Origin of the sequence: Burkholderia sp. AU45388 (assembly GCF_030481585.1) — a bacterium.
In the GTDB taxonomy this organism is placed as follows: Bacteria; Pseudomonadota; Gammaproteobacteria; order Burkholderiales; family Burkholderiaceae; genus Burkholderia; species Burkholderia sola.
This window is the reverse complement of sequence record NZ_JAUJPV010000001.1, coordinates 287,375-345,045: the sequence shown is the minus strand read 5'-3', so window position 1 is coordinate 345,045 and position 57,671 is coordinate 287,375. Positions and strand designations below refer to the sequence as shown.

General features: G+C 67.7%; 48 protein-coding genes and 2 pseudogenes (1 of these 50 cut by a window edge). 16 read left to right on the top strand and 34 right to left on the bottom strand.

Features of this window, described 5'->3' with window-relative positions; all coding sequences use genetic code 11:
- Positions 1-216: 216 nt before the first annotated feature.
- Positions 217-786: pseudogene (locus QZM72_RS01515) on the top strand (winged helix-turn-helix domain-containing protein); the annotation flags it as partial.
- A 59-nt stretch (positions 787-845) separates the two neighbouring features.
- Here QZM72_RS01515 and QZM72_RS01510 read toward each other — a convergent pair.
- From QZM72_RS01510 to QZM72_RS01500, 3 genes are all read right to left on the bottom strand, one after another.
- Positions 846-2,507 (bottom strand): efflux transporter outer membrane subunit, encoded by a 1,662-nt coding sequence (locus tag QZM72_RS01510; RefSeq protein WP_301736944.1) that lies wholly within the window; start codon positions 2,505-2,507, stop codon positions 846-848.
- A gap of 1 nt (position 2,508) precedes the next feature.
- Positions 2,509-4,101 (bottom strand): DHA2 family efflux MFS transporter permease subunit, encoded by a 1,593-nt coding sequence (locus QZM72_RS01505; protein ID WP_301736943.1) that lies wholly within the window; start codon positions 4,099-4,101, stop codon positions 2,509-2,511.
- Positions 4,102-4,186: 85 nt separating this feature from the next.
- On the bottom strand, positions 4,187-5,593 hold the full coding sequence (locus QZM72_RS01500; protein ID WP_301736942.1) for an HlyD family secretion protein: 1,407 nt from the start codon (positions 5,591-5,593) through the stop codon (positions 4,187-4,189).
- A gap of 159 nt (positions 5,594-5,752) precedes the next feature.
- On the opposite strand from QZM72_RS01500, the gene QZM72_RS01495 reads away from it, so the two are divergent.
- Positions 5,753-5,962 carry a hypothetical protein gene (locus QZM72_RS01495; protein ID WP_301736941.1) on the top strand — a complete coding sequence of 70 codons (210 nt, stop codon included), beginning with the start codon at positions 5,753-5,755 and terminating at the stop codon, positions 5,960-5,962.
- Positions 5,963-6,161: 199 nt separating this feature from the next.
- The gene (locus tag QZM72_RS01490) at positions 6,162-6,641 is read left to right on the top strand and encodes an NUDIX hydrolase (protein WP_089471282.1); all 480 of its coding nucleotides are present in this window, start codon (positions 6,162-6,164) and stop codon (positions 6,639-6,641) included.
- Here QZM72_RS01490 and QZM72_RS01485 read toward each other — a convergent pair.
- From QZM72_RS01485 to QZM72_RS01445, 9 genes are all read right to left on the bottom strand, one after another.
- Entirely contained in the window at positions 6,616-7,095 is a 480-nt protein-coding gene (locus QZM72_RS01485; protein ID WP_301736940.1) for a DUF1641 domain-containing protein, read from the bottom strand. The genes QZM72_RS01490 and QZM72_RS01485 overlap by 26 nt on opposite strands.
- 113 nt (positions 7,096-7,208) lie before the next feature.
- A complete protein-coding gene (locus QZM72_RS01480; RefSeq protein ID WP_301736939.1) occupies positions 7,209-7,688 on the bottom strand; it encodes a BON domain-containing protein in 480 nt (159 codons plus the stop codon).
- Positions 7,689-7,869: 181 nt separating this feature from the next.
- On the bottom strand, positions 7,870-8,376 hold the full coding sequence (locus tag QZM72_RS01475; protein WP_089471279.1) for a low affinity iron permease family protein: 507 nt from the start codon (positions 8,374-8,376) through the stop codon (positions 7,870-7,872).
- 161 nt (positions 8,377-8,537) lie between these two features.
- Positions 8,538-9,278 carry an FRG domain-containing protein gene (locus QZM72_RS01470; RefSeq protein WP_301736938.1) on the bottom strand — a complete coding sequence of 247 codons (741 nt, stop codon included), beginning with the start codon at positions 9,276-9,278 and terminating at the stop codon, positions 8,538-8,540.
- A 126-nt stretch (positions 9,279-9,404) separates the two neighbouring features.
- Entirely contained in the window at positions 9,405-9,788 is a 384-nt protein-coding gene (locus tag QZM72_RS01465) for a DUF305 domain-containing protein (RefSeq protein ID WP_301736937.1), read from the bottom strand.
- Between the two features lie 98 nt (positions 9,789-9,886).
- The gene (locus QZM72_RS01460) at positions 9,887-11,557 is read right to left on the bottom strand and encodes a GMC family oxidoreductase (protein ID WP_301736936.1); all 1,671 of its coding nucleotides are present in this window, start codon (positions 11,555-11,557) and stop codon (positions 9,887-9,889) included.
- Positions 11,544-12,209, bottom strand: a complete 666-nt coding sequence (locus QZM72_RS01455; protein ID WP_301736935.1) for a gluconate 2-dehydrogenase subunit 3 family protein — start codon at positions 12,207-12,209, stop codon at positions 11,544-11,546. The genes QZM72_RS01460 and QZM72_RS01455 overlap by 14 nt, the downstream gene beginning before the upstream one ends.
- On the bottom strand, positions 12,206-13,057 hold the full coding sequence (locus QZM72_RS01450; protein WP_301736934.1) for a hypothetical protein: 852 nt from the start codon (positions 13,055-13,057) through the stop codon (positions 12,206-12,208). Before QZM72_RS01450 ends, QZM72_RS01455 begins: the two co-directional genes overlap by 4 nt.
- 19 nt (positions 13,058-13,076) lie before the next feature.
- Positions 13,077-14,177 carry an enolase C-terminal domain-like protein gene (locus tag QZM72_RS01445; RefSeq protein ID WP_301736933.1) on the bottom strand — a complete coding sequence of 367 codons (1,101 nt, stop codon included), beginning with the start codon at positions 14,175-14,177 and terminating at the stop codon, positions 13,077-13,079.
- 131 nt (positions 14,178-14,308) lie between these two features.
- Between QZM72_RS01445 and QZM72_RS01440 the strand changes: the two genes are divergently transcribed.
- Positions 14,309-16,156 (top strand): thiamine pyrophosphate-requiring protein, encoded by a 1,848-nt coding sequence (locus QZM72_RS01440; RefSeq protein ID WP_301736932.1) that lies wholly within the window; start codon positions 14,309-14,311, stop codon positions 16,154-16,156.
- Positions 16,157-16,187: 31 nt separating this feature from the next.
- Here the strand turns inward: QZM72_RS01440 and QZM72_RS01435 are convergent, their stop codons facing one another.
- Together QZM72_RS01435 and QZM72_RS01430 are read right to left on the bottom strand one after the other, a co-directional pair.
- The gene (locus QZM72_RS01435) at positions 16,188-17,966 is read right to left on the bottom strand and encodes a glycoside hydrolase family 15 protein (protein WP_301736931.1); all 1,779 of its coding nucleotides are present in this window, start codon (positions 17,964-17,966) and stop codon (positions 16,188-16,190) included.
- Positions 17,967-17,971: 5 nt separating this feature from the next.
- Positions 17,972-18,955, bottom strand: coding sequence for an SDR family oxidoreductase (locus QZM72_RS01430; RefSeq protein WP_089471702.1), 984 nt, complete (start codon positions 18,953-18,955; stop codon positions 17,972-17,974).
- A gap of 277 nt (positions 18,956-19,232) precedes the next feature.
- Between QZM72_RS01430 and coxB the strand changes: the two genes are divergently transcribed.
- Genes coxB through QZM72_RS01410 form a run of 4 tightly spaced genes read left to right on the top strand, consistent with a single transcriptional unit; the run spans position 19,233 to position 24,916 of the window.
- A complete protein-coding gene (gene coxB / locus QZM72_RS01425) occupies positions 19,233-20,291 on the top strand; it encodes a cytochrome c oxidase subunit II (protein WP_089471703.1) in 1,059 nt (352 codons plus the stop codon).
- A 13-nt stretch (positions 20,292-20,304) separates the two neighbouring features.
- A complete protein-coding gene (gene ctaD, locus QZM72_RS01420) occupies positions 20,305-22,944 on the top strand; it encodes a cytochrome c oxidase subunit I (protein WP_301736930.1) in 2,640 nt (879 codons plus the stop codon).
- Positions 22,941-23,342: a cytochrome C oxidase subunit I gene (locus QZM72_RS01415; RefSeq protein WP_301736929.1), complete on the top strand. Its 402-nt coding sequence runs from the start codon at positions 22,941-22,943 to the stop codon at positions 23,340-23,342. The genes ctaD and QZM72_RS01415 overlap by 4 nt, the downstream gene beginning before the upstream one ends.
- Positions 23,333-24,916 (top strand): cytochrome c, encoded by a 1,584-nt coding sequence (locus QZM72_RS01410; protein ID WP_301736928.1) that lies wholly within the window; start codon positions 23,333-23,335, stop codon positions 24,914-24,916. Before QZM72_RS01415 ends, QZM72_RS01410 begins: the two co-directional genes overlap by 10 nt.
- Positions 24,917-24,985: 69 nt before the next feature.
- On the opposite strand, the gene QZM72_RS01405 is transcribed toward QZM72_RS01410, so the two are convergent.
- Positions 24,986-26,446, bottom strand: a complete 1,461-nt coding sequence (locus QZM72_RS01405; RefSeq protein ID WP_089471268.1) for an efflux transporter outer membrane subunit — start codon at positions 26,444-26,446, stop codon at positions 24,986-24,988.
- Between the two features lie 78 nt (positions 26,447-26,524).
- Here QZM72_RS01405 and QZM72_RS01400 point away from each other — a divergent pair, with 78 nt between their 5' ends.
- From QZM72_RS01400 to QZM72_RS01390, 3 genes are all read left to right on the top strand, one after another.
- Positions 26,525-27,142 (top strand): TetR/AcrR family transcriptional regulator, encoded by a 618-nt coding sequence (locus QZM72_RS01400; protein WP_089471267.1) that lies wholly within the window; start codon positions 26,525-26,527, stop codon positions 27,140-27,142.
- Positions 27,143-27,224: 82 nt separating this feature from the next.
- Positions 27,225-28,349, top strand: a complete 1,125-nt coding sequence (locus QZM72_RS01395; protein ID WP_089471266.1) for an efflux RND transporter periplasmic adaptor subunit — start codon at positions 27,225-27,227, stop codon at positions 28,347-28,349.
- Positions 28,346-31,486 (top strand): efflux RND transporter permease subunit, encoded by a 3,141-nt coding sequence (locus tag QZM72_RS01390; RefSeq protein ID WP_301736927.1) that lies wholly within the window; start codon positions 28,346-28,348, stop codon positions 31,484-31,486. The genes QZM72_RS01395 and QZM72_RS01390 overlap by 4 nt, the downstream gene beginning before the upstream one ends.
- Before the next feature lie 135 nt (positions 31,487-31,621).
- Here the strand turns inward: QZM72_RS01390 and QZM72_RS01385 are convergent, their stop codons facing one another.
- From QZM72_RS01385 to QZM72_RS01345, 9 genes and pseudogenes are all read right to left on the bottom strand, one after another.
- On the bottom strand, positions 31,622-32,020 hold the full coding sequence (locus QZM72_RS01385) for a RidA family protein (RefSeq protein WP_301736926.1): 399 nt from the start codon (positions 32,018-32,020) through the stop codon (positions 31,622-31,624).
- A gap of 106 nt (positions 32,021-32,126) precedes the next feature.
- Positions 32,127-32,903 carry a benzoate diol dehydrogenase BenD gene (gene benD / locus QZM72_RS01380; RefSeq protein ID WP_301736925.1) on the bottom strand — a complete coding sequence of 259 codons (777 nt, stop codon included), beginning with the start codon at positions 32,901-32,903 and terminating at the stop codon, positions 32,127-32,129.
- Positions 32,900-33,922, bottom strand: coding sequence for a benzoate 1,2-dioxygenase electron transfer component BenC (gene benC / locus QZM72_RS01375; protein WP_301736924.1), 1,023 nt, complete (start codon positions 33,920-33,922; stop codon positions 32,900-32,902). Before benC ends, benD begins: the two co-directional genes overlap by 4 nt.
- 38 nt (positions 33,923-33,960) lie before the next feature.
- On the bottom strand, positions 33,961-34,449 hold the full coding sequence (gene benB / locus QZM72_RS01370) for a benzoate 1,2-dioxygenase small subunit (RefSeq protein WP_089471262.1): 489 nt from the start codon (positions 34,447-34,449) through the stop codon (positions 33,961-33,963).
- Positions 34,446-35,804, bottom strand: coding sequence for a Rieske 2Fe-2S domain-containing protein (locus tag QZM72_RS01365; protein ID WP_301736923.1), 1,359 nt, complete (start codon positions 35,802-35,804; stop codon positions 34,446-34,448). Before QZM72_RS01365 ends, benB begins: the two co-directional genes overlap by 4 nt.
- Before the next feature lie 115 nt (positions 35,805-35,919).
- Positions 35,920-36,870 (bottom strand): catechol 1,2-dioxygenase, encoded by a 951-nt coding sequence (gene catA / locus QZM72_RS01360; RefSeq protein ID WP_301736922.1) that lies wholly within the window; start codon positions 36,868-36,870, stop codon positions 35,920-35,922.
- A gap of 113 nt (positions 36,871-36,983) precedes the next feature.
- Positions 36,984-37,181, bottom strand: a pseudogene (locus QZM72_RS01355) (muconate cycloisomerase); the annotation flags it as partial.
- An 888-nt stretch (positions 37,182-38,069) separates the two neighbouring features.
- Complete coding sequence (locus QZM72_RS01350) at positions 38,070-39,551, bottom strand: winged helix-turn-helix domain-containing protein (RefSeq protein ID WP_301736921.1); 1,482 nt, start codon at positions 39,549-39,551, stop codon at positions 38,070-38,072.
- A gap of 3 nt (positions 39,552-39,554) precedes the next feature.
- Positions 39,555-40,427, bottom strand: coding sequence for a PhzF family phenazine biosynthesis protein (locus QZM72_RS01345; RefSeq protein WP_301736920.1), 873 nt, complete (start codon positions 40,425-40,427; stop codon positions 39,555-39,557).
- A 208-nt stretch (positions 40,428-40,635) separates the two neighbouring features.
- Between QZM72_RS01345 and QZM72_RS01340 the strand changes: the two genes are divergently transcribed.
- The 4 genes from QZM72_RS01340 (at position 40,636) to QZM72_RS01325 (ending at position 45,813) form a co-directional block, all read left to right on the top strand.
- Complete coding sequence (locus QZM72_RS01340) at positions 40,636-41,490, top strand: AraC family transcriptional regulator (protein WP_301736919.1); 855 nt, start codon at positions 40,636-40,638, stop codon at positions 41,488-41,490.
- 372 nt (positions 41,491-41,862) lie between these two features.
- Positions 41,863-43,332: a benzaldehyde dehydrogenase gene (locus tag QZM72_RS01335; protein WP_301736918.1), complete on the top strand. Its 1,470-nt coding sequence runs from the start codon at positions 41,863-41,865 to the stop codon at positions 43,330-43,332.
- Positions 43,333-43,346: 14 nt separating this feature from the next.
- Positions 43,347-44,474, top strand: coding sequence for an NAD(P)-dependent alcohol dehydrogenase (locus QZM72_RS01330; RefSeq protein WP_301736917.1), 1,128 nt, complete (start codon positions 43,347-43,349; stop codon positions 44,472-44,474).
- A gap of 70 nt (positions 44,475-44,544) precedes the next feature.
- A complete protein-coding gene (locus QZM72_RS01325; protein ID WP_301736916.1) occupies positions 44,545-45,813 on the top strand; it encodes a helix-turn-helix domain-containing protein in 1,269 nt (422 codons plus the stop codon).
- A gap of 209 nt (positions 45,814-46,022) precedes the next feature.
- Here QZM72_RS01325 and QZM72_RS01320 read toward each other — a convergent pair whose 3' ends face one another.
- Positions 46,023-47,513, bottom strand: coding sequence for a leucyl aminopeptidase (locus QZM72_RS01320; protein WP_301736915.1), 1,491 nt, complete (start codon positions 47,511-47,513; stop codon positions 46,023-46,025).
- A gap of 535 nt (positions 47,514-48,048) precedes the next feature.
- Between QZM72_RS01320 and QZM72_RS01315 the strand changes: the two genes are divergently transcribed.
- Positions 48,049-48,600 (top strand): sigma-70 family RNA polymerase sigma factor, encoded by a 552-nt coding sequence (locus QZM72_RS01315; RefSeq protein WP_301736914.1) that lies wholly within the window; start codon positions 48,049-48,051, stop codon positions 48,598-48,600.
- A 77-nt stretch (positions 48,601-48,677) separates the two neighbouring features.
- Here QZM72_RS01315 and QZM72_RS01310 read toward each other — a convergent pair whose 3' ends face one another.
- The 9 genes from QZM72_RS01310 to QZM72_RS01270 form a co-directional block, all read right to left on the bottom strand.
- Positions 48,678-49,130, bottom strand: coding sequence for a Fis family transcriptional regulator (locus QZM72_RS01310; protein WP_301736913.1), 453 nt, complete (start codon positions 49,128-49,130; stop codon positions 48,678-48,680).
- 7 nt (positions 49,131-49,137) lie between these two features.
- Positions 49,138-50,625, bottom strand: coding sequence for a metalloprotease TldD (gene tldD / locus QZM72_RS01305; protein ID WP_301736912.1), 1,488 nt, complete (start codon positions 50,623-50,625; stop codon positions 49,138-49,140).
- 51 nt (positions 50,626-50,676) lie between these two features.
- Positions 50,677-52,035 carry a TldD/PmbA family protein gene (locus tag QZM72_RS01300; RefSeq protein WP_367620012.1) on the bottom strand — a complete coding sequence of 453 codons (1,359 nt, stop codon included), beginning with the start codon at positions 52,033-52,035 and terminating at the stop codon, positions 50,677-50,679.
- A 224-nt stretch (positions 52,036-52,259) separates the two neighbouring features.
- On the bottom strand, positions 52,260-53,480 hold the full coding sequence (trxA, locus tag QZM72_RS01295) for a thioredoxin (protein ID WP_301736910.1): 1,221 nt from the start codon (positions 53,478-53,480) through the stop codon (positions 52,260-52,262).
- A gap of 78 nt (positions 53,481-53,558) precedes the next feature.
- Positions 53,559-55,367, bottom strand: coding sequence for an ABC transporter ATP-binding protein/permease (locus tag QZM72_RS01290; protein ID WP_301737224.1), 1,809 nt, complete (start codon positions 55,365-55,367; stop codon positions 53,559-53,561).
- Positions 55,367-55,789, bottom strand: coding sequence for a biopolymer transporter ExbD (locus QZM72_RS01285; RefSeq protein ID WP_089471247.1), 423 nt, complete (start codon positions 55,787-55,789; stop codon positions 55,367-55,369). Before QZM72_RS01285 ends, QZM72_RS01290 begins: the two co-directional genes overlap by 1 nt.
- Before the next feature lie 11 nt (positions 55,790-55,800).
- On the bottom strand, positions 55,801-56,541 hold the full coding sequence (locus QZM72_RS01280; RefSeq protein WP_301736909.1) for a MotA/TolQ/ExbB proton channel family protein: 741 nt from the start codon (positions 56,539-56,541) through the stop codon (positions 55,801-55,803).
- A 23-nt stretch (positions 56,542-56,564) separates the two neighbouring features.
- On the bottom strand, positions 56,565-57,353 hold the full coding sequence (locus tag QZM72_RS01275) for an energy transducer TonB (protein ID WP_301736908.1): 789 nt from the start codon (positions 57,351-57,353) through the stop codon (positions 56,565-56,567).
- Positions 57,343-57,671, bottom strand: the 3' portion of a protein-coding gene (locus QZM72_RS01270) for a TonB-dependent receptor (protein ID WP_089471244.1). The gene runs 2,062 nt beyond the window's last position; 329 of the gene's 2,391 nt are visible here — the last part of the coding sequence; the start codon falls outside the window, past its right edge — the gene reads right to left on this strand; its stop codon occupies positions 57,343-57,345. The genes QZM72_RS01275 and QZM72_RS01270 overlap by 11 nt, the downstream gene beginning before the upstream one ends.

Below are 57,671 nucleotides of genomic sequence, written 5' to 3'. Positions count from 1 at the left end.
GATCGGGAAACGGAGGCGATCGCACTATACGAGGCGCGTGAATCAGGTTCGGGAATTGTACGGAGCAGGATGCCGGAACGTCGGTAATATTTTGTAGTGATATGTCGACTAACCTTGCCTGGCCTGGGTTCGGCCGGGGGCGAGCGACGCGCGCGACAGCGCATCGGCGCAAACGTTTTCGTCCGAAGGATGCCCCGGTCGCGCATCGTCGCAAGCCGCCCCGACCTCGTGCTGCTCGACGTCAACCTGCCGGGCAAGGACGGCTTCGAGATCTGCCGCGAGGCGCGCATGCGCTACGACGGCATCGTGATCATGGTGACGGGCCGCGACGAACCGTTCGACGAATTGCTCGGCCTGGAACTCGGCGCGGACGACTTTCTCCGCAAGCCGGTCGAACCGCGCCTGCTGCTCGCGCGGATCAAGGCGCAGTTGCGGCGCACGCGCGTGCCGACGGGCGACCCCGTGCCGGATTCGCCGCAGCGATACGTATTCGGCAAGTTCTCGATCGACCGGACCGACCGCCGTGTGCATCTTCCGGACGGCAGCATGCCGCGCCTGACGTCGACCGAATTCGACCTGCTGTGGGCCCTTGCGTGTCGCGCCGGCGAGGTGGTGAGCCGCGAGGACCTGACGTTGCTGTTGCGCGGCATCGCGTTCGACGGCCTCGATCGTTCGATCGACGGCCGCATTTCGAAGCTGCGCCGCAAGCTGCGCGACGACGCGAACGAACCGAAACGGATCAAGACCATCCGCTCGAAGGGCTATCAGTTCAGCAAGCACGCATAGGATTGAGGCCGCGCGCGGGCCGGCGAATGCGGCCCGCGACTCCCGGGCCACGTTTGCGACTATCGCACGCGTGCCGCATCCGGACTCATACCCGCGTCCGTGTTCGTGTTCGTGTTGGTGCCCGCCTGCCATCCGCCACCAAGTGCCTTGTACAGCGCGACGAGATCGGTAGTCGTCTGCAATGCGCCCTGCTCGGCCTGCTGCCGGCCCTCGGACCATTGCCGCTCGGCGTCCAGTACGTCGAGGAACGGCGACAACCCCTTCCGGTAGCGATCGCGCGCGAGGTCCAGCGCGCCCTGTTCGGCCCGCACCGCATCGTCGAGCGCGGCCGCGCGCGCCTGGTCGGTGCGGTACACGGCCAGCGCATTGTCGACGTCGCGCAGCGCGACGAGCACGGTTTGCCGATAGGCCAGCGCCGCTTCGGCCTGGCGCGCCTGCGACAGCCGCAAGTTCGACACGAGCGCGCCACCGGAAAAAATCGGCAGCGACACGGCAGGCCCGAACGCATAGAACAGGTGCGACCAGTGCGCGAGCTCGCGCACGTGCGACGCGCGCAGGCCGACCTGCCCCGTCAGGGAGATGTCCGGATAGAACTGCGCGACCGCGACGCCGACGTCGGCGGTGGCCGCATGCAGTTCGGCCTCCGCGCGGCGGATGTCCGGGCGCCGGCGCGCGAGCGTCGACGGCAGGCCGACCGGCACGGTCGGCGGCACGTCCGGCAACGCGCGCGGGGCGGCAAGCCAGTCGTCGAGCGCGCCCGGCGCGCCGCCGACCAGATACGCGAGACCGTTGCGCAGCAGCACGATCTGCTGGTCGAACTGCGGCAGTTGCGCGCGGATCTGCGCGAGCCGCGCGTCCGCGCTGCGCACGTCGAGATCGCTCGCGAGACCGTGCGCGGCCTGCTCGCGCGTCAGGTCGCGCAGTTCGCGCTGCGCGTGTTGCAGATCGTCGGCCAGCGCGCGCTGCGCTTGCGCGCCACGCAGTTGCAGATAGGTCTGCGCGACTTCGGCCTCGAGCGACAGCAGCGCATCGTCGCGGCTCGCGACCGCCGCGCGCGTCTGCGCACCGGCCGCTTCGACCGAGCGGCGCACGCGGCCGAACAGATCCAGCTCCCACGATGCGTCGAACCCGGCCTGCCACAGGTTGACCGGCGATTCGAGCGCATCGAGCGCGCCGCGCGCGCCTTGCTGCACGCTCGCGCCGGTGCCCGGCCCGAACCGGTCGAGCGGCGAGCCCGGCGCGCCGAGACGATCGACGCGCTGGTCGATGCCCTGCTCCTCGACGATGCCTTTCAGGCCGAGCTGCTCGCGCTGGTAGCTCGCATTCGCGCGCACGTCCGGCAAACCCTGTGCGGCAGCGGCCCGAACCTGCGCGCGCGCCTGCGCGATGCGCAGCACGGCGGCCTGCACGTCGAGGTTGTCGTGCGCCGCGCGCTCGACGAGCTGATCGAGCAGCGGATCGCCGAACGCGCGCCACCAGCGCGGATCGGGATCTGCATCGACCGTCGGCGACGATCGTGCGGCTGCGCCGGACGCGGAGGCCGCCGCCTGCCCGTCCGCCCGCATCGCATGCCAGGTGTCCGGAACGTCCGCTTGCGGCGGCTTGTAGTCGGGGCCGACGGTGCAGCCCGCGACAATGGCGCATCCCGCGAATAGCGTCACCGCGCGGCACACGATGGAGTGGTTCAGGCGACGGCTACGGTTGTTTCGATACAGGCGCATGTCAGTGCCCTCCCGCGCCGCCCGCGGCCTTCGCCGGCGAGAACAGGAACGTCAGCGGAATGCTGAATGCGCAGAACACCGCGAGGATCGCGAACACGTCGATATACGCGAGGATCGTCGCCTGCGCGATGAATGTCTCGTACAGCCGCCCGGTGGCCGTCTGCAGCGCGGACGAAGGCGGCGCCCCGGTCAGCGCGCTCACCGCGCGCGCGTTCTCCTGCAGCGTATCCCGGAAGTTCTGCGACAGCGTCGACATGTGCGTGGACAGATGCGCCATGCGCGCCTGCGTGCGCTCGCGGATCAGCGCGGTCGACACCGAGATGCCGATCGAGCCCGCGACGTTGCGGAACATCGTGAACAGCGCGGACGCGTCGTCGTTGAGCCGCTGCGGCACGGTCAGGTACGCGAGCGTCGTGATCGGCACGAACATGAAGCCGATCGCGAGCGACTGCGCGCACCGGATCATCATCAGGTGCGTGTAGTCGATGTCCGGCACCAGCGTGCGCGAATAGATCAGCGAACCGCACAGCAGCACGAAGCCGAAGCCGACCAGATAGCGCGTCTGCACGTGCGGCATCAGCCGGCTCACGATCGGAATCTCGAGCGTGATCAGCAGCGCGCCGGGCGACAGCACGAGGCCGGCGAGCGTCGCCGTGTAGCCGAGACGCTGCTGCGCGAGCTGCGGCACGATCACCGCGCTGCCGTACAGCACGGCCGCGAACGTCGCGATCGTCACGCAGCCGAGCGCGAAATTGCGGTCGCGCAGGCACGACAGGTCGACCACCGGCTTCTTCGTGCGCAGCAACCACAGCGTCGCGCCGACCAGCCCGAGCACGGACAGCACGGCGAAGACGCGGATGAAGTTCGAGCCGAACCAGTCCTCGTCCTCGCCGCGATCGAGCATCACCTGCAGGCAGCCGAGCCCGATCGCGATCAGCCCGATGCCGATGTAGTCGATGGAAATTCCGCGTTCGGCGCCGCGCCGCCACGGCGGATCCTCGACGAGCTGCATCACCGCGAGCACGGTCAGCGCGCCGATCGGCACGTTGAGCAGGAACACCCAGCGCCACGAGAAATGGTCGGTGATCCAGCCGCCGAGCGTCGGCCCGAGCACCGGCGCGACGACGATCGCGATCGCCGAGATCGAGAACGCGCGGTTGCGCTGGGCGGGCGGGAACGTATCGAGGATGATCGACTGCTGGTTGGGCTGCAGCCCGCCGCCGAACAGCCCCTGCAGCACGCGAAACACGATCAGTTCGCCGAGGTTGGTCGCGACGCCGCACAGGAACGAGCACACGGTGAACGCGGCGATGCACAGCAGGAAGTAGCGCTTGCGGCCGAGCAGGCGCCCGAGGAACCCCGAGATCGGCAGCACGATGCCGTTCGCGACCAGATACGACGTGAGCGTCCAGGTCGCCTCGTCGTAGCTCGCCGACATCGTGCCGGCGATGTGCGGCAGCGCGACGTTGACGATCGTCGTGTCGAGCACTTCCATGAATGCGGCGAGCGTGACGACGATCGCAATGAGCCACGGGTTCGCGGCCGGGCGCCATGCGCCGTCGGATGCGCCGCTGCGCTCGGGCGGCCGGTTCATCGGCGGGCCTCGTCAAGTGGAAACGGCATGCGGGTATCGGGCATCGGATCGCTCCGGTCGACACCGGCCGCGGCACGGCGACCGGTCATTTCAGGTGGACGGTCGGCACGGCCGACAGGCCGAGACCGAGCGGCGGACGGTTCGGCAGCGGGCCGTCGAGCACGATCTTCACCGGCACGCGCTGCACGATCTTCACGAAATTGCCGGTCGCGTTCTCGGTCGGGAACGCGGAGAAGCGCGAGCCGCTGCCAAGCTGGATGCTGTCGACGTGGCCGTGCAGATCGAGATCGGGATATGCGTCGACCGACACGTCGACGCGGTCGCCGACGCGCATCCGCTCGAGCTGCGACTCCTTGAAATTCGCGGTGATCCACACGCGCGGCGTGACGAGCGAGAAGATCGACGTGCCCGCTTGCAGGAACGAGCCCAGTTGCACGTTGCGCCGCGTGACCCAGCCGTCGGACGGCGCGCGCATCTCGCAGTACGACAGGTTCAGGTTGGCCGTTTCGAGCTGCGCGCGCGCCTGCAGCACCTGCTGGCGGCGTTCCTCGACGGCCGTCTCGGCCTGCCGGATCTGCTGCGGCACGAGGCTCGCGGTGCGCGCCTGGGCCTGGGCCATCGCGACGTTCGCATCGGCGGCCGCGCGCTGCGCGTCGGCCGCGTCGATCGCCTGCTGGGAGGTTGCGCGCGCATCGACCGTGCGCTGCCGCTCCTGCGCGGCGAGCGCCTGCCGGTATGCGGCTTCCGCGGATTCGATCTGCGCGCGCGCCTGCCGGTACTGGGCCGGATACTGCACGCGCGCGATATCGAGCTGCACGCGCGCCGCGTCGAGCTGCGCCTGCGCGAGACCGAGTTGCGCTTGCGCGGCGTCGACCTGCGCGCGGTAGTCGCGCGGATCGATCTCGACGAGCACGTCGCCGCGCCGCACGAACGTGTTGTCGTCGACCGCCAGCCGCGTCACGTAGCCGGACACGTGCGGCGCGACCGCGACCGCGTTGCCGTCGGTGTACGCATCGTCGGTGCTTTCCTGGTTGCGCGTGGCGAACCACCAAATGAGCCCGCCGACGAGCAGCGCCAACACCACCGCGCCGAGGATGATCAACGGCTTCTTGCCGGGCCGTTTGCGTTCGCCTTCGCCGTTGTTGCCGTTGCCGTCGCCGTCGCCGCCGGTGCGGCCGCCGCGATCGTCGTGCGGATGGTGATCGCCGCCCCCGCCGCCCGGCGCGTCGGTCGGCCGCTCGCCGTTGCCGCCCGGCGCGGCGCCCGAGCCGCCGGCGCCGGACTGACCGTCACCCGCCCGCGCGACGGCGGCAGGCCGGCGCTCGAACGCCGGCCACGGCACGCGCAGCGGCGTCGACGGTACGACGCCGGCCATTGCCGACGCAAGCGCGTCCGGCTGGCCGGCGCCGTACCGTCCCGGCGTCATCGCGCGCCGGAGCACGACGCCGGATCGCTTACGAACGGATAACGGGAACAAGATCGCATCGGGCATGAAACGGGGCTCCTGGCGGCGGGCGCGAGCGTCATTGCCCGCGCCGACCTCAAGCGCGCGATCAAGCAAGCAGCGGGCCCGCCGACGTGCTTCGTTCGACCGCGGCACGTCCGATGCGCGATCCGTACGCTTCAACGGCCCCGACAGGACTCGCGAACCATGACACGCTCGACCTCACTCGACACCGACACACGCGATGAAGATCGCGGCGACAGCACGCCCGGCCCCGAGGGCAAGCGCCGCGGCACGAGCACGCCACCGCCGCGCAGTGCGCGCGACCCCGCCGAAGGCAAACCGGACGGAACGGAAAACGGGACGCCGCCCCATCGTCCGCCATCCGGCGAACACGGCGAACACGGCGACGCGTGATCGCCGCGCCTCGCCCCGTCCACGCGCCCGAATCGGCCGCAAGAAACGGCGGCAGAAATGACAAGCCGTTGAAAAATCGCGGGCGACGATCGACAGGTTCGGCCGAAACGTTCACACGCGGCTCCGCGCGACCGCGACGCAGGCACGCACGTTGCGGCACAAGCGCATGGATCTTTCAATCACCGGCCGCTTGCCCTGCATGACGCTACCCGACCCGTCCGATTTCCCTGTTCGCGCGGTGCCGCTCGCGCCGCTGGCGAAGGAACGCGCCACGATCGTCTGCCTTCGCAACCGGCGCGTGCTGCTGGTCGCGCGCGGGCGGTCGTCGCGGTGGACGCTGCCGGGCGGCGTGATCCGGCGCGGCGAATCGGCGCTCGACGCCGCGCATCGCGAACTTCGGGAGGAAACGGGGCTTGCCGATCTCGAACTCGCGTATTTCTTCTACGTGGACGGCAGCGTGAAACGCCATCACGTCTTCGTCGCGAGCCTGCCGCGCGGCGCGCACGCGTGCCCGGGACGTGAAATAGCGCTGTGCCGCTGGGTCGGCATCGACGCGGTGGCGCACTGGCCGGCAAGCGCGCCGACACAGCGCATCATCCGTCAGTTCGCGGGCCTGTGTGTCGCCAGCGGCCCGCAACCGGACCCGGACGCGCTCACGCGTCTTTCGTCGTCTCGTTGAGACCGGCGGCCGGCGGCTGCGGATCGCGCGTGAGCCCTTGCGCGAACACCTTCAACCCTTCGAGCAGCGGCGTCAGCGCATCCCACAGCGCCTCGTCGTGCAACAGCCGATAAATGCCGCTCACGCCGGGCGCGACATGCGCGTGCTGCCCCGGCTGCCACGCGCCGACGTGATGCAGCGCGTCGGCCGCCGCGAACGCGGCGCGACCGAACTGTTCCGGCGGAATACGCGACAGCGCCGTCACCAGCATCGCCAGATTTTGCATGCCACTCTGCATGCCGGGCTTGTCGAGCGCGTCGACGAACGTGTCGGCGAGCCGTGCGTTCGCGCTGACGACCTCGTTCGCGAAGCGCAGGAAGCCGTGCCGATGCAAGCTGCCGAGCAGGTGTTCGAGCGCGTCGTGCGCGCCGGGCTCGGGCGGCGGGGATGTCGTATCGGGCTGGCGATCCGTCATAGGCTTGCTCCGGTTGAGGCGCCAGGCTGCCGTCGTACCGGCGGCCGTGCGTGCGCCGAATGCGTGTCGTACTCGTTCGCCGGCCCCCGCCGAGGCGGGCAGCCGCGGCCGCGTCAGTGCGAATGACCGTTGGGCGGCGCCTTGTATTCGCTGCGCGCGCCCATCGCGTCCTCGACGTGATGCACGCCCTGCAGCGCGGCGACGCCGTCGATCAGCGCCTGCCGTTCGGCCTCCTCGACCTGTCCGGTGAGGCACACGTTGCCGTGCTCGACACTCACGTCGATGTCGCGCGGGCGACCGACGAGCCGGCCGAGCGCCGCACGCACGCGCTCGGCGACCTGCACGTCGTTCGCATCGCCCGCGAGCCAGTCGGCCCGCAGGCCGGCGATCGCGCCGCGCGCATGGTCGGCCGCCCGCTTCACCTGCGCATTCGTGTAGTCGGCCACGCCGTGCCGCCCGGCCACCGCCTTGTCGCGCAGATACGCACGGCGACGCCGGCCGGACGACGGATCGAGGAAGTACATCGCGGCCGCCCCGCAGGCGACGGCCACCGCAAGATTCAACAGCGGATTCGAAGGAGTTCTGGAGTTCATGGAAGCACCGTAGGCAATACCCGGAACGACCGGGCTTCGTTTCGGTATGCAGCACATGTCGTTCCCCGCTGCGCGCATCGCGTGCACGCGCTCGCGCCGCGAGGCGGCGCCAGAAACGACAAGCGTTTGAAAAATCATCGGGTCGCGCATCGCTCGATCGGAAGACCAGACGATCCGACGATCAAGATTCGGGCGGCGCGTCGGCCGTTTCCGCACGCTTCTCGCCCGGCTCGTCCTCGCCGCGTTCGGCCGCGCGCTGCGCCATTTCGACGTAGGTCTGCGCCAACGCGCGCAATTCCTCCTCCGACGCATCCTCGATCCCGATCAGCCGGTCGCTCGCCGCGCGCGTGACCGCGAGCAGTTCGTCGAGCTTCAGGTGCAACGCCACACTGTCGCGATTCTGGTTGCGCTGCAACAGGAACACCATCAGGAACGTGATGATCGTGGTGCCGGTATTGATGACGAGCTGCCACGCGTCGGAGTAGTGAAACACCGGCCCGCTCGCGAGCCACAGCACGGTGATGGCGACCGCGCTGCCGAACGCCACCGGTGAGCCCGCCCAGGTAGTCACGCCCGACGCAAAACGTTCGAACGCGCGGGTGACGGTGTTCCCGGCCGGCCGGGAACGGGCACCGGGCCCGCACGCCGTGTCGCGACGATCGCTCGGTGGTTCGTTGGGTTCGCGCATGAAAGCCTCCGGATTCGATGATTTGTTGGAATGTGCGCGGGAGCCGCCGCATCGCCCGCCGCGAACCGGTCGCAAACTGGAGGCTTGGGGGGCGGTCCCGTGTGTACGCGCCGTCGAGCCCAGCATTACGCGTGCCTGCCCCCCCAACGCCGGTGCGCGCTTTACCGCGGCGCGTGCGTGTCCTCGTCGCCCGGGAAATAGCGCGTGTCGGTCAGTTGCGCGATGCCGTCGAGATCCGGAAAGATCGTCGCGATGCTCACGCCGACGCCCGCAAGCTCCTGCCGGATCGTCGCGAACCGGGCGCCCGGCACGACGATCCGCATGAGGCGGCCGGCGAGATCCGCGTCCTCGTCGAGCGGCACGAAGCGCTCGTCACGCGCGTCATAACGGTGAATCGTGAACCAGCCATCCTGCGCGGTGATCCTCGGCATCACGTGGCGAGGCCGAAACACCTTGGTGCGCGTGACCTCCAGCGGCGCACGCCGTTCGGCGGCCGTCGCGATGTCGTCGGCGTCGTGCGACAGGCACCACACCACGCCGTCTCCACCCGATTCGCTCGCGCGCCTCACCGCGAACCACAGCGCGGCCAGCGCGTTGCCGGACCAGTCGAGCAGGCGCGTGCGCATCCCGTGCTGCTGCGCGAGCGCAAGCCAGTCGCACGCATCGAGGTTCTGTCCGGGTTCGAGATGCGGCAGCGCGCGCCGCATGAATTCGTCGAGCATCCGCGCTTCGACGTCGGGCGACGCGCGCTGCCGCGCGATACCCGGCACGAGCGGCCAGCCGGCGTTGCACTGGCCACGAAACAGGCGCAGCGCCATCGTCTGCCGCTGCGCGCCGATCACGGTCATGTAGTCGGCCACGCTGTCGATCGAGCGATCTTCTGCCACACGCTTGTCGTCCATGCATCGTGCCTCCTGCCGCGACTACCGTGCTGGCGGCCATTGCGTCGGCGCGGGGCCGGTTTCGCCGCTTGCCGAATGCTGAACCGCCGGTACAGCCGGCCGCGTATCGACGTCTCGCATCGCGGTTCACGGCGTCTTGCCGTGCTCCTTCTGCCAGCGCTCCATCAACGCGATCTCGTCGCGCTGCGCGGCGACGATCCGGCTCGCGAGCTGCCTCAGCGTCGGGTCCTTGCCGTATTTGAGCTCGACCTGCGCCATGTCGATCGCGCCCTGGTGATGCGGCGCCATGTGCGCGACGAAATCGCGGTCGGCGTCGCCCGTGTATGGCGCGCCCTCCATCGCTTCCATCATCTTTCGGTCGGCGCGCTTGAACGCCTGCGTGGACGTGTCGGGCACGCTGGCGGGATCGGGCGGGCGCAACTGTGCCGCCGCCGGCAGCGCCGATGCGCACGCCGCCAGCAGCACGCAGGCTGCACCGCGGCGTATGAATGAACGGTTGAATGCAGGCATGAGACGAATCCTCGACAAGAAAGTGAATGGAGCGGGTGCGGCATCGTGGCTCGCACGCGCACGTCGTATTGGCCGCCAGCGGAGCTGCGCCGCGCAATTCATCGCCATCGCGCACGCGCATGGGCCTCGCCGCGCGCGACCAGCGCTCGGATGCGGTCGGCGGTACGGCACGCGATCGCCTGGATCGTCAGCGACGGATTCACGCCGCCGACCGTCGGAAACACCGAGCCGTCGCACACCCACAGGTTCGGGATGTCCCAGCTACGGCAGTCGGCATCGACGACGCTCGTCGCCGGGTCGCCGCCCATCCGCACGGTGCCCGCGAGATGGCACGTGTCGTCCTCCTCGTGCCAGATGTCCCGTGCGCCGGCCGCTTCCAGCGAACGCCCCATCTGCGCGAGCGCATGGCGGATCATCCGGCGGTCGTTGTCGTCGTACGAATAGGTGACGCGCGCGACCGGCAGCCCGAACGCGTCGCGTTCGTCGGCGAGCGTCACGCGGTTGTCCGCGCGCGGCAGCGTCTCGCCGACGATCTTCAGGCCGGCCTGGAAGTTGTAGCGCGCCATCTCGCGCTTGAGCGCATCGCCCCACAGCCCGCGCGCGGCGACCTTGCGCGCCCATTCGATCGGCAGCGGCCCCTGGCTCATCCAGCAATAGCCGCCGAAGAAATCCTTGCCTTCGTCCGCGTAGTTCCAGTGCTCGGTGATCGACAGCGACGGCGGCCCCTTGTACCAGCGCACTTCGTCGTCCATCGTCCCCCACGACGCCTGGTTGAGCTGCGCCATCAGGTAGCGGCCGACGAGGCCCGAGCTGTTCGCGAGCCCCTGCGGATGGCGTCCGTTCGCGGACAGCAGCAACAGGCGCGGCGTCTCGATCGCATAACCGGCGACGACGACGTTGCGCGCGCGCTGGAACCGCGTACGTTCGTCGCGCCGGTAGTGCACCCCGGTCACGCGATCGCCTTCGGCGTCGATCCGCAGCGCCATCGCGAGATCGCGCACTTCGGCGCCGGCCGCGACCGCGCGCGGTATCCACGTGACGAGCGCGCTCTGTTTCGCGTTGGTCGCGCAGCCGGCGATGCAGAAGCCGCGATACACGCACGGATGCGCGCGGCCGCGCGGCGCGGAGAGCGTCGCGAGCGGCGTCGGCGTCCAGTCGATGCCCATCGCCTCGGCGCCGCGCGCGAGCACGAGCGCGGCCGCGTTCAGTTCGTGTGCGCGATACGGATAGCGCGGCCGCGGCGGCCCCCACGGGTAGTTCACCGGCCCGCTGATTTTCAGCGCCTGTTCGACCTCGCGGTAGTAGCGCCACATCTCGCGCCAGTCGAGCGGCCAGTCGACGCCGTAGCCGAGCGCGCTACGCGAGCGAAACCACTCGGGCCGGAACCGCAGCGACACCATCGCGAAATGCACGGTGCTGCCGCCGACCGCCCGGCCGCTGTTGTTGGTGCCGAGCGTCAGCGGATCGGCGCCGTCGCAGATCCGCTCGTCGGTCCAGAACAGCTTGTGCTGATGCGTTTCGTCCGACGCGAATTCCTCGAGCGGCCGCCACCACGCGCCCGCGTCGAGCGCGACGACCGAAAAACCGTATTCGGCGAGCTTGCACGCGAGCGTGCCGCCGCCGGCGCCGGTGCCGACGATCACGAAGTCGACCGCGTCGTCGTCGCGGAACATCCGCATCGGCGACCAGCCGCCCACGCGCAACGGATCGGGCGCACGACCGTCGCGGCCGCGCGGCGTCGGAGCGGACAGCGGTTCATCGGCGGCCATCGCGATCGCCCTCCACCGTGCGCATTTCCGCTTCCCACGGGTCGCGTCGGTTGAAATCCATTCGCACGTAGCCGCGCGGGCTCGCAGGGCCGCCGAAGCCGATCTCGTTCCACGCGAACGGATGGCCGTAATACGCGCCGCAAATATCCATCAGCACGCGCTTCATGAAGAACGTGTGCGGGTCCATGCCGGCCCAGGCCGGCGCGACCTGCGGATCGATGCGGCCTTTCTGCACCGCGTGCAGCAACGCATCGGCGTCGCGTGCGCCGAGCGCCGCGAACGCGCAGCCATGCGCGTGCCGCGCCATCGCGTCGAGTGCGGCGAGGCCCGTGCGCCATGCGATGCGCAGCGGCGGGAGGCGTGCATCGCGATAGCCGTCGCCGTCGTCGGCGGCGAGCCGCGCGTCGACCAATGCGGCGGTCGGGATCGCGTCAGCGCCGCCCGCCTGCTGCGGCACGATGCGCGCGCACAACGCCGCGAGCGACGCAAATCGTTCGGCATCGAGATGGCGTGGTGCATTGGCCGCGATGCGCAGACGTGCATCGATCGCACGCCGCGTCGCATCGTTCCACGACGGCGAGTCGCGCTTCGCGAGCACGTCGTAACCCGGATAGCGCGGCAACCCGACGGGCTTGCGGCTTGCGTCGCTCATGACGCCTCCCGTTCGGCGAGCGCGGTCGCGGCAAGCCCTGCGATCGCGAGCGCGGTGAAGCTCGGTGGCGCCGGCAGCGGCGGACCCGACAGCAGGTTCTGCGACCAGTTGCGCCAGCCGCCCATCTGCCGCGCGACGCCGCGCGCATGGAACGCGACGCCGACGAACCCGAGCACGGCCGTCGCGCGCAGCCACCCGCGGCAGAAGCGCCGCTCGGCGCACGGACGCGACAGCGCGAGTTGAGCAGTCGCCAGCGCGGCCACCGGCGGCACGACGAGCGGCGCGAACATCGCGCGATGCTGGAACGCGCCGCGAAAATGCAGCAGCCCGACTTCGCCGAGCGTGCCGACGAGCCCCGCCGTGACGAGCCCGGCCAGCGCGCGCCCGGCCGGCAGTCCGGCGAGCCGCGGCGCATCGGCCGGGCTCTCGCGCAGCCGCTCGCCCGCCGCGCCCAGCGTGCCGGACAGCAAAAGCGCGAACGGTGCGCCGAGCGGTGCGCCGTAGAACAGGTTGTGCCAACTGAATCCGCCCGGCCGCTTCGTCACGTTGTACAGGTGGAACGCGGAGCCGGCGACGCCCACCGCGGCCGACGCGACGTGCACCGCGTCGCGCAACCGATGACGCTCGGGCGTGTCGTCCGCGTGACCGTGCACGCTCACGATCACCGACAGCGTCGACATCGCGAGCGGCGCGAGCATCGCGCGATTGTGGAAGGCGCCGCGATAGTGCTCGACGCCGCTGTCGGCGAGCACCGAGCCGGCCAGCAGCAGCGCGCTGCGATTGAGCAACCGTGCGGCGTCGGCCAGCAACCTGTCACGCTCGGCGGCGCGACGTCGGGGGTGTCGCATCGTTCCTCCTCGTCCGTATTCAGCACGCGAAATCCAGCAGATCGGCGGCGCGCAATTCGAGGCCGAGCCCCGTGCGCGTCGCGTCGATTTCCAAAGCGCCGTCGACGAGCGTCGGCGCGCCGTCGAACAGCATCCGCTCGAGGCGGACATGATCGTGAAACCATTCGACGTGACGCAGGCGCCGCGCCGCGCAGCCGACGTGCCGGTGCAGCGCGGACGCGCAGTGCGCGGACAGGTCGACGTGATACGCATCGGCCAGCGCCGCGGCCGCGAGAAAGCCGCTGACGCCGCCGCAGCGCGTGGCGTCGGCCTGCAGCACGTCCACCGCGTGGCATTCCAGCAAGCGCCGGAAATCGTCGGGCGTATACGCGTATTCGCCGGCCGCGACGTCAACCCGCGGGCCGACGTGCTCCCGCACGAACCGCAGCCCGGCGACGTCGTCGCTGCTGACCGGCTCCTCGAACCAGCGAATGTCGCAATCGGCGGCGGCCTGCGCGAACGCGAGCGCGGTGCGCGGCGCATACGCGCCGTTCGCATCGACGAACAGGTCGACACCGGGCCCGAGCGCGTCGCGCGCCGCGCGCACGCGCGACAGGTCGCGCACATCTTCCACACCGATCTTGATCTTGCACGCGCGTACGTGTTCGGCGCGCCAGCCGTCGAGCTGCGCGACGAGCGTCGGTGCATCGTAAGTCGTGAAACCGCCGCTGCCATATACCGGCACGCGTTCGCGCACGCGGCCCAGCAGCACCGCGAGCGGCACGTCGGCGAGTTTCGCCTTCGCGTCCCACAGCGCGACGTCGAGCGCCGAAATCGCGGTCGCCGCGATCCCGCCGCGGCCGATGTTGCGCACCGCCCGCCACAACGCATCGACCGCGGCCGGGATGTCCGCCACCGGCCGCTTGCGCAACACGCCGGCCAGCAGCGACGTCACGAGCGGTACGGCACTGGCGTCCGTATACGTATAGCCGAGCCCCGTCACGGGCCCCGCGTCGATCTCGACGACGACGACCGTCGTCGCGGTCCATGCGTAGGTGCCGTCGGCTTCGGGCCGGTCGGTCGGCACGCGGTACGCGCGGGCGCGCACGTCGTCGATCGCCGGCGCGGCGGAAAGTGCCATCGTTGCGCTCCGGTCAGCTTGCTATTGGCTTGCGGACATCGCGTGCAACCGATGTGCCCGACGCCACGCGGGGCGGCACGTGCCTTGCGCGAGCGCCTCCCATCGGCTCATCCCAACCAAGGAGAAACGGCATGGCGACAGTGGCGGATTTCATCGTCGAACGGCTGTACGACTGGGGCGTGCGCCGCATCTACGGCTACCCGGGCGACGGCATCAACGGCTTTTTCGGCGCGCTGAACCGCGCGGACGGCAAGATCGAATTCATCCAGGCGCGCCACGAGGAGATGGCGGCCTTCATGGCGTCCGCGCATGCAAAATTTACAGGCGAGCTCGGCGTGTGCGTCGCGACGTCGGGCCCAGGCGCCGCGCACCTCGTGACGGGCCTCTACGACGCGCGGCTCGACCACATGCCGGTGCTCGCGATCGTCGGCCAGCAGGCGCGCGCGGCGCTCGGCGGCCACTATCAGCAGGAGGTGGATCTTCCCGCGCTTTTCAAGGACGTTGCGGGCGCATTCGTTCAGCTTGCGACGGTGCCGGGCCAGGTGCGCCATCTGGTGGACCGCGCGGTGCGCACCGCGCTCGGCGCGCGCGCGGTCACCGCGCTCGTGCTGCCGAACGATCTGCAGGAACTCGACTACGCGCCGCCCAAGCGCGCGCACGGCACCGTGCATTCGGGGGTCGGCTATACCGCGCCGAAAGTCGTTCCGTATGCGGACGACCTGCGACGCGCGGCCGACGTGCTCAACGCGGGGTCGAAAGTCGCGATGCTGATCGGCGCCGGTGCGCTGAAGGCAACCGACGAGGTGATCGCGGTGGCCGACCGGCTGGGCGCGGGCGCCGCGAAAGCGCTGCTCGGCAAGGCCGCGCTGCCGGACGACCTGCCGTGGGTCACCGGCTCGATCGGGCTGCTCGGCACCAAGCCGAGCTACGAGCTGATGACCGAATGCGACACGCTGCTGGTCGTCGGCTCCGGCTTTCCGTATTCGGAATTCCTGCCGAAGGAAGGCCAGGCGCGCGGTGTGCAGATCGACCTGAAGGCCGACATGCTGAGCCTGCGCTACCCGATGGAAGTCAACCTGGTCGGCGACAGCGCCGAGACGCTGCGCGCGCTGCTGCCGCTCCTGAACGAGCGCCGCGACACCGCGTGGCGCGACCGGATCGCGAAATGGAACGATGACTGGCACGAGACGCTCGCGGCGCGCGCGGCCGCGAAGGCGAGCGCCGGACGCGGCGTAAACCCGCAGCGCGCGTTTACCGAGCTGTCGCCACGCCTGCCCGACGACGTGATCCTGACGAGCGATTCGGGCTCCTGCGCGAACTGGTACGCGCGCGACCTGATGATGCGGCGCGGGATGATGGGGTCGCTTTCGGGCGGGCTCGCGTCGATGGGCGCCGCGGTGCCGTACGCGATCGCCGCGAAGTTCGCGTATCCGGTGCGCCCGGTGATCGCGATGGTCGGCGACGGCGCGATGCAGATGAACAACATGGCCGAGCTGATCACCGTCGCGAAATACTGGCGCCAGTGGCCCGACCCGCGCTGGATCTGCATGGTGCTGAACAACGAGGACCTGAACCAGGTCACGTGGGAGCAGCGCGTGATGGAAGGCGACCCGAAGTTCGACGCATCGCAGCAGATTCCGAACGTGCCGTACTACCGCTTCGCGACGCTGCTCGGCCTCAAGGGCATCTACGTCGACGATCCGGAACAGCTCGGCGCCGCGTGGGACGAAGCGCTCGCGTCGGATCGGCCGGTCGTGCTCGAGGTGAAAAGCGACCCCGAGGTGCCGCCGCTGCCGCCGCACGTGACGTTGCAGCAGGCGAAGCATTTCGCCGAAACGCTGGTGAGAGGCGATCCGCGCGAGGGCAACGTGATCGTCGAGACCGCGCGGCAGGTGTTGTCGGCCGTGCTGCCGGGCAATGGCGAACACGCCGACAAACACGGCGACAAGCGAGGCAAGGGAGGGAAAAGCGAATCGTAAGCAAGACGCGCGTGCGGGACGGCGCGGCACCCTAGCCGATGTCGACGTCGTCCCGCCCGTCGCCCTGCAGCGCGAGCGCCGCGTTCACGAGCCCGACGTGCGCGAGCGTGAACGGAAAATTTCCGCACATGCGCCGCGCTTTCACATCGTATTCCTCGGACAGCAGCCCGACGTCGTTGCGCAGGCCGAGCAGCCGCTCGAACAGCGCGTGCGCGTCGTCGTCGCGCCCCTGCATCCGGTACACCTGCACGAGCCAGAAGCCGGCCGCGAGAAACGCGCCTTCGTCGCCTTCGCAGCCGTCCGCGAAACGCGGCGGCCGATAGCGGAACGGCAAGCCGTCGTCCATCAGCTCGCGCTCGATGGCGGCGACCGTCGCCACGACGCGCGGGTCGGACGCGTCGAGCATCCCCGTCAACGGAATCAGCAACAGGCTGACGTCGATGCCGTCGCCGTCGAAGCGATCGACGAAGCGGCCGAGTGTCGCGTGATAGCCGCGCTCCAGCACTTCCGCGCGCACCGCGTCGGCCCAGCGCCGCCACACGTCGAGCGGTGCGCGGTGACCGAATGCGCGCGCGGAGCGGTACGCGCTTTCGACCGCGGCCCACACCATCACCTTCGACGACGTGAAAGGATACCGGCCGCTGCGCACTTCCCAGATGCCTTCGTCCGGCTCGCGCCAGATCGTCGCGAGATGTTCGAGCAGGCGCCGCTCGAGCGTCCATGCGTCGTCGTCGGGCGGCAGCCCGTGTCGGCGCGCCTGATATAGCGCACCGAGCACTTCGCCGTACACGTCGAGCTGCAACTGGTCGGCCGCCGCGTTGCCGAAGCGCACCGGCCGCGCGCCTTCGTAGCCGGCCAGATGCGCGGCTTCCCACTCGGCCGCGCGCCGGCCGCCGTCGGCCGCATACAGCACCTGCAGTTGCGACGGATGATCGGCGATCGCGCGCACGAGCCAGTCGCGCCAGCGCGCGCCTTCGTCGCGATAACCGCAGCGCACGAGCGCGTGCAGCGTGAAGCTCGCATCGCGCAGCCAGCAGAACCGGTAGTCCCAGTTGCGCTTGCCGCCGAAGCGCTCGGGCAGCGAACTGGTCGGCGCCGCGACGATGCCGCCGGTGCGCAGGCTCGACAGCAATTTCACCGTGATCAGCGCGCGCTCGATCGCATCGCGATACGGGCCCTCGGCGGCGTTGCAATCCGACCAGCCGCGCCAGAACGCCTGCGTGTCGTGCAACGACGCGTCTGCATCGGGCACGGCCGGCGCCGGGTCGAACGAGCGCGCGTAACTGATGCAGAAATCGACCCGCTCGCCCACCGCGATCCGTCGCGTGCCGACCAGCCGGTCGCTCTGTACGTCGAGCCGCGCATCGGTGTCGACCCACATCGCATCGCCGCCCGTCATCATCCGCCAGCGGCGGCCGAAAGGCCGGCACCACGGCAGCGCGTTGCCGTAATCGAAGCGCACGCCGAGATCGACGTCGACGTCGACCGTCCCGCGCTCGCCGCGCACACTGCGGATCAGGCACGGATCGCGCGAGTTCCAGCTCATCCAGTCGGTGATCGAGATACGGCCCGACGACGTTTCGAACGTCGTTTCGAGGATCGCGGTGCGCGGGAGATAGCGGCGTGTCGTGCGGGCATCCTGCTCGCGCGGCGCAATCCGGAACCGGCCGTTGTCCGGCGTACCGACGAGCGCGGCGAAACACGGCGGCGAATCGAAGTCCGGCCAGCACAGCCAGTCGATGCTGCCGTCGCGCGCGACGAGCGCGGCGCTGCGACCGTCGCCGACAAGCGCGTAATCCTCGATCCGCATCGCGCTCACCGGCGCCATTTACGTGCGGCGGCACACGCAGCCGCGAGCACCGCGACGGCCGCGCCGAATGCCAGTGCGCGCGACGCGCCGAGCCCTGCCTCGGCGCCCGTGCGGTGTGCTTCGTCGGTGAACGTGCCACGCGTCGCATGCCGGCCCGGCACCGGCGCCCACAGGTTCGATACGCGCGGGCCGGCCGGCGCCGCGCGCTGCTGGCCGCGTACGGCGGTGCGCGCGAGATAGCGATCGAAGCAGCCGGGCGCGACGCCGTTCGCGACGATCGCCGCGAGCGACGACCAGCCGACCCAGCGCTCGCGGCACGGATGCCGGGCGGCGTGCACGATCGCATCGGCCGCCACTTCCGGCGCATAGACCGGCGCGACCGGACGCGGCGCGTGCGGCAGCACCGATTCGGCCCAGTCGAACTGCGGCGTGTCGATCGCCGGCAACTGCACCATCGTCACGCGCACGCGGCTGCGCGCATGCAGCAACTCGCAGCGCAGCGCGTCGGTGAAGCCGCGGATCGCGTGTTTCGCGCCGCAATACGGCGCCTGTAGCGGAATCGACCGGTACGCGAGTGCCGAGCCGACTTGCACGATCGTGCCGCGGTTGCGCGGGGCCATCCGCGCGAGCGCGGCCCGCGTGCCGTATACGCAACCGAGGTAGGTGACGGCCGTCACGCGTGCATAGTCTTCCGGCGAGATTTCGTCGAACGGCGCGAACACGGTGACCATCGCGTTGTTGACCCACACGTCGAGCGGCCCGAGTTCGTTTTCGATCCGCTCGGCCGCCGCGTCGAGCGCGGCCGCATCGCTGACGTCCACGGCAATCGGCAGCGCCTGGACGCCATACGCGCGTACCTCGCTCGCGGTGTCGTCGAGCGCGTGCGGGTCGCGGGCGAGCAGCGCGACGTTCGCGCCCAGCCGTGCAAATGCGTGGGCGGTCGCGCGGCCGACGCCGGCGCTCGCGCCGGTGATCGCGACGGTCTTCACGGTCGGTTCCTCCCGTTCTGCGATGAGGGCCGGCATGCGGCATGCGTGCCGGAACGGGATCGACGTAGCAAACGGTATGCCGTCCGTCCACGCGAGCCGTATCTCCCGGGCACTTGCCGCGAACGCCCACCCAATTTACAAGCCGGCTGTAACGCAGTCGCCGTGGCGCGCCCCATTCCGCCCCCCCAAGGCTGCATACGCACGAGCGTCATGCGCACGAAACTTGCTCTGCCGCGAACGGCTATCGTCACGCCGCCGAATGCGGCAAGGAGTCGTGTTGCTCGTCGCGCTGTCCAGGAAAACGCGTCGTATCGCCTGCATCGCGCCGTTCGCGTGGGCGGTCGCGCCGATCGTCGCGCACGCGGCCGCCGAGCCTGCCGAGCCCGGCAACCCGGCCACGACGCTGCCGCTCGCGTACGTCGTGCACGCGGCCGGCCCTGCCGCGCAGCCGGTCTTCGTGCTCGGCTGGGCGCTGCTCGCGCTGTGCATGTTCGTCTGCGTCGCGATCGCGGTGCTGCTGCTGATCGCGCTGTTTCGCCGTCGCGCGCAGGGCGGCGGCTACGGCAGCGGCCTCGCGATCGTGACCGTCGGCACCGCGATCTCGATCCTGCTGCTGTTCGGCGCGCTCGTATACATGCTGCGCGTGCTGGGCGCGATCGCGGCGCCGCCGCGTCCGCCCGCGCTGACGATCGACGTGACCGCGCAAGACTGGTGGTGGGCCGTTCGTTATCCGGACGATGCGGGCGGCCCGGGCTTCGTCACGGCGAACGAGATTCATATTCCGGTGGGCGAGCCCGTTGCGATCGAACTGAAAAGCGCCGACGTGATTCACGCGTTCTGGGTGCCGCAACTTGCCGGCAAGACGCAGACGATTCCCGGCCAGACCAACCGCCAATGGCTGCAGGCCGACCGGCCGGGCATCTACCGCGGGCAGTGCTCGCAATACTGCGGCGCGCAGCACGCGCACATGGCGTTCGAAGTCGTGGCCGAGCCGCCGGATGCGTTTCGTGCATGGCTCGCCGCGCAGCGGCAACCGGCCCAAGCCCCCGCGGCGAGCGCCGGCGCCGAACGCCGCGGCCAGCGCGTGTTCGCCGCGCGCTGCGCGGGCTGCCACGCGGTGCGCGGCACCGACGCGACGGGCGATGCCGGCCCCGATCTCACGCACGTCGGCACGCGCCGGCTGCTCGCGGCCGGCACGCTCGACAACACGCCCGACAACCTGCGCCGCTGGATCGCGCATGCGCAGCAGATCAAACCGCAATCGCTGATGCCGTCGATCGCGCTCGCGCCGCGCGACGCCGACGATCTCGCCGCGTATCTCGCGACGCTGCACTGAACCGAGGATGCCGATGGCCATTGCCCGCGACACGCCCGCCCCGCTCAGCCGCGTACCCGATCTCGGCGAAGCGCCGCCCGGCTCCGCGCACGAGCGCGCGCTGGCCGAGCTGTGGGAATCGCAAGCCGGCTGGCGCGGCTGGCTCGGCACCGTCGATCACAAGCGCATCGGGCTGCGCTACATCGTCACCGCGTTCGTGTTCCTGCTGCTCGGCGGCGTCGAGGCGCTCGTGATGCGCATCCAGCTCGCACGGCCGAACGCGACGCTGCTCACGCCCGCGCAATACGATTCGCTGTTCACGATGCACGGCGTCACGATGATCTTCCTGTACGCACTGCCGGTGCTGTCCGGCTTCGCGAACTATCTGTGGCCGCTGATGCTCGGCTCGCGCGACATGGCGTTCCCGCGGCTGAACGCGTTCTCGTACTGGGCGTTCCTGTTCGCCGGACTGTTCCTGTACGCGAGCTTTCCGCTCGGCGCGGTGCCCGACGGCGGCTGGTTCAACTACGTACCGCTCACGTCGCTCGACTACAGCGCCGGCGCGAACATCGACATCTACGCGCTCGGGATGATCCTGCTCGGCATCTCGACGACCGGCGGCGCGGCGAACTTCGTCGTCACGTTACTGCGGATGCGCGCGCACGGCATGTCGATCGACCGGGTGCCGATCATCGTATGGGGCACGCTGACCGCGTCGGTCGCGAACCTGGTCGCGGTGCCGTCGGTGAGCCTCGCGTTCCTGCTGCTGTGGCTCGACCGCAATGCCGGCACGCATTTCTTCGACGTCGCGCACGGCGGCCGTCCGCTGTTGTGGCAGCACCTGTTCTGGATGTTCGCGCACCCGTGGGTCTACGTGGTCGTGCTGCCGGCGATGGGGATCGTGTCGGACGCGCTGCCGACCTTCTGCCGGCGGCCGCTCGTCGCGTACGAGGCCGTCGCGGTGTCGACGGTCGCGACGATGCTGATCGGCTTCGAGGTGTGGGTCCACCATATGTTCGCGACGGGCATCGCGCCGCTCGCGCTCGCGTTCTTCGGCGCCGCGAGCATGCTGATCTCGATTCCGAGCGCGGTCGCGGTGTTCGCGTGGATCGCGACGATCTGGACCGGCCGCCCCGTGTTCCGCACGCCGTTCCTGTATTTCGCGGGTTTCGTGCTGATGTTCGTGATCGGCGGCGTGTCCGGCGTGATGACCGCGGCCGTGCCGCTCGACTGGCAGCTCACCGATACGTACTTCGTCGTCGCGCACCTGCACTACGTGCTGCTCGGCATCAACGTGTTTCCGGTACTCGGCGGCGTCGCGTACTGGTTCCCGAAATTCACCGGGCGGATGATGAACGAGCGGTTCGGCCGCTGGACCTTCTGGGTCGTGCTGGTCGGCTTCAACCTCGGCTTCTTCCCGATGCACATTTCCGGGCTGCTCGGGATGCCGCGGCGCATCTATACCTATCCGTCCGGGATGGGCTGGGACACGTCGAACCTGCTGACGACGATCGGCTCGTTCGTGTTCGGGATCGGCATCGTGATGTTCGTCGTCAACGCGCTGGTGAGCGCGAAGCGCGGCGTGCGCGCCAGCGAGAATCCGTGGGGCGCGGCCGGCCTCGAATGGTCGGTCGCGTCGCCGACGCCCGTGTACAACTTCGCGGTGCTGCCGCTCGTCGCGTCGCGGCATCCGCTGTGGGAAACGCGCGACGATCCGGCGCGCACCAGCCTGCGGGTCGGCTACCGGCTCGCGGACGGGCGCGAGGCGCTCGCGGTCACGCCGCTCGCCGCCGCGCCGAGCGCGATCCTGAAGATGCCCGAAGACAGTTGCATGCCGTTCGTGCTCGCGCTGCTCGCGACCGCCGTGTTCGCGGCGATGCTCGCGCGCTCGCCGACGCTCGTCTGCGCGGCGGACGCCGGTTGCGCGATCGCCACCGCCGCATGGCTGTGGCCGCGCCGCGAACTCGGGCAGCGCGCGCGCCCGCCGGCCCGCGCCGACACGCACGCGCCCGCTGCGGTCGTCGGGCGTCATCCGGACGAACCGCCGTCGGCGACGGTGCCGGCCGGCGCGCCGGCCGCGTGCATCGAGCCGCTGCCGATCGGTAGTTGCGGCGAACGCGCGAGCGGCTGGTGGGGCGTGCTCACGCTGATCGTGACCGAGGCCGGGCTGTTCGGCTACCTGCTGTTCTGCTACTTCTACCTGCAGTCGCAGTGGTCCGCGCCGTGGCCGCCCGAAGGGATGCCGAAGATCGGGCTCGCGGCCGCCAACACGGTCGTGCTGCTGTCGAGCAGCGTGTTCGTGTGGCTCGCCGAGCGCGCGGTGCGAGCCGACCGGCAGGCGCGCGCGGTCGCGCTGCTCGTCGTCGCGCTGGCGCTCGGCACCGCGTTCGCGCTGGTCCAGTTGCACGAATGGCGCGACCACCCGTATGGCCCGACCGCGCATCTGTACGGCAGCCTCTACTTCACGATCACGGGGTTCCACCTCGCGCACGTCGTGGTCGGTCTTGTGATCCTCGCGTTGCTCGCCGCGTGGACGGCCGCCGGCTTCTTCGGCCGCGAACGACGCGTCGCGCTGACGGTCGGCGGGCTCTACTGGCACTTCGTCGACATCGTGTGGCTGTTCATCTTCACCGCGCTGTACGTATCGCCCTTCTGGCTGAGGAGCACCGGATGAACGACGCCCGACGCGCGTGGACACCGTTGCTCGCGATCGCGGCCGGCCTCGTCGGCGCACCCGCGCTGTGGTTCGCGCAGATGCTGGTGTCGGAGACGCTCGCGTCCACCGCGTGCTATCCGCTCGGCGTCGCGCAAGCCGCGCCGCGCTGGGCGCACGTCGGCGCATGGCTCGCGCTGATCGCCGCGGGCGCGTTCGCGGCGGCCGCGGCCTGCGCGACCTGGCTCGCGTACGCGTGGCGGCGCCGGCACGATGCCGATGCGCGTGCCGTGACGCGCGACGGCAGCACGCGCTTTCTCGCGCGCTGCGGCATGCTCGCGGCGCTCGGTTTCGTGATCGGTCTGGTGTTCACGGGAATCGTCACCGCTTTCGTGGGGCCTTGCAGTCCATGGCGCTGATCCCGTTCGCTTCGTTCCCGTTCCAGGTGCCGGGCCGCCGCGCGGGGGTCGCGCTCGCGGTATGCGTCGCGCTCTGCGGATGCGATATGCAGCAGGGCGACAATACCGCCGCTCCCGCCGATGCGGCAGACGCCGCGTCGGCCGCCGAAGCGCCCGGGCCCGCGTCGGGCTGGCGGTTCGTGCGGATTCGCGCGGCGGAGGCCGATGCCGGCGCATCGATGTCCGCTCGCGTGAAGGAAGATCGTCGACTGTCACGCGACCGGGATGCGTCAGTGGCGGATGCGACATCTTCCGCGGCATCCCCCCCACCGCCCGACGCCGCTTCCGCTTCGACCGCCCGCCGCCCGGTCATCGCGGCGGCTGCCGCGAGCGCCGACGCCGCGACGATCGCGCGCGGCCGCTATCTCGCGCTCGCCGGCGATTGCGCCGCGTGCCACGATGCGGCCGACCATACGCCGTACGCGGGCGGGCAGCCGGTGAATTCGCCGTTCGGGCCGATCTATGCGCCGAACATCACGCCGGACCCGACGCACGGGATCGGCCACTACACGCTGCGCCAGTTCGACGATGCGTTGCGGCGCGGCGTGCGCGCGGACGGCAGCCGGCTGTATCCGGCGATGCCGTACCCGTCGCTCGCGCACCTCACCGACGACGACGTGCGCGCGCTGTATGCGTATTTCATGCGGGGCGTCGCGCCGTCCCCGAACGCGGCAAAGCTCACGCAATTGCCGTTTCCGTTCAACCAGCGCTGGGCGCTCGCGCTGTGGAGCCTCGCGTTCGCGAACCGCGACCGGTTCACGCCGCGGCCGTCGCAATCGGCGCAATGGAATCGCGGCGCGTATCTCGTGCAGGGGCTCGGCCATTGCGGCGCATGCCATACGCCGCGCGGGCCGGCCTACAACGAACGCGGCTACGACGAACGCAGCCCCGCGTTCCTGACCGGCGGCATCAACGACCACTGGTTCGCGCCGAACCTGACCGGCGCGGACCCGGACGGCCTCGGCCGCTGGTCGGCCGACGACATCGCCGCGTTCCTGCGCAGCGGCCATGCGGCGCGCGGCGCGGTGTTCGGCGCGATGGCGCCGGTCGTCGGCGAAAGCACCGCGCTACTGACGGATGCCGATCGCCACGCGATCGCCGTGTACCTGAAATCGTTGCCCGCGCAAGCGACTGCCGCGACGAATCCGCTCGGTGTCGGTGTCCCTCGGCTGACGGTTGCGGGCCCGCGTCCGGAAGGCGGCCAGCAGGCGCCGGGGGCCGGGGTGTATGCGGGGTTCTGTGCACGCTGTCATGGCGCCGAAGGTAAAGGCGTACCTGATCACGGGCCGGCGCTCGCGGGCAGTTCGATCGTGCTCGCCGCCGATCCGACCAGCACGATCCGGATCGTGGTCGAAGGCGCGCAGCCAGCGCCGGGCAAGCCGGGGCCGGTGCAACGGATGCCGGCGATGCGCGGCGCGCTGACGAGCGGCGAGATCGCGGCGGTGGTCAGCTACGTGCGCGGTGCGTGGGGGAATCGGGCGGCGCCGGTGTCGGAGCAGGATGTGCGGCGGTTGCGGGGGGCGATCAAGCGGTAGGCCGCCGTGCCTGGATGTGATCCCGACGCGGCGATGACCGTCGTGATCACCGCGGCTTCGACGCTCCCGCTACCGGCTCGCAACAGCCTGCGCTTCCGGCGCCTGCCATCCACCGCCGAGCGCCTTGAATGCGGCGACCGCCGCGCGCGCCGATTCGGTTCGCGCCTGCACGCGCTCGTCCGATGCGCGCAGCAGGCTTTCGTCGGCCTGCAACACTTCGATCAGGCTGACCACCCCTCTCTGGTAAGCCGCAAACGACGCGGCCCGCGCGCGGCCGAGCGAATTCACGCCGTCGCCGAGAATGGCCGCCTGCTCGTCACGCTTGACGAGCGCGGAGAATGCATTTTCGACGTCCTCGGTCGCATGCAGCGCCGCGAGCCGATACGCGGCCAGCATTTCGGCATCCTGCCCTTTTGCCTGCGCGATCTGCGCACTGATCCGGCCGAAGTCGAACAGGCGCCAGCGCAAGCCGAGCACGCCGGCAGCCTGGTTCGCGCCGCCGGCAAACAGGTTGCCCGCGCCCATCGTCGTCGCGCTGCCGATCAGCCCGCTCAGCGAGAACTTCGGGTAGTACTCGGCGATGGCCGCGCCGATGCGCGCGTTCGACGCCGCCACGCGCCGCTCGGCGACGATCAGGTCGGGCCGGCGCCGCAGCAGTTCGCCGGGCGTGCCCATCGCCGCGATCCGCGGTGCGACCGGTACGTCGCCGCCGGCAAGCAATTCCGCGCGATGCGTGCCGGGCTGCGCGCCGAGCATCACGTCGAGCGCATTCATCGCCGCGTCCAGCGCCGCTTCGAGCACCGGCACCGTGGCGCGAACCTGCGCGAGCGCGCCTTCGGCCTGCCTCACCTGAAGCTCCGCCGCGAGGCCCTTTCCATAGAGCAGGTTGAGCGTCGACAGCAGATCCTGCTCGGTCCGCACCTGGCGCCGCGCGACGTCGAGGCGGCCCTGCAACCCGCGAATCGTGATGTAGGTATCCGCGGTTTGCGCGGCGACGGCCAGCCGCGTCGCGACCGACGCCGCTTCGGACGCCTGATAGTCGGCGAGCGCCGCTTCGCGGCCGCGACGCAATCCGCCGAATACGTCCAGCTCCCAGCTCGCGTTGAGATCGGCCTCGTAGTCGGTGCCATGACGGTCGAAACCGGGCGTCGCATTCAACACTTGCCCCAACGGTGTTTCGACCGACTGGTAGACGCGCGCCGCCTGGCCGCTCACGTTGCCCGACGGCAGCAGCGCCGCATTCGCCGCACCGAGCCCCGCGCGCGCCTGCGTGACGCGCGCCGCGGCCTGCGCAAGGTCGAGGTTCTGGGCGAGCGCCAGCGTGATGTACCGCGTCAGTTGCGGGTCGCCGAAGCCCGTCCACCACGTCGCGAGATCGGCATCGGCCGCCGCGTGGCGCTGCTCCACGGCGCGCTGCCCCTGGAACTGCTCCGGCATCGCCACGTCCGGGCGCACATAGTCGGGACCGACGGCGCACCCGGCCGACAAGAGGGCGGCCAGCGCCGCGGCAACGATGGGTTTGGGTAGCATGAGGGGTTTTAGCAAGAATCCGGTAGTGACTATAATACCAAATAGTCACTCGTTGTCCATTCCTGTCCGTTGCAGCTCATGAAAAAAATCGACCCTTCCCCGGCGCCCGCGCGCGGCCCGGCCGACCACGACGTCCGCGACCAGATCGTGGCCGCCGCCACCGAGCACTTCAGCCGGTACGGCTATGAAAAGACGACCGTGTCGGACCTCGCGAAGGCGATCGGCTTCTCGAAGGCCTATATCTACAAGTTCTTCGAGTCGAAGCAGGCGATCGGCGAGATGATCTGCGCGAACTGCCTGCGCGAGATTGAGACGGACGTGCGCGCGGCCGTGGCCGCGGCGGACCTGCCCACCGAAAAGCTGCGACGGATGTTCAAGGTCTTTACCGAGGCGAGCCTGCGGCTGTTTTTCCGCGACCGCAAGCTGTACGACATCGCGGCCTCGGCCGCGACCGAAAACTGGCAGTCGGTGCAGGCCTACGAGGCGCGCGTGCAGACGCTGTTGCAGGACGTCCTCCAGGAAGGCCGGCAGAGCGGCGAGTTCGAGCGCAAGACGCCGCTGGACGAAACCGCGACGGCGATCTACCTCGTGATGCGGCCGTACCTGAACCCGCTGCTGCTGCAGTACAACCTTGACACGACCGACGCCGCGCCCGCCCAACTGTCCAGCCTCGTCCTTCGAAGCCTCGCGCCGTGATACGTCACCGATTGTGACTATTGACTATATTGGTCACTAGATACACAATGAAAGCCCCGCTCACTTCGTCATTGGGTCTTTCATGGTTCGGCGTCGCCTCGCTTTCTTCGCAGTCGCTTCCGCACTGCCCCTCGCGCTAGCCGCCTGCAGCGGAAAAGCGCCGTCCGACCCGCGCACGGAGGCGCCGCTCGTGCGCACCGCCGTCGTGCAGGCGGCCGCTCCCGCGTCCCGCTCGTTCACCGGAACCGTCGCCGCGCGCGTGCAGAGCGATCTCGGCTTCCGGGTAGCCGGCAAGGTGCTGGAGCGGCTCGTCGATACCGGGCAAACCGTACGGCGTGGCCAGCCGCTGATGCGGCTCGACCCGATCGACCTGAAGCTGGCGGCGCGTGCCCGCGACGAGGCCGTCGCTGCCGCACGGGCCCGCGCGCGGCAAACCGCCGAGGATGAAGCCCGTTACCGCGACCTGCGGGGCACCGGCGCGATATCGGCATCCGCGTACGACCAGGCCAAGGCCGCGGCCGATGCCGCAAAGGCGCAACTGAGCGCCGCCGAGGCCGACGCCGACGTCGCGCGCAATGCGACCGGCTATGCACAACTCGTCGCGGATGGCGATGGGGTGGTGATGGAAACGCTCGCGGAACCCGGCCAGGTCGTCAGCGCGGGACAGCCGGTGGTGCGGCTCGCGCACGCCGGCAGCCGCGAGGCCGTGATCCAGCTGCCGGAAACCCTGCGTCCGGCGATCGGGTCGATCGCGCAGGCCGCGCTGTTCGGCAAGCCGGACGCCGGCGTCCTCGCGACGCTGCGCCAGCTTTCCGATACCGCGGATCCGAGAACGCGGACATTCGAAGCGCGCTACGTGTTGCAGGGCGCGCTGGCCAATGCCCCGCTCGGCGCGACCGTCACGATCCGCATCGCGGACGACGCGCGCACGGCTTCGCAACGCGGCATGCAGGTGCCGATCGGCGCGCTGCTGGACTCGGGCAACGGGCCCGGCGTGTGGGTCGTCGCCGGCGAACCGGCCAAGGTGACGTGGCGGGCGGTCAAGGTCGCGCATCTCGACGACGACAGCGCGCGCGTATCCGGCGACGGCGCACTCAAGCAAGGCGAGCGCGTCGTCGCGCTCGGCGCGCAGTTGCTGCACGAAGGCGAAGCGGTGCGCGTGGCCGCGCCGGCCGCCACCATCGCGAGCGAAGGAGCACGGCCGTGAGCGAACGCCGCTTCAACCTCTCCGCGCTCGCCGTGCGCGAGCGCGCGATCACCCTCTTCCTGATCTGCCTGATTTCGCTGGCCGGCCTCGTGTCGTTCTTCAAGCTGGGCCGCGCGGAAGATCCGGCGTTCACGATCAAGGTGATGACGATCGTCACCGCATGGCCGGGCGCGACCGCGCAGGAAATGCACGACCAGGTCGCCGAAAAGATCGAAAAGCGCATGCAGGAGTTGCGCTGGTACGACCGCACCGAAACCTATACGCGCCCCGGTCTCGCGATCACGACGCTGACGCTGCTCGACAGCACGCCGCCGTCGGAGGTGCAGGAGCAGTTCTACCAGGCGCGGAAAAAGATCGGCGACGAGGCGACCAACCTGCCGGCCGGCGTGATCGGCCCGATGGTCAACGACGAATACGCGGACGTCACGTTCGCACTGTTCGCGTTGAAGGCCAAGGGCGAACCGCAGCGCCTGCTGGTGCGCGACGCCGAAGCGTTGCGTCAGCGGCTGCTGCACGTGGCGGGCGTGAAAAAAGTCGACATCATCGGCGAGCAGGCCGAGCGCATCTACGTGCAGTTGTCGCACGACCGGCTCGCGACGCTCGGCGTGAGCCCGCAAAACGTATTTGCCGCGCTCAACGGCCAGAACGTGCTGACGGCGGCCGGCTCCGTCGAGACGCGCGGGCCGGAGATCTTCATTCGCGTGGACGGCGCGTTCGACAAGCTGCAGAAGATCCGCGACACGCCGATCGTCTCGCAGGGCCGCACGCTGAAGCTGTCGGACATCGCGACCGTCGAACGCGGCTACGAAGACCCGTCGACGTTCATGATCCGCAACAACGGCGAGCCCGCGCTGCTGCTCGGCATCGTGATGCGCGACGGCTGGAACGGGCTCGACCTCGGCCGCGCGCTGGACCGTGAAGTCGGCGCGATCAATGCGGGGCTGCCGCTCGGCATGAGCCTGACCAAGGTCACCGATCAATCCGTGAACATCCGCTCGGCCGTCGACGAGTTCATGGTCAAGTTCTTCGCCGCGCTGCTCGTCGTCATGCTGGTGAGCTTCGTCAGCATGGGCTGGCGCGTGGGGCTCGTGGTCGCCGCGGCCGTGCCGCTGACGCTGGCCATCGTGTTCGTCGTGATGGCCGCCACCGGCAAGAACTTCGACCGCATCACGCTCGGCTCGCTGATTCTCGCGCTCGGGCTGCTCGTCGACGACGCGATCATCGCGATCGAAATGATGGTCGTGAAGATGGAGCAAGGCTACGGGCGGGTGGCCGCGTCGGCCTACGCGTGGAGCCATACGGCCGCGCCGATGCTGGCCGGCACGCTCGTGACCGCGGTCGGCTTCATGCCGAACGGCTTCGCGCGCTCCACGGCCGGCGAATACACCAGCAACATGTTCTGGATCGTCGGGATCGCGCTGATCGCGTCGTGGGTCGTGGCGGTGGTGTTCACGCCGTACCTCGGCGTGAAGATGCTGCCCGAGTTCAGGAAGATCGAAGGCGGCCACGACGCGATCTACGACACGCCCCGCTACAACCGCTTCCGCCAGCTGCTGACGCGCGTGATCGCGCGTAAATGGCTGGTCGCGGGGTCCGTCGTCGGCCTGTTCGTCCTCGCCATTCTCGGCATGGCGGTCGTCAAGAAACAGTTCTTCCCGATCTCCGATCGCCCCGAGGTGCTCGTCGAGGTGCAGATGCCGTACGGCACGTCGATCTCGCAGACGAGCGCCGCCGCGTCGAAGGTCGAAGCGTGGCTCGCGAAGCAGAAGGAAGCGCGGATCGTCACCGCGTACGTCGGCCAGGGCGCGCCGCGCTTCTATCTGGCGATGGGGCCGGAGCTGCCCGATCCGTCGTTCGCGAAGATCGTGGTGCGCACCGACAGCCAGGACGAACGCGACGCGTTGAAGGCACGGCTGCGCCGCGCCGTCGCCGACGGCCTCGCGCCGGAAGCACGCGTGCGCGTCACGCAACTCGTGTTCGGCCCGTATTCGCCGTTCCCGGTCGCGTACCGGATCACCGGCCCCGATCCGGACACGCTGCGCGGCATCGCGTCCGAGGTCGGGCACGTGATGAACGACAGCCCGATGATGCGCACGGTCAATGCCGACTGGGGCACGCGCGCGCCGACGCTGCATTTCACGTTGCAGCAGGATCGCCTGCAGGCGGTCGGGTTGACGTCCAGCGCGGTCGCGCAGCAGTTGCAGTTCCTGCTGACCGGCGTGCCGGTCACCGCGGTGCGCGAGGATATCCGGACCGTGCAGGTCGTCGCACGTTCGGGCGGCGATGCGCGGCTCGATCCGGCGCGGCTCGACGACTTCACGCTCGCCGGCGCGAACGGGCAGCGTATTCCGCTGTCGCAGGTCGGCAAGGTCGACGTGCGGATGGAGGAGCCGATCATGCGCTGGCGCGATCGCGTGCCGACGATCACGGTGCGCGGCGACATCGCCGACGGTTTGCAGCCGCCGGACGTATCGGCCGCGATCACGAAGCAGCTACAGCCGATCGTCGCGCGATTGCCGAGCGGCTACAGGATCGAAGAAGCCGGCTCCATCGAGGAATCGGGCAAGGCGACGACGGCGATGCTGCCGTTGTTTCCGATCATGCTCGCGATCACGCTCGTCATCATCATCTTCCAGGTGCGCTCGATCTCGGCGATGGTGATGGTGTTCATGACGAGCCCGCTCGGGCTGATCGGGGTGGTGCCGACGCTGATCCTGTTTGGGCAGCCGTTCGGCATCAATGCGCTGGTCGGACTCATTGCGCTGTCGGGGATCCTGATGCGCAATACGCTGATCCTGATCGGGCAGATCCATCAGAACGAACAGGCCGGGCTGGATCCGTTCCATGCGGTCGTCGAGGCGACCGTGCAGCGCGCGCGGCCGGTGATCCTCACCGCGATGGCGGCCGTGCTCGCGTTCATTCCGCTCACGCATTCGGTGTTCTGGGGCACGCTCGCGTACACGCTGATCGGCGGCACGTTCGCCGGGACGATCCTCACGCTGGTGTTCCTGCCGGCGATGTACGCGATCTGGTTCAGGATCGGGCCGGGCCGGGCCGCCGGCTCGGATCGCGGCGCGCATGAACCGGCAGCGCCGGGCGAGCCTGCGCTTCAGCCCGCGGTCGACGCGCGCGATTGATCCGTCCGCCATTCGTTGTGCCGGCCGGCCCGATCGATTCGGGCCTGCGCAGGCAATTCCGGCTCGCGTGACGGGTCGATCGACGAAACCGCCCTATCGACGGCAAGCGCGGCACCGGGGAACGATGCCCGTCGATCACCGCCGTGGCACCGCCACCGCCTTGATCTCGACGATATAGCCGGGTGTGCCGCCGAGCATGTGCGCACCGACGGCCGTCCATGCCGGCCGCGGATGCGCGTGGAAATAGCGGTCGCGCACCTGCATGAACAGCGGCAGGTCGCGCATGTCGGTATGGAAAGTCGTGAGGTCGACCACGTCGGCGAACGACGCACCGGCCGCGTCCAGCACGCGCCTCAGGTTCTCGAACGCCTGCACGATCTGCGCTTCGCGATCCTCGACAAGTTGCATCGCCGTGTCGCGGCCGATCTGGCCGGACACGTAAACCGTATCGCCGACCTTGATCGCCGGCGCATAGCCGATTTTTTCGTATACGGCTTCCATGCCGGCGGGAATAATCACTTCGCGTGTGCTCATGAGGTTCTCCGTGGCCGGCTTGCCGCGCCGGCCGGTCATGTGACGGTCATCGTGCGCCCGGCCGCGGCGCGCGCACGGTGAAGCAAGCAAGTCGGCAGCGCGCCCTTCAACCCGTATCGCCGCCCGCGACAGGCAGCACCGTGCCGGTGATGTAGCTCGCCTCGTCCGATGCGAGGAACAGGATCGGCGCGATCTGCTCGTCGAGGCTGCCGTAGCGCTTGAAGTACGTCGAGTCGGTCACCTGCCGCACGGCCTCGGCCATCCACGCCTGTTCCTGCCCGGTGTCGCCGGCCGCATTGCGCGGTACGCGGCGCGGCGGCGCGCTGGTGCCGCCCGGCGCGGTGGCGACGACGCGGATATTGTGTTCCGCATACTCCATCGCGAGCGCCGACGTCAGCGCGTTCACGCCGCCTTTCGCCGCCGAGTACGGCACCCGGCGGATGCCGCGCGTCGCATTCGACGAGATGTTGACGATCGTGCCGCCGCCGCGCGCGACCAGGTGCGGCAGCGCGGCGTGACACGCATAGAGCGTCGGCATCAGTGAGCGGCGGATTTCCGCGTCGATCTGCGCCGGCTCGAACTCGGCGAACGGCCGCATCCGAATCGCGCCGCCGACGCCGTTGATCAGGATGTCGATGCCGCCGAACCGCTGCACTGCATATGCGACCGCCGCGTGCGCGCCCTCATGGGTTTCGAGGTCCGCAACGAAGCCCGCCGTCTCGCCGCCGGTCGCCTCGGCCGCCACCTCGGCGACGAAATCGGCGCGATCGACGAACAGCACCCTGCCGCCCTCGGCCGCCGCGCGCAGCGCGACACCGCGGCCGATGCCCTGCGCCGCGCCGGTAACGACGAGGATCTTGCCGGAGAATCGTTGCATGATCATGCCGCCTTTACCGTGACGTTGGGGGTGAACTTCTCGTAGTGGAAGCTGTTCGGCTTCACGCCCGCGTCGTCGAAATACTGGCGCACCGCATCGACCATCGGCGGCGGGCCGCACAGATACACGTCGACGTCGCCGTCGTTCAGCGCGTCGGCCGGAATGTGCTGCGTGACCCAGCCCTTGCGTGCGTGGTTCGATGCCGCATCCGCAACGACCGTCGCGAAGCTGAAGTTCGGCAGCTTCGCCGCCAGCGCTTCGATCGCGTCGACCAGTACGAGATCGAGATCGCGCGTGACGCCGTAGATCAGGTGCACCTTCTGCTGCGACCCGCTGCGCGCGAGCACGTCGAGCATCGACAGGAACGGCGCGAGGCCCGTGCCGCCCGCGAGGAACAGCAGCGGCCGCCGCACGTCGCGCAGGTAGAAGCTGCCGAGCGGCCCGTGGAGTTCGAGCGTATCGCCGGGTTTCGCCGATTCGAGCCACGTGCTCATCACGCCGCCGGGTATTTTCTTGATCAGGAATCCGACCTTCGCGTCGCCCGGTGCGGACGAAAACGAGTACGAGCGATGCTGGCCGCTGCCCGGCACGCCGATGTTCACGTACTGTCCGGGCAGGAACGTCGGCGCGCTCGCGCCGACGTCGAGTTCGAGCACGACGGCCGCATCGTTGTGCTGCTCGACCTTCGTGACCGTGGCGGCAAAGCTGCTCTGCCCCGTCTTGCACGCGACCGACGACGTCGGCACCGCGATCACGCAATCGCTGTGCGGCACCATCTGGCACGTCAGCACGAGGCCGCCGTCTTTTTCGTCCTCGGTGAGCGCATCGTCGATGTAATCGTCGCCGAGGTCGTAGCGGCCGCTTTCCGCGCGGCACTTGCAGGTGCCGCACACGCCGTCGGAGCAATCCATCGGCAGGTTGATCTTCGCGCGGAAGGCCGCGTCGAGCACCTTTTCGCCGGCCTTGCAGTCGATGAAGCGGGTCACCCCGTCCTCGAAATTCAATGCAATCTTGTAGCTGGACATCGCGTCACCTCCACTTCCTTCATGGCAAACCAACGGCGTCAGACGTGATACACGTCCAGCACCTGCCGGATGTAGTCGTTCTTCAGCACGATCTTCTTGTGTGAAATAAGCAGCGCATCGCCCGCCCGGCGCAACGTGACGAACATCGTGCCGAAAAAGTGATCGGTCACGCGGTAACGATGGTTCAGCGTGTGGAAGTTGTAGCGCACGTCGACCTCGCCGTCGCGTTCGGCCAGCACCTCGACGTTCGTCACGTTGTGGCTGGTGCGCGGCTCGGGCGTCGATGCGCCGCTGCGCTCGGTCTTGATCCGGAACACGCGATCCTCGAGGCCGCCGCGGTCCGCGTAATACATCAGCGAGATCTGGCGCTGCGGATCGTCGGTCGGCCGATCGTCGTCGTCCCACGCGGGCATCCAGTACGTGACGTCCTCCGTGTAGCAGGTCAGCCACGCGTCCCACTCGCGATCGTCGAGCAGGCGCGCCTCGCGATACAGCGCCGCGCAAATCGTCCGGTAATCGAAGCTCATGCCGCCACCTCCCCGCGTTCCTTTTTCAGCGCATCGCGCATCACGTGCACCCAGTGTTCGTGCTGGCACACGAACAGCCCTTCGTCCTCGCTGCGCTCGCCGGAAATGCGCGGGTTCAGCCCCATCTTTTGCGCGTTCTCGTCCGGCCCGTCGATCCACAGCGGCGCGCCGCGCGACAGGTCGTTCCACATCGCCGTGATGCCCGCATAGCCGGCCTGGCACGCACGAAACTCCTCGAGATCGTCGGCCGTGCCCATGCCGGTCACGTTGAAGAAATCCTCGTACTGGCGAATCCGGGTCGTGCGATCGGCCTCGCTCTCGCCCTTCGGCGCGAAGCAGAAGATCGTGACCTCGGTTTTGTCGACGCCGAGCGGCCGCACCACGCGGATCTGCGTGCTGAACTGGTCCATCAGGAACACGTTCGGGTACACGCACAGGTTGCGCGTCTGGTTCACGATGAAATCGGCCTGCACGTCGCCGACGCGCGCACGGATTTCGTCGCGGTGCTGGTACACGGGCCGCACTTCCGGGTTCATCGTCTTGGTCCAGAGCAGGATGTGGCCGTTGTCGAAGCCATACACGCCCGCGACCGACTTGCTCCAGCCGTTCGCATCGACCGCCTTGGTGCCGTCTTCCTTGCGGCGGCTCATCGTCGCCGCATAGTTCCAGTGCACGGTGCTGACGTGGTAACCGTCGCAGCCGTTTTCCATCTGCATCTTCCAGTTGCCTTCGTAGATGTAGGACGAGTTGCCGCGCAGCACTTCGAGCCCGTTCGGCGCCTGGTCGACGATCTGGTCGATGATCACGCGCGCTTCGCCGAGATAATCCTCGAGCGGCAGCACGTCGGCGTTGAGGCTGCCGAACAGGAAGCCGCGATAGTTCGCGAAGCGCGCGACCTTCTTCAGGTCGTGCGAGCCGTGCGTGTTGAACTGCACCGGATACTCGGTCGTCTTCTCGTCCTTCACCTTCAGCAGCTTGCCGGTGTTCGAAAAGGTCCAGCCGTGGAACGGGCACGTGAAGCTGCCCTTGTTGCCGTGCTTGCGGCGGCACAGCATCGCGCCCTTGTGCGCACACGCATTGATCACCGCATGCAGCTCGCCGGTCTTGTCGCGCGTGATGACGATCGGCTGGCGGCCGATCCACGTCGTGTAGTAATCGTTGTTGTCGGGAATCTGGCTTTCGTGCGCGAGGTACACCCAGTTGCCCTCGAAGATGTGCTTCATCTCGAGTTCGTACAGCTCCGCGTTCGTGAAGATGTCGCGGCGGCAGCGGAAGATGCCGGCCTGCTTGTCATCCTGCACGGCGGTTTCCAGCAGGTGATCCAGTTCGTTCGTAGCGTCGATCGTGACGGACATGATGGCTCCTTCCATGCGCGTGCCGCGTCCTGCAAGCACGCTCGCATCGGTATCGGTTGAATCTCGGGGACCGGCCGGCAGCAGCGGCGCACGCGCGCCGCCGTGCCGTCGGCGGTTATGCGGCGGCGGACGCGCGCAGGCGCTCGACGATCTGGTTGTCCTTGCCCTGCACGCGCGGCGTCAGCACGAAGTTGAACTCGATGTCCTGGTACGCGTCGGCCTTCATGCCGAGCGACGTGCCGCCGGTCTTTTCTGTCACGGGCGGAATTAGTTCCTCGCGCGTCGCATACGCGAAGTCATCCCAGATCAGCGGATCGCCGTCGATGTTGAACTGCGTCGTCAGCTTGCGGTGATCGGGGCTGTCGACGAAGAAGTGCACGTGCGCGGGGCGGTTGCCGTGGCGGCCGAGACGGTTCAGCAGGTGCTGCGTCGCGCCCTGCGGTGGGCAGCCGTAGCCGACCGGCATCAACGTGCGGAATTCGTATTGGCCGTCGGCGCCCGTCCTCACCGCGCCGCGCAGGTTGAAATCGCTCTGCTTGCCGGTCGGGTCGAAGTGCGAATAGAAGCCGTGCGAATTCGCATGCCAGCACTCGACCAGCGCGCCGGCCACCGGCTTGCCGTCGAGATCCTTCACCGTGCCGTGGATCACGAGCGGGCCCGCGCCGTCGTCCGCGTCGAGGTCGATCTTCGCGACGCTGTCGTGCACCGGCGCGCCCGCCACGTACAGCGGCCCCTCGATCGTGCGCGGCGTGCCGCCGTCGAGACCGATCGCCTCGTCCTCGGCATCCATCCGGATGTCGAGATACTTCTCGAGACCGAGGCCGGCCGCGAGCAGCGCCGCTTCGCCATCCTGACCGAGCTTGTTCAGATAGTTCACGCCGGCCCACACTTCGTCGGGCGTGATGTCGAGATCGTCGATCGCCTTGAACAGATCGCCGAGCAGGCGCAGCACGATCTGCTGCGTGCGTGCGTCGCCTTTCGTGCCGTTTTCGCCGCTCCCGCCCGCGTTCGATGCGGCCTTCAGCAGGTCCTGCACTTCCCGGGTATCGAAAACTTTGACGCTCATGATGCTGTCTCCATGTGTATTGGGGGGGATGACGGTCTTTGCCTGCCTCGATTGCCGCGTGACGTTCGTCAGCCTCTTCCGGGCGAAGCGCCCGACCTCGTTCCCGTCGAGCGCGATGCCGGGCTTTCCGGGCAGTGGGCTATACCCGCGATCGTCGTGCCTTCGCCGATACCGGTCACGCCGTCGCTACCGAACACCTTCGTCAGCATCAAGGTCTGACCGTGCATCGTGTCCGCCGACAGCTTGTGCGGGCGGATCGCCGGCAGATCGACGAGGCGGGTTTCGATGCGTTCGATGGTGGCAGAGGACATGGAGCGCGCTGCGTGGGGGCTGTTCATGGAATGGATTTATACGCGGCGGGGAAATGACGCGTCCAATACTTTTAGGCGGGATTTTTTATACCTTATGGGTATCAAAATCCGACTTTAGATCCGGAATATTGCGTTGCACCATACCTGTTTTAGCTAGATATGCGGGCCTAAAGGCTTGATGGAGCGGGGTCGCGCGGGTACGCCATATCGCTTGGGCGGGGAAGCGGCGCGAGTGGTTTCGGCACGGGAAAAACCGGCTGAAACCGGCGGCCTGCCGAGTCGATCAGGGTTTTCCTGACGGGAAAAACCGTGGGCCGGCCATCCGGCCTTCGGTTTCGGCATCGGTTTTCGCGAATGACCGAAAGGAAGCGCGTGGGCGGATATCGGCGTTCGTCACCGATGTGCGTCGACCGTCAGAAGCTGACGGCCGCTATCGGGCCAGAGCCCGACGATGCCCCATGACGCTCGACGCGCCGCGCTTCAAACTATTCGGAGCAGGAATGACAGCTATCACCCGGTGCCGTCTTCTGCGGATTCGCGCTTGCCCTGAAGATCCCCAAGGCCTCTCCCTCTTTTACTTTTTCAGGTAACGCGCAATGAACACGCTCTTCACCCGGACTCAGATCGGCCCCTATCCGTTCGACCATCGCGTCGTCATGGCGCCACTCACGCGGATGCGTACCGACGCGCACAACGTTCGCGGCGATCATAAAGCGATGGCGGTGCGATGGGCGTGCACGCGCCTGAAGAGACGGAAGGTCGCCACGGGAGGGATTGTTTCGAAACGGCCCGACGCGTTTCGGTCGATCAGCTTTGGGGTGGGACCACCGCGCGCCGCCATTCGTTCAGGCTGCGTTAGCGGGTCCGGGCCGCGATTTCCGTACATGCTCAGATGCCGTAGGCCAGCTCCCGCTCTTCCACTTTCTCGTTGAGCGATCCCGTTTCCATGGTCGGCGCCTCCTCACAAGCACCGAAGTGGTACCCGGCATAGTGCGCGAGCATTCGAATGTCCTTTCCTCCGATACGACGCTTTTGCAACGCGTATGCTCGAGCGGATTCGGAAAGGAAAAATCGATGTTCGCCGTTGCCCGGCTCGACGCTCACGAGCGACTTCTCGGTCAGTTCGGCGATGTCGCTGGCAACGTCGGACAGCGTATACCTCGCATCACATACCAGCGCGCGCAATGCCTCGAACGTAAAAGCAGTCTGGAATGCCGCCACGTGACCCAATAGCTTCTGACTCGACGGGCTCAGCGACGCAAAGCTCCAATCGAAGCTGGCCTGTAACGTCTGGTGGTGCGCAAGCGCCGTCCTGTATCCCCGCGTCAGCAACTGGAAGCGATCGTCGAGAAATCCGTGAACACCTCGAACGCCCAAGGCACCGATACGCCCGACCGCCATTTCGATCGCGAGTGGATTACCGTCGAGGCGACGACAGATGTCCCCGACGAGACGAGCGCTTTTTCTTAAAGTATCGAGGTCGCAACCTGACTGTTTCGCGCGCTGCAAGAACATTTGCACTGCCTCGCAATCCAGCAGTTCCGCGATGGATGACTCCGGGCGTGGCACCTGGAGCGGGCGCACGTGGAAGACCGTCTCACCGGACACCCTCAACCGCTCGCGGCTCGTGACGAGTACCCGCACGTTGCCCAGCCGCATGCAAACTGAATCGACCAGTCGAGCGACTGCATCGACGACGTGCTCGGCGTTGTCCAGCACCAGCAGCGTGCGGTCTCGCGGCAAAGCTGCGACCAGCGCGTCGACGGCCGACCTGTCGCACCGTATCGACAGGCCGAACGCCGTCGCGATTTTCTGCAAAACCGCTTCCGGGGACGCCGCATCGGAAAGCGCGACGAAACGTGTGATATCAAAACGGCCGCTGGCCGCCGCATGAGCCACTTCAATTGCCGCGCTCGTTTTCCCGACGCCACCGGCGCCCACCAGTGTCAATATATGCGTCGTGTCCAGTGTTGCCGCGATATTGGAGACCAGGCTATCGCGCCCAATGAGCTGTCCGTGCCGTCGCGGGATATCGCTGTCGCCCTGCCTGAGCGGTGTAGCCGGCGTCGAATTCGCGCTCGGGGCGGATCTCTGCGTCAGTTGGTAACCGCGACCGGGTACGGTCACAATCAGGTCGCGTTGCGATCCGAACAATTTGCGCAACGCGGAAATGTGCACCTGCAGATTGTTTTCTTCAACTACCGTGCCGGGCCAGACCGCGGCCATCAACTCGTCTTTCGTTACGAGACGTCCCTCCGCCGACAACAATACCGCGAGCACGTCGAAGGCACGCGAACCGACATGGATAGCCTTCCCGTCACGTCGTAACGCGCGCGTCGACAAATCGACTTCGAGTGTGCCTGCCAACATGGCTCAGGCCCCGTCCATCAGACAAACCGGTCCACTGAGCCAGCACCCTCTGCTTTCATCGGCCGGATCGCGAAAGTTCACCGTGATCGCGGATGGACGGCCCATCGCCACGCCCTGACGCACGACGATGCCGCGTCCTCCTCGGGTGACGAGCCCATGGCGATGCGCGCCGTACAGCAGCGCTGCCGCGGCGATGCCGGTGGCCGCGTCTTCCGGATAGCCGGACGCGCGCGGGAACTGCCGTGCGTCGAACACGTGCGGGGCATTGGCATCGAGCGAAAACGGATACAGGCCGGTCGACGACAGCGCGTCGCATAAGGCTTCGATCTGGTCGAGTTTCGGCGTGATCGCATTCAGCCGTGAGGTCGTGCGGATCGGCACCAGCGTTTTCGTGCGGCTCGTCGTCGCGTTGACGATGCCGAGCGGCAGCAGATCGTCCGCATCGAGGTTCAACACGTCGCGTGTCCTGGCAATGAGCGCCGCGTCGACAACCGGCCCGACGCGTTCCGCAGGCTGGCTGACTTCGATCCGTGCGTCGGACGCGTCGTACCGCGCTTCGACGCTCCCGCTCAGCGTTTCAATCAGCGCCGTGTTCGTGTGCCATACGCCTGTGTGACGCAGCAGCCACAATGCGCCCAGCGTCGCGTGTCCGCACATCTCCATCTCGTGGTTGGGCACGAAAAAGCGGAAGCGGAAATCATGGCGCGGATCGACGGCGCGCATCACAAACCCGCTTTCGAGACCATACGCGCGGGCCACCTCTTTCATCTGCGCGTCGGACCAGCCGTTCGCGTCGAGCACAATCGGGGCCGGATTGCCGCCGTCGTCGGTGGTGGAAAATACCCGTACAAGCCGCACACGTTGTACGATGCTCATTCGCTTGCTCCCTGATTAACCCCGCCTATCGGTGTGCGGCCTTTTGTGAAGCTGGCGCGAAGGCCAGTCCGTCGTCCCTCGCAGCATGCACGATCCGCGTTGTTTCTTCGCTTCCATTTGGGCCGGAACATGCTCACTATCGGGCCATGGCGGTGGGCGCCAGCGCATCGCCCATTCCTTATGAAGCCCCCAGTCGCAGGTAATCGCCATGTTTTATCAGACGTCTAAATCGCACATTCCCGCCGACCGCGTGGCGGCGACTCGTCGCATCACGATGGCCGATTACGTGACGTCGTGGCACGAGCACGAAGAGTTCATGTTCCTGCTGCCGAGTCAAGGCACGCTGACGCTGACTTCCGAGCGTTCCAAGCATGCGCAGCGCATCAGCGCCGGCGTGCTTGCGATGGTTCCCGCCGGGATTTTTCACGACACGGCGAGCAATCCCGGCGAGCACTGTCATACGGCGGTCTACGCGGAGCGCGACTTCGTTTCGTTTTGTGCGCGCAAATCCAACGTCCGGATCGCCGGGGGCGATGCCCCGCGCTACTGCGTGCCGCCGCCTGCGCTGCTCGGGGCGCTGCGTTTGCAAACACAGTTCGACGCGGACGACAAAACGGGGGAAGCGCACGATATGTCGCGGTATCAAAACGATCTGGTCGATCGGCTGATTGCGTCGGCGTGCGTGGCGGCGATGCTCGGCGCCGCACCGAGCGATGCGAATCCGAAGGCTTCGCGCGAGCAACGGATCAATGAAATCAAGGCGTATCTCGACGTCAGGCTGGCGGAGCGGATCGATATCGAGACAATCTCTTCGGAATTCGCGATATCGCGACGTCATCTCACCCGGATCTTCCGCGAGGAGACCGGCGAAAGCCTCACCGATTATCAGCTCCGGCAACGTGTCATGCGCGCGCGTTCGCTCTTGAATGTTCCCGGCACGACCGTGCTGTCGGCAGCCCTGAGCGTCGGGATCGAATCGCCGTCCTACCTGGCAAGGCTCTTCAACAAGTTCGGTCTGCCTTCGCCCCACGAGCTGAAGGCATCCCGTACTCGATGCAACTGACGTCTCGTCACTTCTGACTTCTGTCGGCCCCATCGGATTCGAACCACTCATCCGGTAAATCCTGCCGCACCTGACCGCTCGCGACAAGCTTGCTGCCGGCGGTTTACCGGCGACAGCGCCAGACTGTGACGGTGAACGGCCGATGCCGCACCGACGATATCCGCCGTGTCGTCACACGGCGTGCGGCACACGTCCACCCAGCGACTGTTCAATTTCCGCACACCGAATCGCCTTCCCCCGCCAGTCCATGCGGACGCGACGGATGGGAAAAAACCCGGATACCCCCCTTTCACCGCTCTCGCCTACCTTCGCGCGCATGCCGGTCGACGCCCAAGCAACGATCCGGCCGAACCGATTTTCCCAGGAGCGCACATGGATAGCATCCACCCCGTACTGTTCGACACCGACATCTGGCGCGGCAAGATCTTCACCGGCCGCTGGCACGCGAGCCCGCACTTGGCCGACGTGATCGAGCCGGCGACCGGCCACACGCTCGGCCGCATCGGTCTTGCCGACGGCGCCGCCATCGCCGAAGCCTCGGCCACCGCACACCGCACCCAGCCCGCCTGGTTTGCCCTGCCCTACGACGCGCGCGCGGCGGTCCTGCGCCGCGCGGCGGCCGTCGCCGAAACGCACTTCGATTCGATCGTCGACTGGCTCGTGCGCGAAAGCGGCTCGACGCGCGCGAAGGCCGCGTTCGAAACGTCGGTCACGATCAAGGCGCTGCACGAAGCGGCCGGCCTGCCGTCGCGCGCGGCCGGCGAAGTGCTGCCGTCGGCGGCCGGCCGGTTGTCGCTCGCGCGCCGCCGCCCGCGCGGCGTGGTCGGCGTGATCTCGCCGTTCAATTTCCCGCTGTACCTCGCGATACGCGCGGTCGCGCCGGCGCTCGCGCTCGGCAACGCGGTCGTGCTGAAGCCCGATCCGCGCACCGCCGTGTGCGGCGGCGTCGCGATCGCCCGCGTGTTCGAGCTCGCCGGCTTGCCCGAAGGCGTGTTGCACGTGCTGCCGGGCGACGGCGCGGCCGGCGCGGCGCTGGTCGCCGATCCGCACGTCGCGATGATCCAGTTCACCGGCTCCACCGCGGCCGGGCGCAAGGTCGGCGAAGCGGCCGGCCGCCACCTGAAGAAGATATCGCTCGAACTCGGCGGCAAGAATTCGCTGATCGTGCTCGACGATGCCGACCTCGACCGCGCGATCGCGAACACCGCGTGGGGCGCGTATCTGCACCAAGGCCAGATCTGCATGGCGACCGGCCGCGTGCTCGTGCAGCGCGCGATTCACGATCGCTTCGTCGCGAAGCTCGTCGAGAAGGCGCGAAGCCTGCGCGTGGGCGACCCGGCCATCGGCGACGTCGGCCTCGGCCCGCTGATCAACGCCGCGCAACGCGACCATGCGGCGAGCGTGGTCGACGCGGCCCGCCGCGCGGGCGCGCGGGTCGAGACGGGCGGCAATCATCGCGGCCTGTTCTTCGAGCCGACCGTGCTGAGCGGCGTCGCGCCGGGCAATCCGGCGTTCGACGAGGAGATTTTCGGGCCGGTCGCGATCGTCGTGCCGTTCGATACCGACGAAGACGCGATCGCGCTCGCGAACCGCACCGAATACGGGCTGTCGATGGCGATCCTGTCGGCGGACGTCGGCCGCGCGCTGAGGATCGGCGAGCGGCTGAATACGGGGCTGCTGCACATCAACGACCAGACGGTCAACGACGAAGTGATCAACCCGTTCGGCGGCGTCGGCGCATCGGGCAACGGCACGAGCATCGGCGGTGCGGCAAACTGGGAGGAATTCACGCAGTGGCAGTGGCTGACGATCAAGGGCGAAGCGCCGCTGTATCCGATTTGACGAGGAGACCGACCATGTACACCGAAAACGATGCACGCGCCGTCACCGCGGCCGTCGCGCGCGCCGCCGGCGCGCCCTTCTCGATTGAACCGGCCCGCATCCGCGCGCCGCGCGGCGACGAGGTGCTCGTGCGCGTCGTCGCGACCGGCCTGTGCCATACCGACCTGATCGTGCGCGACCAGTACTATCCGGTGCCGCTGCCGGCCGTGCTCGGTCACGAAGGCGCCGGCGTGGTGGAGGCGGTCGGCCCGAACGTGAAGACGCTCGCCGCCGGCGATCACGTCGTGCTGACCTACGGCGCGTGCGGCCATTGCGCGTCGTGCGTCGGCGGCCACGGCGCGTATTGCCGGCAGTTCTTCGCGCTGAATTTCGGCGGCGCCGACGCCGACGGGCAGACGGCCATCCGCGACGAAGCCGGTCAACCGCTGCACGATCACTTCTTCACGCAGTCGTCGTTCGCGAGCTACGCGCTCGCACGCGAGAACAACGCGATCAAGGTGCCGAAGGAAGCGCCGCTCGAGCTGCTCGGCCCGCTCGGCTGCGGAATCCAGACCGGCGCGGGCGCGGTGATCAACTCGCTCGCGGTGCGCCCGGGCAGCAGCTTCGCGAGCTTCGGTGCGGGCGCGGTCGGGATGAGTGCCGTGATGGCCGCGCGCATCGCCGGCGCGACGACGATCATCGCGGTCGACATCGTGCCGTCGCGGCTCGCGCTGGCGCTCGAACTCGGCGCGACGCACGCGATCAACAGCAAGGAAATTGACGTGGTCGACGCGATCCGCGAAATCACCGGCGGCGGCGTCGACTACGCGCTCGAATCGACCGGGCTGCCGGCGGTGCTGTCGCAAGGGATCGACGCGCTCGGCTCGCGCGGCACGATGGGCGTGGTCGGCGCGCCGAAGCTCGGCACGAAAGCCGAGTTCGACGTGAACAGCCTGCTGCTCGGCGGCCATACGATCCGCGGCATCGTCGAAGGCGACAGCGTGCCGCAGACGTTCATTCCGCAGCTCGTGCAGTTGTATCTGCAAGGGCGGTTTCCATTCGACCGGCTGGTGAAGTTCTATCCGCTCGACCAGATCAACCAGGCGGCGGAAGACAGCAGCAAGGGGATCACGCTGAAGCCCATCCTGCGGATGCCGCATTGAGCGCGCGCGGGCGCCGTGCGTGCCGCCGCCCCTCGCGGCGGCACGCGACGACGCCCGGTCGGGAAGAAAAATGCCGCATTCCGGGCACCGGGCTATATTACGCATTCGCTCGATACGCCGGCGCGGCACGCGCGCCCGGACCTTCACCCATATGGAGCGCAGCGTGAACATGGCCCCCGAATCCCCTGCACGGCCGGTCGACCTGAACCGGCTCCGCGCCCGCTTCGCCGCGGGCGAACCGCTGCCGGAAACGGCATTGCCCGCCAGCGTCGCGCGCTCGTGGCTGCGCTCGCGCGACGCCGGGCTCCGGCCGTGGCAAACCGCCCGCTATGAAATGCAGCGCGAGCACGACGAATCGCGCGCAGACCGCCGGCTCCATCGCTGCGTCGCGCAGGAAATCGAGCCGCTGTGGGCCGCATTCGGCGGCAGCGAATGGACGATCATGTGCGTCAATCCGCAAGGCACGGTCGTCCATGCGCGGCGCAGCCCGCAATGCGACGACGCGCTGCTGACGCCGATCGTCGCCGGGCGCCGGATCGTCGAACCGAACATCGGCACGACCGCGCCGAGCTGCGTGATTCACGACGGCGCCGAGGCCATCGTCGCGGGCGCGCAGCACTATCTCGACGCGTTCTCGCGAGTGTTCTGTCTCGCGGTGCCGCTGGTCGGCTTCGACGGCGAAGTGATCGGCGCGCTCGATATCACCGGCATCGGCCGGCGCAACGTCGCGCAACTGCGCGAGCCGTTCCGGCATGCGTCGCTATCCGCCGAGCAGCGGCTCTATGCGATGCTGCGCGACTGCCATCTGTTGCAGGTGCAATTCGATCCGCGCTGGCTCGGCACGCCGCTCGCCGGCGTCATTGCGCTCGACGAAGCGGGCCGCGTGCGCGCGGTGAGCCGCCTGGCACGCCAGATGCTCGACCTCGCGCCTGCCGGGCCGGTGGCGCCGCACGATCTCCGGCAGTTGTTGCCCGGCGCCACGCCCGCGCAGCAGCGCCGTTTGCTGACACCGGCACGCACGCCGCAACGGATCGCGCGCGACGATGGTAGCCATGTATGGGTGCGCACCGTGCGTGCACCGCTCGATCGCGCGAGCGCAACGCGCCACGCCGACGTGCTCGCCGACGCGGAGGACGTGTGCACCGCGGCGCCGGCCGTCCGCCCGCACGCCAACGCCAGCCTGCACGAACAGTCGCTCGATGCGATCCGGCGCGCGCTCGACGAGCACGACGGCAACGTGTCGGCGGCCGCGCGGCAACTGGGCATTTCACGCACGACGCTGTACGCGAAACTTCGGCAACGCGATGCGGCGGGGATCCGACACGACGGGTCGCATTGACGATGCGGAGTGAAGCAGGCTGCGTGGCCATGGCGCTTGGGGCTTGTTCACGCTGATAACAGGTTTGCGCCGCCCCCACAGGCCAATACATGTTTGGGTCTCGTCCTCTTGGTCTCGTATAGTCGCAGCCAGTCATTCGCAGGGGCGCGCGCCGTTTCACCGTCGAGCACCGCGCCGGACTCGAACCGGCCGGCGCGCGGCGTGCGAATTCACGCTTGCACGCGACTCGCGAGATACTCCACGAGCAATGCGACCGGCCGGCCGGTCGCGCCTTTCGTCGCGCCGCTTCGCCACGCGGTGCCTGCGATGTCGAGATGCGCCCACGGATATGCCTGCGCGAAGCGTGACAGAAAACAGGCTGCCGTAATACTGCCCGCCGCGCGGCCGCCGATATTCGCCAGATCGGCGAAATTCGATTTCAGTTGCTCGCCGTACGCGTCGTCGACGGGCAGACGCCATATCGCGTCCGACGCGGCTTCAGACGCATGCAGCAACGCGTCGGCAAGCGCATCGTCATTGGCGAACAGGCCGCTGCGATGATGGCCGAGCGCGACGACGCACGCTCCCGTGAGCGTGGCCACGTCGATCACGGCGGCGGGCCGGAAGCGCTCCGCATACGTGAGGGCATCGCACAGAATGAGTCGCCCCTCCGCGTCGGTGTTGAGCACCTCGATCGTGAGGCCCTTCATGCTCGTGACGATGTCGCCCGGCTTGTTCGCCTCGCCGCCGGGCATGTTCTCGCAAGCCGGAATGATCGCGACGACATTCAGCCGCAGCCCCATCTCGGCGACGGCCTGCATCGCACCCAGCACCGCGGCCGCCCCGCACATGTCGTATTTCATCTCGTCCATGGCTTCGGCAGGCTTGAGCGAAATGCCGCCCGAATCGAACGTGATGCCTTTGCCGACCAGCACGACGGGCGCCGTGCGCGGGCCGGCGCCGCGATACTGGAGGACGATCAGTTGCGCCGGTTGTGCCGAGCCGCGCGCGACGCTCAGGAATGCGCCCATTTTCAACGCGGTGATACGTTGCGGTCCGAACACGTCCACCTTCATGTCCCAGTCGCGGGCGATCTTCCTTGCCGTATTCCCAAGCCATGCGGGCGTGCAAACGTTGCCGGGCATATTGCCGAGATCGCGCGCGAGATCGATGCCGTTTGCCAGTGCCACGGCGCGCCGGATAACTCGCTTCGCGGCTTTCATCGCATCGGCTTCGACTGCGAACACCGCTGTGGTCAATGAGCAAGGAACATCGTCTTTCTCGCTTTTCATGTCGACGAAGCGATAACGCTCCTCGCGCAATTCAAGCACGGCAGCGCGCACGCGGGCGGCTGCGTCGAGGTCGATCACCGGCGCGAGTGTCAGCGCGATATTCGCCTTCGTGAGCCGGGTGGCGAGTACGGCGCGCCAGGCAGCACGCAGTGCCTGCCCATAGCGTCGACGGTCGAGCGCCTCCGACGTGCCGAGCCCGACCAGCAAGATGCGCGACGCGCCCATGTGTTGCACTTCGTGCAACCAGCATGTCGAACCGACCTTTCCATCGATATCGCCTGCCTTCCACAAACGGTCGATGCGTGCCGCGACCGCGCGATCGGGAATCGCCCACGTCGCAGACGGTTTCTGGTTTTCGAACAAACCGATCACGAGGCAATCGGCATCGGAGGCGTAGCCTTCGGCAGGCGTGCAGAGCAGAAAATTCATGGATCGAGCACAACGCGGGAGTAAGGGGGAAACGTCACGGCAGGCGGTTCCCGGCCCTGCCGCGACACTGCCGAAATCGTACGCGTCACGACGCAAACGACTTTTGCGAATTAAATCGCCGGTCGGCCGAAATGAGGGACGTTTTTCCGCGGCGGCGGCGCTCGGCGGAATACCTTTTCAGCGCAGGTTGCGATGTCGGGAATTCGCCGTCCTCATTCCGATCGTCGCCTCACCACGATTCGACGATTTCTTGGTTTGTCGACGATGCGGTATCCGTATCGTTCACGGATTCGTCAGACTTATCGGCCGACGGCAGCGTGATTTTTCGACGGCGAAACGACGGCACAAAATATTGCGTTGGTTTCAAACCACTTTGACTCCGGCGGTTTTTGTAATGGCATACTCAAGCCTGGGCGCTGCGCAGAGGCGTTGTCACTTCCAGAGGCGTGGCGGCGCAAATAATGTGCGCTTCTCATGTGCTGTTTTCGTGCACGCTTGCGTGCCTTGACGCCACGGGTCCAGGAATCCGTTTCATATGAATTACAGCTCACCGATCAGTGGCTCCCCCACGAGAAGCGACGTCGACGACGAACGCACGCGCTCGCGTGCGGCATGGCTGACCAGTGAATTCCGCGCGAGCTATGCATGGCTGAAGTCGAAACTGCAAAGGCGCGTCGGCTCGCCGGCCGACGCCGAGGATCTCGCGTCGTCATCGTTTGCAGAACTGGCGGACGTGCAGGACCTGACAGCCGTGCGCGATGCACGGGCCTTTCTCACGGTCATCGCCCAGCGTCTCACCTACGAGATGTGGCGCCGCCGCGACCTGGAACGCGCGTACCTCGAAACGCTCGTCCATCGGGAAGAAGCCGTCACGCCGTCGGCGGAAAGCATGGCGGAAGTGACACAGGCGCTCTTGCTCGTGGATCAGGCGTTGAACGGCCTGTCACCCAATGCGAAAAGCGCTTTCGTGATGAGTCAGATAGACGGCCTCACTCACGCTGAAATCGCCGAGCATCTCGGCGTGTCGGTGAGCATGGTGCGCAAATATATCGCGCAGGCGCTGACGCAGTGCTATCTGATGGCATGAGCCGGCTGCGCCCGCGTCGGCGCTCCGCCGCCGGCTGACATTCTCCCCTGCCGTTCGTCGTCACCGACGTGCGTCTCTCACTGCGCCGCACCGGGTCGCTCCAGTTGCCGTGCGACGATGTCGATCACCCGGACGGGCGCTGTCTCGAGTTGCGAGTCGTGATCCGTCACGAGCGCCGCGAAGGCGCGAAAGGCGACCTGGTCGAATCCGTAGCGGCCTTCCTCTCCCGATTCATAGGCATTGCCGGCGATGCGCTCGTATTCGTCCGACGCATGCAGGTGTTGCCCGCCGTAGCCGAGTTCGCGCAGCATCGTGGCGGCCATCGCCACGCGCAACAGGATACGCAGCGCGGTCAGCGAGCCGGCGCCGGCGCGCAGCGCTTCGAGCTGAAGGTGATACTCCAGGGCAAGCGCATCGCGAATGGCCTTCGGTAAAGGCAGAAGCTCCGTCTTGTCCGCCCGCGACCGCACTCTCGACTGGTCGAGACGCTGTGTCCACCCTCTCATCGTCGGCTCGCCATCCGTCCGCACGCATTCGTCATGCCGTGCCGCCCACCGTCATGTCGTCCACGCGAACGGTAGGCTGTCCCACGCTCACCGGCACCGACTGGCCGGCCTTGCCGCACACGGCGCGGCCGGTGTCGAGCTCGAGGTTGTTGCCGACCATGCTGATTTTCTGGATCGTTTCCAGCCCGTTGCCGGTGATCGTCGCGCCTTTCACGGGCGCGCAGAGCCTGCCGTTTTCGATCAGGAATGCTTCCGATGCCTCGAACACGAACTGCCCGCTCGTGATGTCGACCTGGCCGCCTTCGAGCCCGGCTACATAGATCCCGCGCTTCACCGACGCAATGATCTCGTCGTGCTCGCGATCGCCGTTGAGCATGAACGTGTTGGTCATGCGAGGCATCGGCAACACCGCATAGCTCTCACGGCGGCCATTGCCGGTCGGCCGCATGTTCATTAGGCGCGCGTTGAGCGAGTCCTGCATGCAGCCGCGCAACACGCCGTCCTCGATCAACACCGTGCGTTGCGTCGGACAGCCCTCGTCGTCGACATTGAGCGAACCACGGCGGCCTTCGAGCGTGCCGTCGTCGACGATGGTGACGTTGCGCGCCGCCACTCGCTCACCGATGCGGCCCGCGAACACCGACGTCTTGCGCCGTATGCCGTCGGCCTCGAGACCATGACCCACGGCTTCGTGCAACAGCACGCCATTCCAGCCCGGCCCGACGACGACCGTCATCGTTCCCGCCGGCGCGGGCCGTGCATCCAGTTTCGTCAGCGCGGCTTCGACGCGGTCGTACACCAGTGTGCGGAGGTCGTCGTCCGACCAGGAAGCGATCCCGTAGCGACCGCCGATCCCCCCGCTTGCGCTTTCGACCCGGTCGCCCGATTTGACCCGTACGTTGATCGCCAACCGCAGCATGGGTCGCACGTCGCCGACACTGAGCCCGTCGCAACGCGCGATCCACACCGTCTCGTGCGTCGCGGCGAGCATGGCGTTGACCTCGACCACGCGCCGATCCTTCGATCGCGCCAGTTCGTCGACGCGCTTGAGCAGCGCGAGTTTGCGCTCCGCGCCGATCGTGCCGAGCGAGGCTCGCGGGGCATAGATCGATCGCGCCGCCGCCGAACCGGCTGGTTCGCCGAGAGACGTTGCGCGGGCGATAGCCTCCGGTCCCGAACGAATCTGCCGCGCGATCGTGCGCAACGCGTCCGCCCCGATTCGTTGCGAACTCGCGAACGTCGTCTCCTCGCCGTTCAGCACGCGAATGCCGAATCCCGAATCGCATAGCCAGGCGCCGCCCCGCACGGCGCCGCCTTCGAGCGACCACGATTCGGCGATCGACGCCTTCAGATAGATGTCGGCGAAGTCGCCGGACTGCCCGAGCGCGCTGTTCAGCGCGGCGAACAGGTGCGTTTCGTCGATGCCGTGTTTGTCCAGCAGCCCGGCATACGCCGCGCGACGCATGTCGTCGAGCGAGGGGCCGCGGGTGTGGGTCAGGGTTTCGTTCGTGTCCAGCATGGTGTCGTACCGGTATGTGACAGGAAAGGTTGGCCGCGCACGCCGGGCGCGTCAGCTGCCGCCGATTCTCATTTCATCGATCAGCCACGAACCCGTTCGGAAGCTTCCTCTGGTCACGGTGTCGGCGCCCACGGCGAGCAGGCCGGAAAACATCGCGTCCAGATTCGACGCGATCGTGATGCCGGTGACCGGAAAACGGATCTGGCCGTTCTCCACCCAGAACCCTTTCGCGGCACGCGAGAAATCGCCGGTCAATCGATTCACGCCACCGCCTGCCATCTCGGTGACGAACAAGCCGCGATCGAGCCTTTTCAGCATCGCGTCGATCCCGTCCGCGTGGCCGGTTTTCTCGCTGCGCACTTCGAGGTTGTGCGGGCCCCAGCCGTTACCCGTCGGCGCCATGCCGAGACGCCGGGCCGCATACAAGCCGAGAAAATAGCCGCGCAACACACCTGCGTCGACAACCGATCGCCGGGACACGGCCACGCCGTCGGCGTCGAAACAGCGGCTCGCCAAGCCTCTCGGGACGAACGGATCTTCGTAGACCTGAATGTGATCGGCAAAGACGCGAGTGTCGAGACGGTGGGTCAGGTATGAGCCCGTCCGATAAAGCGCATCGCCCGACGCCGCGTTGACGAACTCGCCGAGCAGCGACATCGCGGCCATCGGCTCGAACAACACGGAGCAACGCTGCGTTTCAACCTGCGTGCCGCCCAGCAGCGCGAGCGCGCGCGTCGCGGCTTGCGCGCCGATCCGTGCGGGTGCGTCGAGATCAGCATAGGCGCGCGCGCCATCGCTCCAGAATCCCATCTGTTTCTCGCCGGTGCCTGCCGCGACAGGCATGCACGACAAAAAATGCGTGGACCACGGCACGCTGTGCCCGAACCCTTCGCTGGTCGCGAGCAGCGACAGCCCCGCGGAAGTCCCGACGCTGGCGCCGTTGGTCGTCACGATGGCGGGGCTCGTGGAAAATGCGGCCTCTTCCGCGCGACGGGCGTCGTCGAGCATGTCATCGAGCGACAGATCGAGCGGATGATACAAATCCAGATCGATGAAGTCCTTGGCGAGCAAGTCCGCCCGAGCCAGGCCGGCGGCAGCATCGACGTCCGTGACGGACGCGATGTCGATGGCGGCCGCCACCGCACCCGCGAGGCCGTCGGCGGACAAATCGGACGAGGTCGTCGCGCCGCGTCGGCCATTGCGATAGACCACGAGCGAGACCGATGAAGACAGTCGAAGGCTCCGCTCGGTCGGCATCCGGTTGCGCACGGTCGCTGTCCGCGATTCGACATGATCGATCTCCACACGAACGCCGTCGGCCCCTGCGCGTCGTGCGAGATCGAGTGCACATTCGGCCGCTGCCTCCAGGCTGGATTTCACGTCGCGCCACTGCGTACCGCCGTCTTGCATGGAAATTACTCCGAGTGTTGGAATGCCGTGTGCCCGATGAGCCCGCTCATCTGCCGAGACGTTTTCGCGTCATATCGAGGGGGAGCACATTGGAAACAGTCTATCGATCGCGATCGAAATTTTTTTACGAAAGAAATCGCCGTCTCGCGGATTCGTGGAATCGTTTTGCGCGCACGCCGGCGTATCCGGAATTTACGTTCGACGCGCGCTTTTTCTCAGAAGATTTACGTGCAGCGCTTCGTTATCGCGATCAAACGATCGCCGATGCTCATGCCGACCTTTTTCATGGCCCGCGTGCCATCGCCGTAGTGGGATCGAAACCGCGCGATGAGTGAGGAATCCACCAACTCGATCCGCTCGAGGGTCTTCTCGCCATGCGAAGCTTCTTCGCCGCGCTCCACCGCGCGCTTCGACGTTTCGTCCGCGAGTTGCATGAAGCGCCGGTCGTCGTCGGACGTCCAGTTGCAGGCCGCGCGCAACAATTCCCAATGCGCGCCCGCAAGGCCGAATATGAAATCGGTGACGATCGCGGCGTCGCCGAGCGGCTGCGCGGTCAACACGAGGAGCCGTGTCGCCAGCGCATGCGCGGCGCCGGCCGCCGCGGTGTCGGACTTCGCGAGCGCCTGCCTGATTGCGGCCAGTTCCGGGGCGAGCGGCCCTTCCGCCCGCGCGGGGTCATGCTGCGCGGTCAGCCGGTCGCGAATCGACAGCAACGTCGGATCGCCGCCGATCAACTCGGTCATCTCGCCGCCGGACAGCAGATCGGTGACCAGCATTTGCGGCAGCCGCGAGAGATTCGCCCCGACCGGCACGGCATCCAGCCAGTGCGCGACGAACTCCGCGCCGTTCAGATGGGTGCTGCGATAGCTCGACAGCGATTCCACCACGGCCAGCACGTTGGCCGGAATACCCAGCGTTCTTGCGCAATCGTCCACGTCCGCGGTGTTGCAGACGAACTGAATGGCGCTGCCGATTTCGCCATCCCACATCGCTTCCGAAGGCGCGGCCCGCTTGCGGTCCAGCCACGCGCCCAGCGCGGCAAGGCGCTCCGCCTTGAGCTGCGCGTTGCCGCCGAACGCGTTCGGTACAACGGCGATCACCGTCGGCAACGGCGTCACGGAGCCCAGGTGGTTGTCGATGAAGCCGGCCAGTTGCGTGGCGGAGCGATTGCCGACCACACGGCCGAGCTCCTTGCCGCCGCGCAGCAGAATCAGCGTCGGAATACCACGAACGCCGAATCGTTCGCGAACGCCGGCATTCTCGTCCACGTCGATCTTCACGAACGCCACGTTGTCCTGAAACTGCTCGCTCAATTTCGACAGCGTCGGCGCGAGCGCCTTGCACGGACCGCACCACGGCGCCCAGAAGTCCACCAATACGGGAAGCGGGTTGTTGATCACGTCGGCTTCGATTGTTTCCAGCGTCACTGCTTTCAGATTGCTCATGGATCGACCTTGTCCTGTTTCATTTGTTGGCGCGCCGTACATTGTTCAAATGCACGGCGTCGGTTGGGATCGTGGTGCTCAGCACAGCTGCGTTCCAACGGATGCGCGACTCCCGGCGTGTGCGCCCTCCGCTTCGTCGGTCGCATCCTGTCGTGCTTCCGGTGCCGCCGGCGCGGGGAAATCGAGCGTCGTGTCGTGAAACGCCAGCAGTTCCTTGCGATGCGCGACGCTGACGACCGTGGCCTGAGGCAGACGCTCGATGAGCAAACCGTAAAGTTCCTTCTCGCTCTGGCTATCGAGTGCGGACGTGCATTCGTCGAGGAACACCGTGGAAGGTTTGGCGAGCAGCACGCGCGCAAATGCCACGCGCTGTTGCTCGCCGCCGGACAGCCGTATGCTCCAGCGGTCCTCGACATGGAGTTGGGATGCATAGGCCGACAATCCGCACGCGTGCAGCAGTGCCTCGCATTCGCTGTCCGAGTACGCCGAAGCGTCGCGCGGATAAGTCACGGCCGCCTTCAGCGAGCCCGGCGGGATATAGCTGCGTTGCGGCAAGAAGAACGTGCCGGCCGCCGGACGCACGATCGTGCCTTCGCCGTAGGGCCATAGGCCGGCCAGTGCACGCAGCAACGTGCTTTTCCCGCACCCCGAGCGACCGCGTACGAGGCAACGCTGGCCGGCTTCGAGCACGAAGTCGGGCACGCGCGACAGCGTGTCGCCGGACGCGTCGCGCAAGACGAGCCCGCTCGCGGCGACCGCTCCAGTGCGGCTTTCGTCCAGCGCGATTTCCTGCCGCGGCTCATGCTCGCTCACGTGCAGGCATTCGCGCAAACGGTTGGCCTCCGCACGCCACGACGTAAAACCCGGATAGGCTTGCCAAAAAAATGCCAGCGACCCCGTGACGGAATTAAATGCGCTGTTCGATTTCATCAGCCCGCCGAGCGTCAACCCGCCCGACATCAGCTGCGGCAGCATCAGCAAGGTCGGAATGATCGGAACGACCGAACTGAACTGACCGATGATATTGGTGAAGAACGAGAGGCGCGTCCTCACCCACAGCGTCGCGTAGAGATTCGATACCACGAAGCGAAACGATGCCTGCAGACGCCCATGCTCCGACGTTTGCCCTCGAAAAAACGCGATCTGTTCCGCGAATTCACGCACGCCCACCATGAGCACGCGAAAATCGCCCTCGAGACGATGCTGTTTCGCCGTCAGCGTGATGAGCCTGCGGCCCAGATAGTGCGTCGCCGCGAAAATAACGCTGGTGTAGGCAAATGCGGCGAACACCAGATAACCGTGCAATACGTACGACGATCCGCCGACATGCATCTGCAACGGGCCGCCCATGCGCCACAGCACGACGCTGAACGATACGACGCTGACCGGTACCGAAAGAAACCCCAGACTCAGCTGCAGCGTGTCGTTGACGAACAGCTTCACGTCCTCCGCGATACGCTGATCGACGTTCTCCAGTTCGCGGTCGCGTTCGATCCGGTAATAGTTGTTGCGCGCGAGCCATTTTTCGGCGAGCCACGTCGTGAGCCACCTGCGCCAGCGGATCTCCACGATTTCCTGCAACACCACCCCGGTAATATGCACGATCGCACCGGCCATCGCCACGAGCAGGAAACGCACGAGCAGCTCCGGCAACACCTTGAATCGGGAAGCGCCGATCGCATCGTAGAACGTGCCGGTCCAGTTGTTGTTCCACAGCATCACGTACGTCACGGCCCAGCTCGAGCCGATCACGACAAGCAGCAACATCAGCGAGAAAACGCCTTCGCGCGTACGCCAGTAAGGCAGCAGCAGGTGCCACACCGACGGAAAACGGCGGCGCGCCTGCGCATCTTCCGCGCGGTCGACGGGGAAAGCGCCGTTCACCATCATTGGTGCGCCTCGGGCGGTTGCATCACGAAGTTGATCTTGTTGAGACCACCGCCCTGGAGCGCCGCGAGAATGGTCGCGACCTTGCCATACTCGACGTGCTGATCCGCGTTGATGTTGACCGCGGGCGGCTCGCCCTGCGCCGCGGCCTCGGCCACGCGCGCCTTCAACGCATCCGCGTCGACCGGCTGCTTGTTCCACAGCACCGTCTTGTCCGCCGTGATCGACAGATCGATGTCCTGCGTTCTCGAGACGGCCGGCTGCGCGGCAGCCTGCGGAAGATCGACCTTCACCGCCTTGTTGATGACGGGCAGCGTCACGATGAAGATGATCAGCAACACCAGCATGACGTCGATCAACGGCGTCATATTGATGTCGTTCATGACGCCTTCGTCGCCGCCGCCATCGGTAATCATTGACATGGCGGGCTCCTTCAGGCGGCCAGGTTGGGCGTCGCGCGCTTGCTCGCGGCCGGTACGCCGACCGGCCGGCTGGCGTCGGCGCGGGCCTTCGCGCCGGTGACGAAATACACGTGCAGCTCGTGCGCGAAACGGTTCAGCCGATGGCTCACGCGCTTGTTGCCGCGGTTCACGTAGTTGAAGCCGAGCACCGCCGGAATCGCGACGAACAGCCCGATCGCCGTCATCACGAGCGACTCGCCCACCGGGCCGGCAACGTGATCGAGGCTGGCCTGCCCCGACATGCCGATCGCCACGAGTGCGTGATAGATGCCCCAGACGGTGCCGAACAGCCCCACGAACGGCGCGGTGCTGCCGATCGAGCCCAGCACGGCCAGGCCGTTCTGCAGGCGCGCGACTTCGTCGTCGAACGCATTGCGCAACCCGCGCGCCACCCATTCGCTCGCGCTCAGGCTGCCCTGCATCGACGGTTCGTTGCCCGCATGCTGTTCATTCGCTTCGCGCCCGGCAAGCACCAGCGCACGATAAGGATTGTCACCGCGCTCGCCCAGCGCCGCGATGCCGTCGCTGATCGACGCACTGGACCAGAAACCCGTTTGCGCGCGTTTGCCGAGCGATTCGAGACGCCGATTGGAAAATCCTTTCGTCAGTATCACGAACCAGGAGACGACGGACATGCCGATCAGGAAAACGAAGATGAAGCGGGTAACGAAGTCACCCTGTTGCCAGACGTTGGCGATGCCATACTGTTCCATGTGTTGCTCCGATTGGTGCGGGTTCAGTCGTTCAGGTTGAATGCGATGGGTTGGGAAGCTTCGACCGAGCGCGCGATGCCCGCGGTCTCGTACGGATGACAGCGGCCGGCACGGATCGCCGCGACGGCGGCCGCGTCGAGCAGCGGCGAACCGCTGCTCTGCGCCACGCGCGCGGACGTCACCGCGCCGTCGGTGCCGATGCTCAAATGCACGACCACCGTGCCTTCCTGCTGCAGCCGTCGCGCTTTCGCCGGGTAGTCGGGTCGCGGCATCTGGCATCCCAACTGCTTCAACTCACCCGCGCTGATTTGCTTCGGCGCGTCCAGCAGGTTCGGCCCCGGCGCGGGGGGCGCGACAGGTTGCGCCGGCGCCGCTTCGGGTGCGGGATGCGGCGTGGGCGACGGCGCGGCCGGCTGCGGCTGGGCGGGTTTCGGCGTCTCCTGGGGTGCCGCTTCCACCGTGCGCGGGCTCGGCGCGTGCGACGCCAGCACGTGCGCCTTTTCCGGCTTCGCCGGCGCCACCGGTTTCGGCGGCTCGGTGCGCGGCTTGGGCGGCGCAGGCGGTGTCGGCGCGGGCCGCGGCGCCGGCGCGGCGACCAGTTGCACCTGCACCGTGCCGCCCGCGGGACGTCCCGCCTCGAGCCTGAGCGTCACCGCGCTTTGGTGAACCGCGACGTACAGCCCCAGCGCATGCGCGAGAAGTACCCCTGCGGCACACGCGATGCGGCGTGTGCGCGCATGGAGTACCTGGGACGTGTTCTCGCGCGCGGCGACGTCGTCCCAGGGGCGGCCGGGCAAGGAATCAGAAGTCATAGGTTCCGGTCAGCATGACCGTCCGCTCCGGTCCCATCGGGATCATGCTGGACGTCGTGCTGCTGTAGTAGAGCTTGCGATTGAATACGTTCTTGATCGAAAGATTCAGGCCGTAGCCCTTCTTCCGATAGAACAGGCCGAGATCCGTCTCCACCTGGCTGGGGATGCGATACAGCCCGCCCGAGCCGATGTACTGTCCGCTTGCAAAAAATAGTCCGGCGCCGACCCCAAAACCCTGGAGCTTCTCAGAGCGAAAGTTATAGGTGGCCCACAGGCTCGCGCTGTTCTTGGGCAGGTTCACCGCCAGAGTGGTGGTCG

Excerpts from the sequence above, each read along its gene's own strand:
- QZM72_RS01510 (WP_301736944.1), bottom strand. The coding sequence starts at position 2,507 with ATGCGCCTGTATCGAAACAACCGTAGCCGTCGCCTGAACCACTCCATC.
- QZM72_RS01505 (WP_301736943.1), bottom strand. The coding sequence starts at position 4,101 with ATGAACCGGCCGCCCGAGCGCAGCGGCGCATCCGACGGCGCATGGCGC.
- QZM72_RS01500 (WP_301736942.1), bottom strand. The coding sequence starts at position 5,593 with ATGCCCGATGCGATCTTGTTCCCGTTATCCGTTCGTAAGCGATCCGGC.
- QZM72_RS01495 (WP_301736941.1), top strand. The coding sequence starts at position 5,753 with ATGACACGCTCGACCTCACTCGACACCGACACACGCGATGAAGATCGC.
- QZM72_RS01490 (WP_089471282.1), top strand. The coding sequence starts at position 6,162 with ATGACGCTACCCGACCCGTCCGATTTCCCTGTTCGCGCGGTGCCGCTC.
- QZM72_RS01485 (WP_301736940.1), bottom strand. The coding sequence starts at position 7,095 with ATGACGGATCGCCAGCCCGATACGACATCCCCGCCGCCCGAGCCCGGC.
- QZM72_RS01480 (WP_301736939.1), bottom strand. The coding sequence starts at position 7,688 with ATGAACTCCAGAACTCCTTCGAATCCGCTGTTGAATCTTGCGGTGGCC.
- QZM72_RS01475 (WP_089471279.1), bottom strand. The coding sequence starts at position 8,376 with ATGCGCGAACCCAACGAACCACCGAGCGATCGTCGCGACACGGCGTGC.
- QZM72_RS01470 (WP_301736938.1), bottom strand. The coding sequence starts at position 9,278 with ATGGACGACAAGCGTGTGGCAGAAGATCGCTCGATCGACAGCGTGGCC.
- QZM72_RS01465 (WP_301736937.1), bottom strand. The coding sequence starts at position 9,788 with ATGCCTGCATTCAACCGTTCATTCATACGCCGCGGTGCAGCCTGCGTG.
- QZM72_RS01460 (WP_301736936.1), bottom strand. The coding sequence starts at position 11,557 with ATGGCCGCCGATGAACCGCTGTCCGCTCCGACGCCGCGCGGCCGCGAC.
- QZM72_RS01455 (WP_301736935.1), bottom strand. The coding sequence starts at position 12,209 with ATGAGCGACGCAAGCCGCAAGCCCGTCGGGTTGCCGCGCTATCCGGGT.
- QZM72_RS01450 (WP_301736934.1), bottom strand. The coding sequence starts at position 13,057 with ATGCGACACCCCCGACGTCGCGCCGCCGAGCGTGACAGGTTGCTGGCC.
- QZM72_RS01445 (WP_301736933.1), bottom strand. The coding sequence starts at position 14,177 with ATGGCACTTTCCGCCGCGCCGGCGATCGACGACGTGCGCGCCCGCGCG.
- QZM72_RS01440 (WP_301736932.1), top strand. The coding sequence starts at position 14,309 with ATGGCGACAGTGGCGGATTTCATCGTCGAACGGCTGTACGACTGGGGC.
- QZM72_RS01435 (WP_301736931.1), bottom strand. The coding sequence starts at position 17,966 with ATGCGGATCGAGGATTACGCGCTTGTCGGCGACGGTCGCAGCGCCGCG.
- ctaD (WP_301736930.1), top strand. The coding sequence starts at position 20,305 with ATGGCCATTGCCCGCGACACGCCCGCCCCGCTCAGCCGCGTACCCGAT.
- QZM72_RS01415 (WP_301736929.1), top strand. The coding sequence starts at position 22,941 with ATGAACGACGCCCGACGCGCGTGGACACCGTTGCTCGCGATCGCGGCC.
- QZM72_RS01410 (WP_301736928.1), top strand. The coding sequence starts at position 23,333 with ATGGCGCTGATCCCGTTCGCTTCGTTCCCGTTCCAGGTGCCGGGCCGC.
- QZM72_RS01405 (WP_089471268.1), bottom strand. The coding sequence starts at position 26,446 with ATGCTACCCAAACCCATCGTTGCCGCGGCGCTGGCCGCCCTCTTGTCG.
- QZM72_RS01400 (WP_089471267.1), top strand. The coding sequence starts at position 26,525 with ATGAAAAAAATCGACCCTTCCCCGGCGCCCGCGCGCGGCCCGGCCGAC.
- QZM72_RS01395 (WP_089471266.1), top strand. The coding sequence starts at position 27,225 with ATGGTTCGGCGTCGCCTCGCTTTCTTCGCAGTCGCTTCCGCACTGCCC.
- QZM72_RS01385 (WP_301736926.1), bottom strand. The coding sequence starts at position 32,020 with ATGAGCACACGCGAAGTGATTATTCCCGCCGGCATGGAAGCCGTATAC.
- benD (WP_301736925.1), bottom strand. The coding sequence starts at position 32,903 with ATGATCATGCAACGATTCTCCGGCAAGATCCTCGTCGTTACCGGCGCG.
- benC (WP_301736924.1), bottom strand. The coding sequence starts at position 33,922 with ATGTCCAGCTACAAGATTGCATTGAATTTCGAGGACGGGGTGACCCGC.
- benB (WP_089471262.1), bottom strand. The coding sequence starts at position 34,449 with ATGAGCTTCGATTACCGGACGATTTGCGCGGCGCTGTATCGCGAGGCG.
- QZM72_RS01365 (WP_301736923.1), bottom strand. The coding sequence starts at position 35,804 with ATGTCCGTCACGATCGACGCTACGAACGAACTGGATCACCTGCTGGAA.
- catA (WP_301736922.1), bottom strand. The coding sequence starts at position 36,870 with ATGAGCGTCAAAGTTTTCGATACCCGGGAAGTGCAGGACCTGCTGAAG.
- QZM72_RS01350 (WP_301736921.1), bottom strand. The coding sequence starts at position 39,551 with ATGTTGGCAGGCACACTCGAAGTCGATTTGTCGACGCGCGCGTTACGA.
- QZM72_RS01345 (WP_301736920.1), bottom strand. The coding sequence starts at position 40,427 with ATGAGCATCGTACAACGTGTGCGGCTTGTACGGGTATTTTCCACCACC.
- QZM72_RS01340 (WP_301736919.1), top strand. The coding sequence starts at position 40,636 with ATGTTTTATCAGACGTCTAAATCGCACATTCCCGCCGACCGCGTGGCG.
- QZM72_RS01335 (WP_301736918.1), top strand. The coding sequence starts at position 41,863 with ATGGATAGCATCCACCCCGTACTGTTCGACACCGACATCTGGCGCGGC.
- QZM72_RS01330 (WP_301736917.1), top strand. The coding sequence starts at position 43,347 with ATGTACACCGAAAACGATGCACGCGCCGTCACCGCGGCCGTCGCGCGC.
- QZM72_RS01325 (WP_301736916.1), top strand. The coding sequence starts at position 44,545 with ATGCCGCATTCCGGGCACCGGGCTATATTACGCATTCGCTCGATACGC.
- QZM72_RS01320 (WP_301736915.1), bottom strand. The coding sequence starts at position 47,513 with ATGAATTTTCTGCTCTGCACGCCTGCCGAAGGCTACGCCTCCGATGCC.
- QZM72_RS01315 (WP_301736914.1), top strand. The coding sequence starts at position 48,049 with ATGAATTACAGCTCACCGATCAGTGGCTCCCCCACGAGAAGCGACGTC.
- tldD (WP_301736912.1), bottom strand. The coding sequence starts at position 50,625 with ATGCTGGACACGAACGAAACCCTGACCCACACCCGCGGCCCCTCGCTC.
- QZM72_RS01300 (WP_367620012.1), bottom strand. The coding sequence starts at position 52,035 with ATGCAAGACGGCGGTACGCAGTGGCGCGACGTGAAATCCAGCCTGGAG.
- trxA (WP_301736910.1), bottom strand. The coding sequence starts at position 53,480 with ATGAGCAATCTGAAAGCAGTGACGCTGGAAACAATCGAAGCCGACGTG.
- QZM72_RS01290 (WP_301737224.1), bottom strand. The coding sequence starts at position 55,367 with ATGGTGAACGGCGCTTTCCCCGTCGACCGCGCGGAAGATGCGCAGGCG.
- QZM72_RS01285 (WP_089471247.1), bottom strand. The coding sequence starts at position 55,789 with ATGTCAATGATTACCGATGGCGGCGGCGACGAAGGCGTCATGAACGAC.
- QZM72_RS01280 (WP_301736909.1), bottom strand. The coding sequence starts at position 56,541 with ATGGAACAGTATGGCATCGCCAACGTCTGGCAACAGGGTGACTTCGTT.
- QZM72_RS01275 (WP_301736908.1), bottom strand. The coding sequence starts at position 57,353 with ATGACTTCTGATTCCTTGCCCGGCCGCCCCTGGGACGACGTCGCCGCG.